The organism is Acidovorax sp. GW101-11A03 (genome assembly GCF_059424825.1).
In genome coordinates, this window is record NZ_JBWKZU010000022.1 from 1 (window position 1) to 55,868 (window position 55,868).

At 65.0% G+C, this 55,868-nt stretch carries 50 protein-coding genes, 1 tRNA gene and 1 pseudogene; 13 read left to right on the plus strand and 39 right to left on the minus strand.

The annotated features are described in order from the left end of the window. Positions 1–659 (minus strand): 2-oxoglutarate dehydrogenase E1 subunit family protein (locus AC07Z7_RS11190; protein ID WP_494766274.1); only part of this gene is annotated, 659 nt, incomplete at its 3' end. Between the two features lie 243 nt (positions 660–902). Between AC07Z7_RS11190 and AC07Z7_RS11195 the strand changes: the two genes are divergently transcribed. From AC07Z7_RS11195 to AC07Z7_RS11210, 4 genes and pseudogenes are all read left to right on the plus strand, one after another. After that, positions 903–1,967: an AI-2E family transporter gene (locus AC07Z7_RS11195; protein ID WP_094291032.1), complete on the plus strand. Its 1,065-nt coding sequence runs from the start codon at positions 903–905 to the stop codon at positions 1,965–1,967. A 108-nt stretch (positions 1,968–2,075) separates the two neighbouring features. Further along, positions 2,076–2,390, plus strand: a pseudogene (locus AC07Z7_RS11200) (transposase); the annotation flags it as partial. A gap of 255 nt (positions 2,391–2,645) precedes the next feature. Further along, positions 2,646–3,269, plus strand: a complete 624-nt coding sequence (locus tag AC07Z7_RS11205) for a hypothetical protein (RefSeq protein ID WP_133066306.1) — start codon at positions 2,646–2,648, stop codon at positions 3,267–3,269. A gap of 246 nt (positions 3,270–3,515) precedes the next feature. Next, positions 3,516–3,779: a hypothetical protein gene (locus tag AC07Z7_RS11210; RefSeq protein ID WP_494766275.1), complete on the plus strand. Its 264-nt coding sequence runs from the start codon at positions 3,516–3,518 to the stop codon at positions 3,777–3,779. A gap of 682 nt (positions 3,780–4,461) precedes the next feature. On the opposite strand, the gene AC07Z7_RS11215 is transcribed toward AC07Z7_RS11210, so the two are convergent. The 5 genes from AC07Z7_RS11215 to tolB form a co-directional block, all read right to left on the minus strand. After that, positions 4,462–4,537: transfer RNA gene (locus AC07Z7_RS11215), tRNA-Lys, on the minus strand. A gap of 48 nt (positions 4,538–4,585) precedes the next feature. Next, positions 4,586–5,410, minus strand: coding sequence for a tRNA threonylcarbamoyladenosine dehydratase (locus AC07Z7_RS11220; RefSeq protein WP_494766276.1), 825 nt, complete (start codon positions 5,408–5,410; stop codon positions 4,586–4,588). Continuing rightward, positions 5,410–6,201 carry a tol-pal system protein YbgF gene (gene ybgF / locus AC07Z7_RS11225; RefSeq protein WP_094291024.1) on the minus strand — a complete coding sequence of 264 codons (792 nt, stop codon included), beginning with the start codon at positions 6,199–6,201 and terminating at the stop codon, positions 5,410–5,412. The genes AC07Z7_RS11220 and ybgF overlap by 1 nt, the downstream gene beginning before the upstream one ends. Next, complete coding sequence (gene pal, locus AC07Z7_RS11230; protein WP_063460469.1) at positions 6,201–6,743, minus strand: peptidoglycan-associated lipoprotein Pal; 543 nt, start codon at positions 6,741–6,743, stop codon at positions 6,201–6,203. The genes ybgF and pal overlap by 1 nt, the downstream gene beginning before the upstream one ends. A 44-nt stretch (positions 6,744–6,787) precedes the next feature. After that, positions 6,788–8,107 carry a Tol-Pal system beta propeller repeat protein TolB gene (gene tolB / locus AC07Z7_RS11235; RefSeq protein ID WP_094291023.1) on the minus strand — a complete coding sequence of 440 codons (1,320 nt, stop codon included), beginning with the start codon at positions 8,105–8,107 and terminating at the stop codon, positions 6,788–6,790. Between the two features lie 184 nt (positions 8,108–8,291). Here tolB and msbA point away from each other — a divergent pair, with 184 nt between their 5' ends. Continuing rightward, positions 8,292–10,094: a lipid A export permease/ATP-binding protein MsbA gene (gene msbA / locus AC07Z7_RS11240; protein WP_494766277.1), complete on the plus strand. Its 1,803-nt coding sequence runs from the start codon at positions 8,292–8,294 to the stop codon at positions 10,092–10,094. A 28-nt stretch (positions 10,095–10,122) separates the two neighbouring features. Here the strand turns inward: msbA and AC07Z7_RS11245 are convergent, their stop codons facing one another. The 6 genes from AC07Z7_RS11245 to mltG form a co-directional block, all read right to left on the minus strand. Next, the gene (locus AC07Z7_RS11245; RefSeq protein ID WP_094291021.1) at positions 10,123–10,797 is read right to left on the minus strand and encodes an ankyrin repeat domain-containing protein; all 675 of its coding nucleotides are present in this window, start codon (positions 10,795–10,797) and stop codon (positions 10,123–10,125) included. Beyond that, positions 10,794–11,600: a TatD family hydrolase gene (locus AC07Z7_RS11250; RefSeq protein ID WP_494766278.1), complete on the minus strand. Its 807-nt coding sequence runs from the start codon at positions 11,598–11,600 to the stop codon at positions 10,794–10,796. Before AC07Z7_RS11250 ends, AC07Z7_RS11245 begins: the two co-directional genes overlap by 4 nt. Positions 11,601–11,663: 63 nt before the next feature. After that, positions 11,664–12,023 carry a PilZ domain-containing protein gene (locus tag AC07Z7_RS11255; protein ID WP_015013859.1) on the minus strand — a complete coding sequence of 120 codons (360 nt, stop codon included), beginning with the start codon at positions 12,021–12,023 and terminating at the stop codon, positions 11,664–11,666. A 15-nt stretch (positions 12,024–12,038) separates the two neighbouring features. Further along, entirely contained in the window at positions 12,039–13,046 is a 1,008-nt protein-coding gene (locus AC07Z7_RS11260; RefSeq protein ID WP_494766279.1) for a DNA polymerase III delta subunit-related protein, read from the minus strand. Continuing rightward, on the minus strand, positions 13,043–13,720 hold the full coding sequence (gene tmk / locus AC07Z7_RS11265) for a dTMP kinase (protein WP_494766280.1): 678 nt from the start codon (positions 13,718–13,720) through the stop codon (positions 13,043–13,045). Before tmk ends, AC07Z7_RS11260 begins: the two co-directional genes overlap by 4 nt. A 24-nt stretch (positions 13,721–13,744) precedes the next feature. Further along, a complete protein-coding gene (mltG, locus tag AC07Z7_RS11270; RefSeq protein WP_420807460.1) occupies positions 13,745–14,731 on the minus strand; it encodes an endolytic transglycosylase MltG in 987 nt (328 codons plus the stop codon). A gap of 45 nt (positions 14,732–14,776) precedes the next feature. Here mltG and ygfZ point away from each other — a divergent pair, with 45 nt between their 5' ends. Continuing rightward, positions 14,777–15,685 (plus strand): CAF17-like 4Fe-4S cluster assembly/insertion protein YgfZ, encoded by a 909-nt coding sequence (ygfZ, locus tag AC07Z7_RS11275; RefSeq protein WP_494766281.1) that lies wholly within the window; start codon positions 14,777–14,779, stop codon positions 15,683–15,685. Between the two features lie 60 nt (positions 15,686–15,745). On the opposite strand, the gene AC07Z7_RS11280 is transcribed toward ygfZ, so the two are convergent. Genes AC07Z7_RS11280 through AC07Z7_RS11290 form a run of 3 tightly spaced genes read right to left on the minus strand, consistent with a single transcriptional unit; the run spans position 15,746 to position 18,507 of the window. Continuing rightward, positions 15,746–16,606 (minus strand): YbgC/FadM family acyl-CoA thioesterase, encoded by an 861-nt coding sequence (locus AC07Z7_RS11280; RefSeq protein ID WP_252661493.1) that lies wholly within the window; start codon positions 16,604–16,606, stop codon positions 15,746–15,748. An 8-nt stretch (positions 16,607–16,614) separates the two neighbouring features. Further along, a complete protein-coding gene (locus AC07Z7_RS11285; protein WP_494766282.1) occupies positions 16,615–17,577 on the minus strand; it encodes an alpha/beta hydrolase in 963 nt (320 codons plus the stop codon). 60 nt (positions 17,578–17,637) lie between these two features. After that, positions 17,638–18,507 carry a 2-keto-4-pentenoate hydratase gene (locus tag AC07Z7_RS11290; RefSeq protein ID WP_494766283.1) on the minus strand — a complete coding sequence of 290 codons (870 nt, stop codon included), beginning with the start codon at positions 18,505–18,507 and terminating at the stop codon, positions 17,638–17,640. Between the two features lie 97 nt (positions 18,508–18,604). On the opposite strand from AC07Z7_RS11290, the gene gbd reads away from it, so the two are divergent. Together gbd and AC07Z7_RS11300 are read left to right on the plus strand one after the other, a co-directional pair. After that, positions 18,605–19,741 carry a 4-hydroxybutyrate dehydrogenase gene (gene gbd, locus AC07Z7_RS11295; RefSeq protein ID WP_494766284.1) on the plus strand — a complete coding sequence of 379 codons (1,137 nt, stop codon included), beginning with the start codon at positions 18,605–18,607 and terminating at the stop codon, positions 19,739–19,741. A gap of 219 nt (positions 19,742–19,960) precedes the next feature. Next, positions 19,961–22,822 carry a bifunctional diguanylate cyclase/phosphodiesterase gene (locus AC07Z7_RS11300; protein ID WP_494766285.1) on the plus strand — a complete coding sequence of 954 codons (2,862 nt, stop codon included), beginning with the start codon at positions 19,961–19,963 and terminating at the stop codon, positions 22,820–22,822. Between the two features lie 63 nt (positions 22,823–22,885). On the opposite strand, the gene AC07Z7_RS11305 is transcribed toward AC07Z7_RS11300, so the two are convergent. From AC07Z7_RS11305 to AC07Z7_RS11315, 3 genes are all read right to left on the minus strand, one after another. Continuing rightward, a complete protein-coding gene (locus AC07Z7_RS11305) occupies positions 22,886–24,097 on the minus strand; it encodes a phospholipase (RefSeq protein ID WP_494766286.1) in 1,212 nt (403 codons plus the stop codon). A 63-nt stretch (positions 24,098–24,160) separates the two neighbouring features. Next, complete coding sequence (locus AC07Z7_RS11310) at positions 24,161–24,988, minus strand: HDOD domain-containing protein (RefSeq protein WP_094291009.1); 828 nt, start codon at positions 24,986–24,988, stop codon at positions 24,161–24,163. A 73-nt stretch (positions 24,989–25,061) separates the two neighbouring features. Then, entirely contained in the window at positions 25,062–27,431 is a 2,370-nt protein-coding gene (locus tag AC07Z7_RS11315) for a Tex family protein (RefSeq protein ID WP_494766287.1), read from the minus strand. A 288-nt stretch (positions 27,432–27,719) separates the two neighbouring features. Between AC07Z7_RS11315 and AC07Z7_RS11320 the strand changes: the two genes are divergently transcribed. The 3 genes from AC07Z7_RS11320 (at position 27,720) to AC07Z7_RS11330 (ending at position 29,770) form a co-directional block, all read left to right on the plus strand. Beyond that, the gene (locus AC07Z7_RS11320) at positions 27,720–28,013 is read left to right on the plus strand and encodes a DUF4148 domain-containing protein (protein WP_094291007.1); all 294 of its coding nucleotides are present in this window, start codon (positions 27,720–27,722) and stop codon (positions 28,011–28,013) included. A 214-nt stretch (positions 28,014–28,227) separates the two neighbouring features. After that, positions 28,228–28,632 carry a hypothetical protein gene (locus tag AC07Z7_RS11325; protein ID WP_252661502.1) on the plus strand — a complete coding sequence of 135 codons (405 nt, stop codon included), beginning with the start codon at positions 28,228–28,230 and terminating at the stop codon, positions 28,630–28,632. A gap of 52 nt (positions 28,633–28,684) precedes the next feature. Continuing rightward, complete coding sequence (locus tag AC07Z7_RS11330; protein ID WP_494766288.1) at positions 28,685–29,770, plus strand: DUF72 domain-containing protein; 1,086 nt, start codon at positions 28,685–28,687, stop codon at positions 29,768–29,770. Between the two features lie 219 nt (positions 29,771–29,989). Here the strand turns inward: AC07Z7_RS11330 and AC07Z7_RS11335 are convergent, their stop codons facing one another. Then, positions 29,990–31,030 (minus strand): GGDEF domain-containing protein, encoded by a 1,041-nt coding sequence (locus AC07Z7_RS11335; RefSeq protein ID WP_494766289.1) that lies wholly within the window; start codon positions 31,028–31,030, stop codon positions 29,990–29,992. A 225-nt stretch (positions 31,031–31,255) separates the two neighbouring features. Here AC07Z7_RS11335 and AC07Z7_RS11340 point away from each other — a divergent pair, with 225 nt between their 5' ends. Continuing rightward, a complete protein-coding gene (locus AC07Z7_RS11340; RefSeq protein WP_494766290.1) occupies positions 31,256–31,741 on the plus strand; it encodes a hypothetical protein in 486 nt (161 codons plus the stop codon). Between the two features lie 20 nt (positions 31,742–31,761). Here the strand turns inward: AC07Z7_RS11340 and AC07Z7_RS11345 are convergent, their stop codons facing one another. The 19 genes from AC07Z7_RS11345 to AC07Z7_RS11435 all read right to left on the minus strand — a co-directional run bounded on the left by AC07Z7_RS11345 (position 31,762) and on the right by AC07Z7_RS11435 (position 52,882). Beyond that, positions 31,762–32,352 (minus strand): methylated-DNA--[protein]-cysteine S-methyltransferase, encoded by a 591-nt coding sequence (locus AC07Z7_RS11345; RefSeq protein ID WP_094291002.1) that lies wholly within the window; start codon positions 32,350–32,352, stop codon positions 31,762–31,764. A gap of 50 nt (positions 32,353–32,402) precedes the next feature. After that, positions 32,403–33,308 carry an SDR family oxidoreductase gene (locus AC07Z7_RS11350; protein WP_494766291.1) on the minus strand — a complete coding sequence of 302 codons (906 nt, stop codon included), beginning with the start codon at positions 33,306–33,308 and terminating at the stop codon, positions 32,403–32,405. Positions 33,309–33,553: 245 nt separating this feature from the next. Then, positions 33,554–34,489 carry a glutathione S-transferase family protein gene (locus tag AC07Z7_RS11355; RefSeq protein WP_494766292.1) on the minus strand — a complete coding sequence of 312 codons (936 nt, stop codon included), beginning with the start codon at positions 34,487–34,489 and terminating at the stop codon, positions 33,554–33,556. Positions 34,490–34,520: 31 nt separating this feature from the next. Further along, on the minus strand, positions 34,521–36,179 hold the full coding sequence (locus AC07Z7_RS11360) for an isovaleryl-CoA dehydrogenase (protein WP_494766293.1): 1,659 nt from the start codon (positions 36,177–36,179) through the stop codon (positions 34,521–34,523). Positions 36,180–36,188: 9 nt separating this feature from the next. Beyond that, positions 36,189–36,653, minus strand: coding sequence for a GNAT family N-acetyltransferase (locus AC07Z7_RS11365; RefSeq protein WP_494766294.1), 465 nt, complete (start codon positions 36,651–36,653; stop codon positions 36,189–36,191). Then, entirely contained in the window at positions 36,653–37,669 is a 1,017-nt protein-coding gene (locus tag AC07Z7_RS11370; RefSeq protein WP_094290999.1) for an NADP-dependent oxidoreductase, read from the minus strand. Before AC07Z7_RS11370 ends, AC07Z7_RS11365 begins: the two co-directional genes overlap by 1 nt. Before the next feature lie 96 nt (positions 37,670–37,765). Next, positions 37,766–38,197 carry a PaaI family thioesterase gene (locus AC07Z7_RS11375; protein ID WP_108617928.1) on the minus strand — a complete coding sequence of 144 codons (432 nt, stop codon included), beginning with the start codon at positions 38,195–38,197 and terminating at the stop codon, positions 37,766–37,768. 151 nt (positions 38,198–38,348) lie between these two features. Continuing rightward, a complete protein-coding gene (locus tag AC07Z7_RS11380; RefSeq protein ID WP_094290997.1) occupies positions 38,349–39,140 on the minus strand; it encodes an SDR family oxidoreductase in 792 nt (263 codons plus the stop codon). A gap of 157 nt (positions 39,141–39,297) precedes the next feature. Continuing rightward, positions 39,298–39,498, minus strand: coding sequence for a hypothetical protein (locus AC07Z7_RS11385; protein WP_094290996.1), 201 nt, complete (start codon positions 39,496–39,498; stop codon positions 39,298–39,300). Between the two features lie 2 nt (positions 39,499–39,500). Continuing rightward, positions 39,501–41,360, minus strand: a complete 1,860-nt coding sequence (locus AC07Z7_RS11390; RefSeq protein WP_494766295.1) for an acyl-CoA dehydrogenase — start codon at positions 41,358–41,360, stop codon at positions 39,501–39,503. A 51-nt stretch (positions 41,361–41,411) separates the two neighbouring features. After that, positions 41,412–41,885 (minus strand): hypothetical protein, encoded by a 474-nt coding sequence (locus AC07Z7_RS11395; RefSeq protein ID WP_494766296.1) that lies wholly within the window; start codon positions 41,883–41,885, stop codon positions 41,412–41,414. A gap of 313 nt (positions 41,886–42,198) precedes the next feature. Further along, positions 42,199–43,374, minus strand: a complete 1,176-nt coding sequence (locus AC07Z7_RS11400; RefSeq protein ID WP_494766297.1) for an acetyl-CoA C-acyltransferase — start codon at positions 43,372–43,374, stop codon at positions 42,199–42,201. Between the two features lie 41 nt (positions 43,375–43,415). Next, on the minus strand, positions 43,416–45,515 hold the full coding sequence (locus AC07Z7_RS11405) for a 3-hydroxyacyl-CoA dehydrogenase NAD-binding domain-containing protein (RefSeq protein ID WP_094290992.1): 2,100 nt from the start codon (positions 45,513–45,515) through the stop codon (positions 43,416–43,418). A 387-nt stretch (positions 45,516–45,902) separates the two neighbouring features. Further along, positions 45,903–46,598, minus strand: a complete 696-nt coding sequence (locus AC07Z7_RS11410) for an ABC transporter ATP-binding protein (RefSeq protein ID WP_108625343.1) — start codon at positions 46,596–46,598, stop codon at positions 45,903–45,905. Between the two features lies 1 nt (position 46,599). Continuing rightward, a complete protein-coding gene (locus AC07Z7_RS11415; RefSeq protein ID WP_063460508.1) occupies positions 46,600–47,385 on the minus strand; it encodes an ABC transporter ATP-binding protein in 786 nt (261 codons plus the stop codon). A gap of 2 nt (positions 47,386–47,387) precedes the next feature. Continuing rightward, on the minus strand, positions 47,388–48,710 hold the full coding sequence (locus AC07Z7_RS11420; protein WP_494766298.1) for a branched-chain amino acid ABC transporter permease: 1,323 nt from the start codon (positions 48,708–48,710) through the stop codon (positions 47,388–47,390). A gap of 4 nt (positions 48,711–48,714) precedes the next feature. Continuing rightward, complete coding sequence (locus AC07Z7_RS11425; RefSeq protein ID WP_063460510.1) at positions 48,715–49,668, minus strand: branched-chain amino acid ABC transporter permease; 954 nt, start codon at positions 49,666–49,668, stop codon at positions 48,715–48,717. Positions 49,669–49,738: 70 nt separating this feature from the next. Beyond that, positions 49,739–50,971, minus strand: coding sequence for a branched-chain amino acid ABC transporter substrate-binding protein (locus tag AC07Z7_RS11430; protein ID WP_094290988.1), 1,233 nt, complete (start codon positions 50,969–50,971; stop codon positions 49,739–49,741). Between the two features lie 267 nt (positions 50,972–51,238). Further along, positions 51,239–52,882 (minus strand): 3-(methylthio)propionyl-CoA ligase, encoded by a 1,644-nt coding sequence (locus AC07Z7_RS11435; protein ID WP_094290987.1) that lies wholly within the window; start codon positions 52,880–52,882, stop codon positions 51,239–51,241. A gap of 276 nt (positions 52,883–53,158) precedes the next feature. Between AC07Z7_RS11435 and AC07Z7_RS11440 the strand changes: the two genes are divergently transcribed. Continuing rightward, the gene (locus AC07Z7_RS11440) at positions 53,159–53,845 is read left to right on the plus strand and encodes a Crp/Fnr family transcriptional regulator (RefSeq protein WP_094290986.1); all 687 of its coding nucleotides are present in this window, start codon (positions 53,159–53,161) and stop codon (positions 53,843–53,845) included. A 34-nt stretch (positions 53,846–53,879) separates the two neighbouring features. Here the strand turns inward: AC07Z7_RS11440 and AC07Z7_RS11445 are convergent, their stop codons facing one another. Next, positions 53,880–55,586, minus strand: coding sequence for a carboxylesterase/lipase family protein (locus tag AC07Z7_RS11445; RefSeq protein ID WP_494766299.1), 1,707 nt, complete (start codon positions 55,584–55,586; stop codon positions 53,880–53,882). Positions 55,587–55,868: the final 282 nt, after the last annotated feature.

Genomic DNA, 55,868 nt, shown 5'->3' on the forward strand with positions numbered 1-55,868 from the left:
GCCGTCAGGCGGTCGAGAATCTGCTTTTTCTTTTCCGCGCCGAAGCTGGGCTTGCTGCGGATGGTTTCGAGTTTTTCCTGCCACCAGCGCTTCTGATTCTGGTCGGTGGCGTACATGTACTCGGCGCCGATGGAGCCGCAGTACGTTTCGCGCAAGGCATTGATCAGCTCGCGCAGCGGCATGGATTCCTTGCCGAAGAACGTGTTGCTGGTGTTGAACACGACTTCCTGGTCGGAATCGCTGAAGCCGTAAAAAGAGGGTTCGAGTTCGGGAATCGCGGGGCGCTCGGTGCGCTTGAGCGGGTCCAGATCGGCCCAGCGTGCGCCCACATTGCGGTAAGCGGCGATCAGCTGCTGAACCGCGGTGCGCTTGCGGCCCAGTTCGGAGTCCGCGCCGGTGGCGACGACAACCTTAGTACCGCCCTGCTTTGCACGCTCGGCAAAGGCATTGATCACCGGCAGGTGGGGAACGTCCTTGGCATTGCTGCCATCCACTGCGGGCACATTTTGCAGTGCATCAAAGTACTCGCGCCAGTTGTCTGGCACGCTACCTGGGTTGGCAAGGTAGTTTTCGTACATCTCTTCGACATAGGGCGCATTGCCGCCGAAGAGGTAAGTGTTGCCTTGGTAGGCTTGATAGACGGATGTCGTATCGCTCATATTCCGCTGACCTCCGCTTTCCTTGGGAAAGCATTAGCTGGTTGAGAAACCTTCCGCGACACGGCTGAACCGATTGGCGGATGCGACTGTGGCTGGGGAAGGGCCTTGGTACGGGCGGTATTGTGCCACCGAACGGGCGATCGCCCAAAGGAAGGGGCATGCGCGCACCCACAACAGCCCGCCGACATATTGACATCTGCGGGCCTCGCGTACATTCCGGGTATCTCATTGCCTCCAAGCGACATGACACCCAATCACCTCCAAGACAAAGCCTTCCTGCTGCTGCTGATCGCCGTGACCATCGCCTTCGGAGCCATCCTCTGGCAGTTTCACGGCGCTGTTTTTTGGGGCGTGATTCTGGCCATCCTGTTTGCCCCGCTGCATCGCAAGCTACTCAAGCGCATGCCCAAGCGCCCCACCCTGGCAGCCCTGTGCACGCTGGGGCTTTGCCTGGTCATCGTCATCCTGCCCATGACCGCCATCACCGTGTCGCTGGTTCAGGAGGCCAGCGTCATCTACGAACGGGTGCGCTCAGGTCAGCTCAATTTCGGGCTCTATCTGCAGCAGGTGATCGCAGCCCTGCCTGCGTGGGCCGCCAATCTTCTGGAGCGACTGAATCTCACCAGCATCGGTGAGTTGCAGCAAAAACTCTCCTCCGTTGCCGTACAAGCCAGCCAGTTCGTCGCAACACAAGCGCTGAGCATTGGTCAGAACACGCTGGAGTTCCTCGTCGGCTTCGGCATCATGCTGTACCTCCTGTTTTTCCTGCTGCGCGATGGCGCCAGCCTGGCCCGCCGGATTGGCCATGCGACCCCACTGGACGATGCCCATAAACGGCAGCTGGTCAGCAAGTTCACCACCGTCATCCGAGCCACCGTCAAAGGCAACATCGTGGTGGCGGCCTCTCAGGGGGCCCTGGGCGGCCTGATCTTCTGGGTGCTGGGCATTCAGGGCCCGGTTCTGTGGGGGGTACTGATGGCCTTCCTGTCACTGCTGCCTGCTGTGGGCGCAGGCCTGATCTGGGTACCGGTGGCCATCTACTTCCTCGCCACCGGGGCCGTGTGGCAGGGTGCGGTGCTGACCGCATTCGGGATCGGCGTGATTGGCCTCGTGGACAACGTCCTGCGCCCCATCCTGGTCGGCAAGGACACCAAGATGCCGGACTACATCGTGCTCATCTCCACACTGGGAGGCATGGGACTTTTCGGCCTCACAGGCTTTGTCATTGGCCCCGTCATCGCTGCGCTGTTCATTGCCAGCTGGGACCTTTTTGCCCCGAACCAAACAGACTCCACGGCCAGTCCGTGACGCGCAACACGCCCCCTCCTACAGGGGCGCCTGCAAAACACACGCCGGAAAAGACAAAGGCCTCCGCGAGAGAGGCCTTTGGAAATGCACACCAGACGCTGCGTAACGCATCGGGTGCGCGTTGTCGATGTGTTTGACCACGAACTGGATCTTCGGTCGCTCGGTTTCGGTGAGATCAATCCAGCGGTCACCGGACGGCCTGCGTACCACCCGGCCGTACTGCTCAAGCTCCACATTTGCGGCTACCTCAACCGTATCCAATCGAGCCGCCGCCTGGAGCGCGAAGCCCAGCGCAATGTCGAGCCGATGTGGCTGACCGGACGCCTTGGGCCGGACTTCAAGATCATTGCGGACTTCCGTCGGAGCAACGGCGCTGGCATCTGCAACGTCTGCAAGCGCTTCATTGCCATGTGCCGACAGTTGGCCGACCAAGCCGCCGCCCAGTTGATCCACCTTGAAGACCCCGCCACCGTATCGGTCGCGAATACTGACAACGTTTGCCACCGCGTGCAAGCGCCGGAGCCTGCCCCCTCCCCAACGCTCCGCCGCAGGCTATAGTCCATCACGCATTCGTTCAGGCGCCTGCGCTTGCCGTCACCAGGGTCCGCCCCCCAAAAACGGCACCCGGATTCACAAAAACGGCACCCAGCCCGACAACCAAATCATTGGACTGCCAAGATGACGAATGTTCTCAGCGAAAAGAAGCGACTTTCACTGGCAGCGCTTTACCACCGGATGCCCATCGAGGAGCTGGAGGACCGAATCGCCAAGGGCATGCTTGCGGCTCCGACCATGGCCATTGCGCAAGAGGTTTTGAACAGCAGGCTCGAACATGTAGACCCAGCTCCCGAGCCAACCAGCTCATCCAACCGTGGCGGGGATCAAGGCTCCGTTGTAGGAACTGCCATGTTGAAGATATTGGCGGCGGGATTGAGCTGGCTGGTGCTGCCTGAACATATGGCTGCGCTGGTGACGATGGTGGCAGTTTGCTGGGTGGTGGCAGGGCTGGGCAAGGCGCTCCCCCGTCTCGGGCTGACCATTGGCATTGTGTTTGCCATAGTGCCTGTGGGTCTCTTGCTCTGGGCATGGCAGACCGGAGCCCTGGTTATGCGGGGCGGAGACTACAAGCCCCTCGGCGCCATGCTGACGTGGCTTGTATTGGTCGTAGCGTTCGGATTATTCTGGTCACTTGCCAGCTTGCTTATCTTCGGCTCTCGCCACAAAGGTTCGTGGAGGCACTTGCATGGCGAACTCGACAACGTGAGCGATGAACAGGCAGACACCGTAAGGGGGCGACGCTGATGGATTGCGTTTCTGCGTAGCTCCGCCACAGAAAACAGCCCGCCCGGCTTCGCGCACGGCGGGCTTTTTCATGTGCAGGCGGCGCATGCATTCGCCGCCGGCGGCCTTACGCGTGGGAAGGGATGAAGATCAGTACATCCCATTTCCCCGTCCCAGCCGGTGTGCGCATGGCCACCCTTGGCAACCTCCACGGCGTGCGCGTCACTGAAATCAATGACGGCCCGGAGGCCACAGCCTCGGACACTGATGCGGCTGTCTTTTCACCTCAACACCCCGGTGCTTGTCACCAAGATTGATACGGCCATCGGTAAAGCGGGAGAGCCGGGCACGCTGGCCGCCTCGCTCAACGCCATCAAGGAACAAACCCGCCCCAAGCCGGTCATCGTGCGGGTGGAAAATAGCGTGAGCGCCGACGATGAAGAGAAGGCGGCCGACCAAGCCGTGAAGGTCATCGGCCCCCCACAGGCAAAAAAAGACCGGACTGCAAGCGCTGCTGTCGGCGCAGGCTGAGCCGGGCGTGAGGCCGCGCATCCTGGGCACCCCGGTCCTGGACCGCCAAGCCGTGACAGATGCCATGGTTGCCGTGGCCCGGAAGCTGCGCGCCATGGTCTACGCTGCCGCGCAGGGCGACACCATCAGTGAAGCCCAGGCCTCCCGCAACTACTTCGGAGCCAGCGAGCTGATGCTGCTGCGGCCCAACTGGAAGGCCCTCAAAACCGGCGCGGGCGTTCTGGAATCGCCCGCCGCAGCCCGTGTACTAGGGTTGCGCACCGCTTCGACACCGAGCAGGGTTGGACCAGGCCGAGCGCGACGTGCGCGAGCTGAGCGGCAGGATTCCTACCGAAATCACCAACATGATGACGGCGGCCGCACGCATGGAGATGCCTACCGACAAGCTCAGGGAATTCACCTTGATAGCATCGGAGCTGGCCACAGCGCTCGACGCGGTGCCCGATGAAAGCCAAACAAACACGCGAATTTGTAGATGTGTCGGTTGGGATAGGGAGCGATGGAGTCACAGAGCAAACTGAGCTTCAAAGAATCGAAGAAGCCCACGCTATCGCAGCAAGTTGACTTACTTTGCGGAACACCGATCATGGTTGCGGAACAAGCGCAATCAACGGAAGCGGCGAATACATCAACTGTGATAGCAAACAAAAAGGCCCTGTATTGCTACAGGGCCTTGAATGGGTGGTAGGACGTACAAGATTCGAACTTGTGACCAACGGATTAAAAGTCCGCTGCTCTACCAACTGAGCTAACGTCCCGACCGATTGCATCAACCCAGACTGATCAGACTGCTGCAAAGCCTCGGATTATAGCGTCTTTTTTGACCCCAACTTGGAAGTTGTCGCAAGTTTGTCGAGCACCCACCCAGCAGCGCACTGCCCGAAGGTGGCCGTGACCGCGACCACCGAGCCATAGCCATGGCAGTTCAAAGTGCCGTCGCCCTGGATGTTGCAGGACGCATCGGGAGGAGCCACAGCTTCACGGCTGAACACGCAGGTCACACCGATCTTCTTGCCCTCGCGCGGTGCGCTGTGGTGCTTGCGCATCTGGTAGCGCAACTGCGCCAACAGAGGGTCATGGGTCGTGTAGGCCAGGTCATCCACATCGACCTTGTGGGCCTGGCGCTTGCCACCGGCAGCGCCGACAGCAATGTGCAGAACACCTGCAGATTGCGCCCATGCTGCGATAGCCACCTTGGCCCGCACCTGGTCACAGGCATCGATGACCGCATCAACTGGGGTCGTCAATAACCCAGGCCAGTTGCCAGGCTCCACAAACTCCTCAATGCAATGAATGGTGCACGCCGGATGGATCTGGGCAATACGGTCCCGCATCGCCAGCACCTTGGCCTGGCCCACCGTATCTGTCAGCGCATGAATCTGGCGGTTGATATTGGACTCGGCGACATGGTCCAGATCGACCAGGGTGATCTGGGCCACGCCGCTGCGCGCCAGCGCCTCTGCGGCCCAGGACCCCACCCCGCCAATGCCGATGACGGCAACATGAGCGCGGCGGATTCTCGCCACGCCTTCCACGCCATACAACCGCGCCAACCCACCAAACCGGCGCTCCAGTGAAGCCTCAGACTCTTGCGGCAAAGGCAACCCCGGCGAAACGATCTCGCCCGGCATTACTTCAAGCGGGACAGACGCTCTTTGGCAGCGACAGCCGCCTCAGATTGTGGGTAGGCGCGAACCAGATCTTCCAGCGTCTTGCGTGCGGTGCGCGTGTCCTTGAGTTCGATCTGGCAGTTGGCAATCGACAAAGCGGCCTCCGGAGCCCGGGCATGGCCGGGCGCGTCCGCCAGCATTTGTTTGAAGTTACCGATGGCATCCTTGTACTCCCGCGTGGCGTACTGGGCGTTGCCAAGCCAGAAGCGCGCTGATGGCACAAAACCGCTGCGCGGATACTGACGCACAAATCCCGCGAATGCCGTGCTGGCCTCGGGGAATTTGCCGGATCGGAAGACCGCAAGTGCGGCCTCGAAATCCCGCTTTTCTGCAGGATCCGCCTGAAACTCCTTGCCATCCACCGCCACCTTGACGGGCTCGAACTGGCGAAGCCGCTCATCCACCCCTTGGGCGATGTCCTTCTGGCGTCGCTGAAGGTCGCCCACGTCGCGCAGCAGCTGCTCGTTTTGGCCATTAAGCTTGGCCTGCTCAGCCCGCAGAGTCTCTATCTGCGTCTGCAGATCCAGAAGGCTGCGGCGCAGCTGGGCATTTTCTTCACCCAGCTTGCGCAGTTCCTCGGCAGAGCGCTGGCTGGACATTTGCAGACCATCCACGCGCTGGCGCATTTCCAGGATGGCCCGGCGTGCCTCGCCATCCTCAAAAATGGCCGCCTGGGCCGAGGGCAGCAAGGCCACCGACAACGCGGCAGCCGCCAAGAGCCGAAGAGGGAACACCACGGCAGCGGTTCGCATCAACGGTAGGACAGTTCAGCACGGCGATTCTTCGCGTGCACATCTTCTGTACCACCCTGGGCTGCGGGCTTCTCCTTGCCAAAGCTCACAGCTTCCACCTGGCTGTCCGGTACGCCCAGCAGGCCCAGCGAACGGCGCACAGCCTCCGCACGCTTCTGGCCCAGTGCCAGGTTGTACTCGCGACCACCACGTTCATCGGTGTGGCCTTCGATCATGACCTTGCGGTTGGGGGTTGCCTTGATGAAACGGGAATGCGCTTCGATCACGGACTGGAACTCGGGCTTGATGACATAGCTGTCGTAGTCGAAGTACACGATGCGCGCCACGCCCACGGGGCCTGCGCCATCGCGGCCGGATTGTCCCAGATCCACACCGGCCACGCCGCTCTGAGACGTATTGCCAGAGTTGGCACCGCTGTTGGCACCGCCCATGGTGGACGTTGCGTTTTTGTCTTCGACGGGAACATCGTCCAGCTTCACGCCAGAGCTGCAGCCGGCGACCAGCGCAACAACGGTAAGGGCAAGGGTAAAACGTTTGATCATCCAAATTTCTCCTGAAGGCTTGATAACTGAAAATGTCGATAAGTTCATTGCTTTTGAAACGGACCCCAGTCGGGTTCGCGCAGATCGCCCGCCTGCCCTGCAAGGCGGGCCTTGATCTTGCCGTCCAGCGTGGTGGTCATCAGTGCCTCACGCCCCTGCTGCTGGGTGGCGTACACGATGAGGCGGCTGTTCGGGGCAAAGCTCGGGTTTTCGTCGGCCATGGTGTCGGTCACGGCATTCACGGTGCCTGTGGACAGGTCCATCACGTGCAGCTTGAAAGCCCCGCCCACGCGGGAGATATAGGCCAGCCAGCGCCCGTCCGGACTCACCGTGGGCGAGATGTTGTAGGTGCCCGTGAAGGTTACGCGCTCGGCGTTTCCGCCCGAGGTACCTACCTTGTAGATCTGGGGGGCGCCACCACGGTCACTAACAAAAAAGATGCTGCGGCCATCGCCCGAGAACACCGGCTCGGTGTCAATGCCGGAGCTCTGCATCAGGCGACGAGGCTCGCCGCCATTCGCGTCGATGGTGTAGAGCTGCGAGCCACCGTCGCGGCTCAGCGTCACCGCGAGCGAACGCCCGTCCGGTGCCCAGGCAGGCGCACTGTTGGAGCCCCGGAAGTTGGCAATCAGGCGGCGACGGCCTGACGCCACGTCGTGCACATAGACCACCGGCTTGCGGGATTCGAAGGACACATAGGCCAGCTGCCCTCCATTGGGCGACCAGGCGGGGGAAATGATGGGCTCCGGGCTCGACAGCGCCGATTGCGCGTTCTCGCCATCGGCATCGGCCACCCACAGGCTGTAACGGGGGCCCGTCTTGGTCACATAGGCGATGCGCGTTGAGAAAACGCCGCGCTCGCCCGTGAGCTTTTCGTAGATGAAATCGGCAATGCGGTGTGCCACCAGGCGCAAGTCGCCCTGGGTCACGACAAAACTCTGCCCTCCCAGGTCCTGCCCCTTGACCACGTCCCACAGCCGAAAGCGCACATCAAAACGCCCGTCGGCCAGCCGCGTCACGCTGCCCGTGGCCAGCGAGTCGGCACTTTTTTGCCGCCACAGCGCTACATCGGGACGGGCGGTTTCGTCCAGTGCCGCGCCCGCAGCGTCGATGGCGCGAAACTGGCCACTGCGCTCCAGATCGGCCTGGATGATGGCCGCAATCTTCTGGGGGGCTTGTGCCTCGCCCCGGAAGGGGGCAATGGCGATGGGCAACTGGGTGAGACCCACGCCCGTCACCTCGACGCGAAACTGCGCCAGGGCCGGAAGGGAGGGGGTTGCAATGAGCGCGGCCAAAAGCTGGCGGCGCAAGGGAAGCGGCGAAGCCGCAAAGGAGAGGTGTTTGGAGATTCGATCTGTGGTCATTGGCATCCAGCAGTGGCCGAACAAATGCCGAAGGGCAACCCTGAATGGTACACACAGCGGTAAACCCCCTGTGACAAACTGTGCCTCCACATGTGCTTCATGTGCACCATATCCGGTTGGGCTGGGTATGCGCCTTGGGCACAGACTGCGGCCCCAAGGAGCACAACCTTAGAATCCGGGCCACATGCATGCCACCGACACGGGCTCTACGCCTGCCCACGCCCCCTCCTCGCCACCCGCCAGCCTGACCACGCGCCTGAAGCGGCTGTCCGTCTATTTCGGCGGCCAGCGGCTGGCCTGGGGCCTGGCGATTGCCGCCACCCTCGTGGGGGCAGTGACCGAACCCCTGATCCCGGCCCTGCTGCAGCCCCTGCTGGACCAAGGCTTCACCCAAGGGAGCCTGGAGCTGTGGATGGTCCCTCTGGCCATTCTGGGTATCTTCTTCGTGCGCGGGCTTGCCCAGTTTGTGGGCCAGTACGCCCTCGCGCGCATCGCCAATGAAGGCATGCTTACCCTGCGCACTTCGTTGTTTGAACGGGTGCTTGCCGCAGAAATGGGCCTGTTCAGCCGCCAATCCGCCAGTGCGCTGTCCAACACTGTGGTCTATGAAGTCCAGACCGGGTCAACACTGCTCGTGCAGGCGCTGATGGGGATTTCGCGCGACGGATTCACGCTGGTCGCACTCTTGTTTTACCTGCTCTACCTGAACTGGCAATTGACGCTGATCGTGGCAGTGGTGGTGCCCGGCGTCGCCTGGATCATGAAGACGCTGTCCAAGCGGCTTTACCACCTCACCAAAAGCAGCCAGCAGGCCACTGACGAACTGGCCTATGTGGTGGAGGAAAACGTGCTGGCTCACCGCATGGTTCGGCTGCACGGTGCCCAGGAGAGCCAGGCCCGGCGCTTTGAGGGCCTCAGCCACAGCCTGCGACGGCTGGCCATCAAATCCACGATTGCGTCTGCAGCCATGACGCCACTGACCCAGCTGCTCGCCGCAGCCGCACTGTCGGTGGTGATCTGCATCGCACTCTGGCAGAGCCGTGGGGCCGTGGATGCCAAGGGTGTCACGGTGGGGGGCTTTGCAGCCTTCATCACGGCCATGCTGATGCTCATCGCCCCCATCCGGCGCCTGGCCGATGTTGCCAGCCCCATCACGCGCGGCGTGGCGGCCCTGGAGCGCGGCCTGGCACTGCTGGGCGAGACCGGCGCCGAAAGTGGCGGCCAGTACCGCACCGATCGGGTCCGGGGCGAGCTGGCGCTGGAACGGGTCACGGTGTCCTTCGGGCCGGACCATGCACCTGCCCTGGACCAGATCAGCCTGAAAGTGGCGCCCGGTGAAATCGTGGCACTTGTTGGCCCGTCCGGTTCAGGCAAGACCACACTCGTCAACCTTCTGCCGCGTTTTATTGCACCCGTAGAGGGCAACATCCTGGTCGATGGTCATCCCGTTCAGGACTGGGACTTGGGGTCGCTGCGCTCGCAGTTTGCAATGGTGAGCCAGGACGTGGTCATGTTCAACGACACCATTGCAGCCAATGTGGCACTGGGAACCACGGTGGACGAACAACGGGTGCGCGACTGCCTGGAAGCCGCGAACCTGGCGGGGCATGTCGCGGGACTGCCCCAGGGCATCCACACCATCGTTGGCCACAACGCCACGCAACTGTCGGGCGGGCAGCGCCAGCGGCTGGCCATTGCACGGGCCCTGTACAAGGATGCCCCCATCCTGATCCTGGACGAAGCAACCTCAGCGCTCGACACCGAATCCGAGAGGCTGGTGCAGGACGCCCTGCAGCGCCTGATGCAGGGCCGCACCACACTGGTCATTGCCCACCGCCTCTCCACCATCGAACACGCCAACCGTGTGGTTGTCATGGAGCGCGGCCGCATTGCCGAACAAGGCACCCACAGCGCACTGATGGCGCAAGGTGGGCTGTATGCCCGCCTGCAGGCGCGTCCAGCCGTCGGCAGCGCCGCGCCAGAGTAGCCCTCGGCGACAGCAGGCTACCTGCTGTTTACCACTTGCCCCGGTTGGGCTGGCGCCGCCGAATGGCGGCAGCAATTTTCTCGGCAGACTCCGTGCGGCTCACACGCAAGGCGAAATCGGCGGCAGTCAAACCCAGCTGGTTCTTGAGCGTAGGGTCTGCGCCCTCGTCCAGCAAAAGCTGCACCGCCTCGATCGAGCCATAGTGCGCGGCCATCATGAGTGGTGTGGTGCCGTTGGGCGAGGTGGCATCGATGTAGGCATGGTTCTCCAGCAGCAGCGAGATGATGACCGCATGCTGCGGCGAGCCCGCCGATGCCGCATAGTGCAGCGGCGCCCAGCCGGTCTTGTTCACATCGGCCTCTCGGGCGATCAGCGCCTTCACCGCATCCACGTTGCCCTTGATCGCGGCGATCATGAGCGGGCTCTCGTCCTGGGCATTGCGGGCTTCCACGTTCACCTGGCGCGAGGCCAACAGTGCTGCAAAGGCCTTGTTGGCACCGTTCTGCAAAGCCAACGTGAGCCCCACCTGCCCCTTGGGGTCGCGCGTGTTGGGGTCAAAACCCCGGCGCAGCAATGCAGCGATCGCATCGCCATCGTCTCGCAGGATGGCTACAAAAAAATCTTCATAAGCACCCGCCCAGGCCCGGGCAGACACCAGGCCCAACGCCACAGCAGCCAAGGCAGAACGTCGTTGCAGGCTCATGCCATCACCCCCGGGAACAAGCGGTCGAAATTGCGGCTGGTGGCCTCCGCCACCACTTCCAGCGCCAGGCCCTTGGTCTCTGCCACCTGCCGGGCCACATGGGGCACATACGACGGATTGTTGGTCTTGCCACGGTAGGGCACCGGGGCCAGGTAGGGGCTGTCGGTCTCGATGAGCATGCGGTCCAGCGGCACAAAGGCCACCACGTCGCGCAGCTCCTGCGCGCTCTTGAAGGTGACGATGCCCGAGAACGAGATGTAGTAGCCCAGATCCAGCGCGGCGCGCGCCACCTGCATGGACTCGGTAAAGCAGTGGAACACGCCGCCCGCCTTGTTGCCCGCACCGTCCTCGCCCTCTTCCCGCAAGATGGCCAGCGTGTCATCCGACGCGCTGCGCGTATGGATGATGAGGGGCTTGCCACAGGCCCGCGCCCCACGGATGTGGGTGCGGAAGCGATCGCGCTGCCACTCCAGGTCGGCAATGCTGCGCCCGCCTTTGCGGTCTTCCATACCGTAGTAGTCGAGTCCGGTTTCGCCAATGGCCACCACACGCGGCAGCGCCGCGCGGTCCAGCAGATCCTGCACGCTGGGCTCCGTCACACCCTCGTTGTCGGGGTGCACGCCCACCGTGCTCCAGAAGTTGTCATGGGCCAGGGCCAGGGCGTGCACGCCCTCGAACTCTTCCATGGTGGTGCAAATGCACAGGGCCCGGGTGACCTGCGCCTCGGCCATGGCCTGGCGGATGGCGGGCAGCTGGCTGACCAGTTCCGGGAAGTTGAGGTGACAGTGCGAATCAGTGAACATGTGATGAAAAACAAAAATGCCGACCAGCCAGCGCGGGTCGGCACAGAGGCAGCGGCGGCGCGGTCAGATGGTCTGGGTAGGACGGTCCGAGCCCAGCGCAGTTCCCAGCAGTTCCTCGATCTTGGCCTTGAGCTGGCGGGATTTTTCGTCCTTGGGGAACTGGATGCCCACGCCCTGGGTGCGATTGCCTGCAGCGCGGGCCGGCGTCACCCAGGCCACGCGGCCTGCCACGGGGTAACGCTGGGTGTCGTCGGGCAAGGTCAGCAGCACATAGACATCGTCGCCCAGCTTGTAGTCGCGCTGGGTGGGTACAAAGATGCCCCCTTCGGCAAAAAAAGGAATGTAGGCGGCATAAAGCGCGGCCTTTTCCTTGATGGCCAGCTGCATGACGCTGGGACGGGGCGCGGTGGATGGACTGCTCATGGGTGGGGGTGCGACTTAGTGTCTGGAGTGTAGGGTGTTTCGCGCCTGGGCGACAAGCGCCTCCAGCATGAGCCCGCCATTGAACGGATGGTCTGCCGTGCGCGCGGCCTTGGACAGCGCGCGCGACCAGCGCGTGAGCGCGCCCAGCGGCGGTGCCTTGGGCAGATCGGCCGGTGCAAAGTAGCGTGGTGCGGCGCCCACGCTGGCAGCCAGCAGGTCGTGGCAGAGCTTTTGCAGCGCGTCGATCACCTGGGCCGGAGCCCAGTCGCCCAGCGCCGTCACATCGCCCCGCGCCACCGCCTGCGGCAAGGCGGACCAGGCCTGCGGGCTGCGGCCCGACTGGGCCAGCGCCAGGGCGTCCTCGGGCCGCCCGCCTGCCGCACGCAGAAACGACGCTGCAGCATCCCTGGCCACGCTCTGGGCCTGCAACCAGGCCAAGCTGTCGGCCTCCACAGGCCAGACCATGGTGTGGCCCAGGCAGCGGCTGCGAATGGTGGGCAGCAGCTGGTGCGCAGCCTCGCTGGCCAGCACAAAACGCACGTCGCCCGGCGGTTCTTCCAGTGTCTTGAGCAACGCGTTGGCCGTGACATGGTTCATCTGCTCGGCCGGGTAGACCAGCACGGCCTTGCCTTTGCCACGCGCCGAGGTGCGCTGCGAAAACTCCACCGCATCGCGCATGGCTTCCACGCGGATCTCTCGGCTGGGCTTGCGCTTTTTGTCGTCGATGTCTGCCTGCGCCTTTTCCGACAGGGGCCAGCCCAGCGCCATCATCTGAATCTCGGGCATCAGCACGCACAGGTCGGCATGGGTGCGCACGTCAATGGCATGGCAGCTGCCGCACTGGCCGCAGGCACCCTGCGTGGTTGGCGCATCGCACAACCATGCGCGGACCAACTCCAGCCCCAGGGCGTACTGCCCCAGGCCCGACGGCCCCTGCAGCAGCCATGCATGGCCGCGCTGGGCCAGCAGGCTGGTGCGCTGCGCGGCGATCCAGGGCGCCAATGGCACGGCGGACTCGCTCATTGCGGCCCTCCCTGCGTGGCCACCATGATGGCCAGCCAGCCCTTGCGCACAAACACGCTGGTGAGCTGTTGCCACACACGGTGGCGCTCCTGCGCTGCATCCAGGCGTGCAAAACGCTGCGGTGCGGCAGCTGCGCGGTCTGCATAGCCCTGGGCCACGCGGCGGAAGAACTCGACCGGCTGGGCCTCGAAGCGGTCGGGCACACGCGCGCCGGCCAACCGCTCGGCCGCCACCTCAGGCGCCAGGTCAAACCACACCGTCAGGTCGGGTTCACGCATCAAACGGGCATCAGGCGCCAGTCCTGTCTGTGCCAGGCGCTCCAAAATTGATAGCACACTCAAATCGAAGCCCCGCCCTGCGCCCTGGTAGGCAAAGGTGGCGTCGGTGAACCGGTCGCACAGCACCACGTCGCCCCGGGCCAAAGCGGGCTCGATCACATTGCGCAGGTGATCGCGACGGGCGGCAAAGATCAGCAGGGACTCGGTGAGCGCATCCATGGGGTCGTTCAGGACCATCTCGCGCAGCTTTTCGGCCAGCGGTGTGCCGCCCGGCTCGCGGCTCACGGTAACCGTGCGGCCCTGGGTGCGGAACGCCGCGGCCAGGCCCTCGATGTGCGAGGACTTGCCTGCACCGTCGATGCCTTCAAACGTAATGAACAGACCGGGTCGTGACATGGGCGCCTTGGTTCAAGAAACTGTTTACTGCTGCCCGCGCTGGTAGCGGTTGACGGCGCGGTTGTGCTCCTCGAGCGAGGCGCTGAAGTGGCTGCTGCCATCGCCCTTGGCCACAAAGTACAGCGCGCGCGTGGCCTCAGGCTGCACGGCGGCCAGCAAAGCCGCCTTGCCAGGCATGGCGATGGGCGTGGGCGGCAGGCCGGGGCGGGTGTAGGTGTTCCAGGGGGTGTCGGTCTGCAGGTCGCGCTTGCGCAGGTTGCCGTCAAACTTCTCGCCCAGGCCATAAATCACCGTGGGATCGGTCTGCAGCAGCATGCCCACGCGCAGGCGGTTGACGAACACGCCCGCAATCTGGCCCCGGTCGCTGGCCTTACCGGTTTCTTTTTCAACGATGCTGGCCAGGATCAGTGCTTCGTCCGCCGATTTGAGCGGCGTGTCGGTCGCGCGCTGCGCCCAGGCGGCTTCGAGGCGCCGGTCCATGGCATGCATCGCCCGGCGCAGCAAGGCGATGTCGCTGGAGCCTTTGGCGTAGGTGTAGGTGTCCGGGAAGAAGCGCCCCTCGGGCGCCACGCCGGGGCGGCCCAGCTGGGCCATCAGCGCTTCGTCGGTCAGGGTTGCGGAGTCGCGCTTGAGTTGCTCTTCCTTGGCCAGCGCCTGGCGCACTTGGCGCCAGTTCCAGCCTTCGACCAGGGTGAGTGCGCGCAAGGCCTCTTCGCCCCGGGCGAGCTTTTGCAGCAGGCTGATGGGCGTGGTGCCGGGCGGGATTTCGTAGTTGCCAGCCTTGATGGCGCGGTCTTGCCCCGAGACGCGGAACCAGGCGTAGAGCAGGCGAGCATCCGTTTTCACTCCCGCCGCCACCACATCGCGGGCCACGCCGCGCGGCGTGGTACCGGGCTCGATGGCCAATTCCAGCGGCTCGGGCCCCAGGTCCAGCGGCTGGTGCAGCCACCAGTAAGCGGCACCGCCCAGTGCGATCCCCACCAACACGATCAAAGCCAGTAAACGTCGCACAACCCTGCTACCAATATGTATGAATCAGGGCATCATAATTCAGCGATGACCTACCCCTTGAATGGCATAGCCCCCCTGTCCCACCTCGGCGTGATTCGCGTGGAAGGCGAAGACGCCGCCAAGTTTCTGCACGGCCAGCTCACCCAGGATTTCGCCCTGCTCGGCATGGACCAGGCCCGCCTCGCGGCCTTCTTGTCGGCCAAGGGCCGCATGCAGGCCAGCTTCATCGGCTTCAAGCGCAGCGCCACCGAGGTGCTGCTGGTCTGCAGCCGCGACCTGCTGCCGCCCACGCTCAAGCGCCTGTCGATGTTTGTGCTGCGCGCCAAAGCCAAGCTCACCGACGCCACCAACGACTTTGCCCTGTACGGCCTGGCCGGAGACGCTGTTCCGGGCGGCAACCAGCCCGCCTGGACCAAGGCCGACACCGGCAACGCGTCGGTGGTCCATCTCTACCCCGCCAACGGCCAGCCCCGCGCGCTGCGGGTGGCCCCGGCAGCAGACCCCGCCCCCACAGGCCCCGCGCTGGACGAGGCGCTGTGGCGCTGGAGCGAAGTAAAAAGCGGCGTGGCCACGCTGACCACGCCCTTGGTCGAGGCCTTTGTGCCCCAGATGCTCAACTACGAATCCGTGGGCGGCGTGAACTTCAAGAAGGGCTGCTACCCCGGCCAGGAAGTGGTGGCGCGCAGCCAGTTTCGCGGCACGCTCAAGCGCCGCGCCTACATCGCCCACGCGGCGGCCGAGGTGGCCGTGGGTGCCGAGGTGTTCAACACAGCAGACCTGGAGCAGCCCTGCGGCACGGTCGTGCAGGTGGCACCCGCACCGAGCGGAGGTTTCGACACCATCGTGTCGCTGCAGATCAGCGCAGCGCAAGAAGGCAACTTGCAGGTAGGTGCGGCGGGCGGCGTGGCGCTGTCGTTGGGTCCCCTGCCCTACCCTCTGCTCGAAGATATTTGAACAAAAATGGGCTCTTGCGCGCGTCTATCAAGCGCAGGAAGCTCACTTTTTAATAGCAAATCACTGTAACTGCCGCGCCATCGCAATGTGCGCGATACCGGCTTCTTCATAGGGCTCACCCACCACGGCGAACCCCGCGCGGCGGTAAAAGCCCTCGGCGCTGCTCTGGGCGTGCAGCTGCACCTCGGTGTCGCCCCGGGCACGCGCCGCGTCCACCAGCGCATCCAGCAACTGTCGCCCCCATTGCGCACCACGCACCGAGCGGTCCACCGCCATGCGGCCAATGCGGCCCACGCCCGGTGAGGGCTGCAGCAGGCGGCCTGCAGCGATGGGCATGCCCAGCCGGTTGTAGAGCACGGCATGGCGGGCTGAGATGTCGTGGGTATCGGCCTCGACTTCGGCGGGAATGCCCTGCTCGTGCACAAACACCGCCGTGCGCACGCGGCCTGCGTCACGGCCCAGGGTGTTCCAGTCGCCGGTGCGCACCTCGGCCATCTCGGCGCCCGCTTCAAAGCCTTCAAAGATCGCGCGCAGTGCGGGCGGCACGGGGCGGGAGGTCTGCGTGGCCGGGTCGGCAAACACATAAACCAGTTCGGCCGAGATCAGCAGCCGGTCGCCACAGAAAATGCCGGCCGTAAACAGGCAGGACGAGTTGCCGATGCGCGTGGACCGCATGCCCACGTCCAGCGTGTCATCGAGCCGCGCCGAGGCGTGGTATTCCACGGTGGCCTTTTTCACATACAGCTCGCCGCCCAGGGCCAGCAGACTCGCCTCATACGGCAATGCCAGCGCGCGCCAGTAGTCGGACATGGCCGTGTCGATGTACATGAGGTAGTGCGCGTTGAACACGATCTTTTGCATGTCCACCTCGGCCCAGCGCACGCGCAGGCGGTGGAAACAACGGAAGTCACTGCGTTGCATGGATTGATTTACTCCAGGTGAAAAGCCAGGCGCAGCGCACGGGCCGCGTCGGCATGGGCCTTGCGCGCTTCGGGGATGGCGCGGCCCATCTTGATGAATTCGTGGGTCACACCGCGGTAGATGTCCAGGTCCACCGGCACGCCCGCCAGGCGCAGCTTGTCGGCGTAATCAATGCCTTCGTCCACCAGCGGGTCGCATTCGGCCAGACCGATCCACGCGGGTGCCACGCCCTCCACGTCCGGCGCCAGCAGCGGCGCAAAACGCCAGTCCTCGCGCTCCTCGCGCGTGGTTACGTAATGGCCAAAGAACCAGCTGATGGCGGGCTCCTCCAGCACCAGGCCGCGTGCAAAGGTGGCGTGCGACGGCGTGTCCTGGTGCGCCGCGCAGCCGGGGTAGATCAGCAGTTGCAGCGCCAGCGGCAGGCCCGTATCGCGCGCCAGAATGGCGTTGACAGCGGCCAGCGTGCCGCCTGCGCTGTCACCGCCCACGGCCAGGCGCTGGGGGTCAGCGCCAAGGCGTTCCGCGTTGACAGCGAGCCACTGCAGCGCGTCCCAGGCATCGTTGCTGGCCGTGGGAAAGCGGTGCTCCGGCGCCAGCCGGTAGCCCAGCGACACCACCAAACAACCGGCCAGGCGCGCCAGCTCGCGGCACAGGATGTCGTGCGTGGCGATGTTGCCGATGGTGAAGCCGCCGCCGTGCGTGTACAGCAGCATGGGCAGGCCCTTGTCGGTGCTGGGTGCGTACAGCCGAGCGGGCAGCTGAGCACCGTCGCGGGCCGGGATCTGCAGGTCTTCCACCCGCGCCAGCGCAGCCTGGGGCACCTCCAGCACATCGGCACCTGCCTGGTAGGCGATACGTGCCTCTTGCGGCGTGCGCGTGTGCAGCGGCGGGTGCCCGGCGCGGGCCATGCGTTCGAGCACGCTGCGCATCTGCGGAGTCAGGCGGGTGTGGTGGATGTGCAGGTCAGTCAACGGTGAGGGTCTCGGTGGCAGAAAGAAAACGCCCGCGCAGCGGCGGGCTGATGGGGAGACTTACTTGAAGGTCACGCGCACGGGTGCGGCGCCCGGCAGGCCCTCATAGGTCGCTGTCACCGACAGCCCCGACTTGGGCGGCAGCAGCGGCGAGAACGAGCCCAGACTGATCAGATCGCCCGGCTGCATGGCCAGGCCCTCCTGTGCCAGCGCACCTGCCAGCCACACCACGGCGTTGAGCGGGTGCTCCAGGATGTCGCTGCCCTTGCCGCCGCCCAGGCGCGCACCCGCGCCATCGGTCAACGACACGTTCATGTCGGCCAGGGCCTTGAGCATGGCAAAACGTTCGCCCCGGTACACGGGCACCGCAATGGGGGCACCGGCCACGCCCAGGCGGGCACCCACGTTGATGGCCGTCACGCCCGCACCGTTGAGCTTGGGTGGCGCCTGCACCATCAGGTCGGGCAGTTCGATGAACGGGATGATCTGGTCCACGGCGTCCAGCACGTCCATGGGGGTCTTGGCCTGGTTGATGGCAGCGCTTTTCACGCGCACCAGCATGTCGGCCTCGTACAGGGGGCGGGCACCGAATGCAGGGTCCACCGTAGCACCGCTGGCCAGCACCATGCCTTCGTAGAGCTTGCCCCACACGGGCTTGTCGGTGTTAAAGCGCTTTTGCACGGCGGGGTTGGTCAGGCCGGCCTTGTAGCCGATCACCTTGCCCATGCGCTGGGCCAGCAACGCGTTCACCTTGCCGCGTGTGCAGGCGCCATCTGCGTCGGTGAGGTTCTCGGGGTTGGCGGCCGGGGTCTTGGCCACATAGTTGGCCACCAGGTCGGCGGCCTGCGCGTCCGTGAGGCACTGGGCCTGGGCCGTTGTCACAGATGCGACGGCCAGCAGGGCCGCCATCAGGGTTTGCTTCGTTTTCACGCGTGTCTCCTCCTTATAAAGTGGGCTCAGAACCCATACCAAGGGCTGGCGGGCTATCGTAATCGCTGGCACTCCCATTCACACATCCTGTTGCACCATGGCTTTCATCTACTACGTCACCCAGATCCAGTTTGAATTCGGCGCCGTCCAACTGCTGAAGCAGGAATGCGAACGCGTGGGCATCACTCGCCCGCTGATCGTGACGGACCCCGGCGTGAAAGCCGCTGGCGTGCTGCAAAAGGCGCTGGATGCGCTGCCCGGCATGACGGTGGCCGTGTTTGACCAGACCCCCTCCAACCCCACTGAGGCCGCTGTGCGCGCCGCCGTGGACATGTACAAGGCCCAGGGCTGCGACGGCCTGATTGCCGTGGGTGGCGGCTCCGCCATCGACTGCGCCAAGGGCATCGCAATTGCGGCCACGCACGAAGGGCCACTGACGCACTACGCCACCATCGAAGGCGGCTCGCCGCGCATCACGGACCGCGCCGCGCCTCTGATCGCCGTGCCCACCACCAGCGGCACGGGCAGCGAGGTGGCGCGCGGCGCGATCATCATCGTGGATGACCACCGCAAGCTCGGCTTTCACTCGTGGAACCTGGTGCCCAAGACGGCCATCTGCGACCCGGACCTCACCCTCGGCCTGCCCCCCATGCTCACGGCGGCCACCGGCATGGATGCGATTGCGCACTGCATGGAAACCTTCATGTCTGCCGCGTTCAACCCACCCGCCGACGGCATTGCGCTCGATGGCCTCACGCGCGGCTGGGCAAACATCGAGCAGGCCACCAAGAATGGCAGCGACCGCGACGCACGCCTGCACATGATGAGCGCCAGCATGCAGGGCGCCATGGCCTTCCAGAAGGGCCTGGGTGCCGTGCACTCGCTCAGCCACAGCCTGGGTGGCGTGAACCCGCGCCTGCACCATGGCACGCTCAACGCCATGTTTTTGCCCGCCGTGGTGCGCTTCAATGCGCAGGCGGAATCGGTGCAGAAGGAAAAGCGCCTGGAGCGCATGGCCCACGCCATGGGCCTGGCCAGCGCAGGCGACATCCCCGAGGCCATCCGCGACATGAACGCCCGCCTGGGCCTGCCCACCGGCCTGGCCGCCATGGGCGTGAACGAGGCGATGTTCGACGACATCATCAAAGGCGCCATGGCCGACCATTGCCACAAGACCAACCCGCGCATTGCCAAGCCCGAGGAGTACCGGGACATGTTGGCGCAATCGCTCTGACACGGTGGCCGTCCGGGCCCGGCACTGGCCTTCAGCCGACCACGCAGGCCCCGGCAGCCGTGACCCGGGGTTGATCATTACAAAATGTCACAACCTCACCACAGTCGCCCACCAAGCTGCGGTGAAAAAGCAGCCCGCGCTGCACCAGCGGCTAGACTCCCCCCGGTTCACCATTAATTAACGATTCATTACCTGGGATGGGGGAGAGGGCCACCGCCGATGACGCGCACCGCAAATCTCAGCACCTGGCTTCTGCGGGGCACCTACCCCCGGCTCTACATCCCCATCGCGCTGATCATCCTGCTGGTCAGTGGCGTGCGCTACCACTACTTGCTGCAGGCCGAAACCGAAGAGGTCCACCGCCATGCTGCGGCCGAGCTACGCCGAGCCAGCGACTACCTCTTGCCGCGCCTCGCGGCGGTGCCCACCGCTGATGCAGCCACCCTCAGCAGCATCCTGCAGGACGGCATCACCCACCTGGGCCCCGGCGTGCAGGCGCTCCGATGGGTGCCCTCCGAGTCGGCCCAGCAACCCGCTTTGCCTGCCGCCGAGGTACACGCACCCATCCCCACCGCCCCGACAGCCCCGGCATGGTTCGCCCGCTGGCTGGACATCCCCCGGCCCCTGCAGCAATCCGCCCAGCGCTTGGCCGACGGCACCCCTGGCCGCCTGAGCATCGCGCTGCAAACCCAGCCGCTGGTGGACCGCGTCTGGGGCACGGTGATCGTCCAGGCCCGTATCTCGGCGCTCAATATCTTCACCATCCTGTTCCTGCTCACCCTGCTGCTGCGCGCCAATGCGCGCATGTTGCGGCGGCTGGCACAGGCCACCGATGCGTTCCGCCAGGGCTACCTGGGCACCCGCATGGAGGTGACCGGTACCCTCGAATCCCGGGCCATGGCCGAGGCGTTCAACGACATGGCGGGCAAGGTCCAGTCGCTGGTGCTGTCGCTGCACGAAACCCAGCGCCAGCAAAGCGAGCAACTGCATTTCACGCGGCAGCTGATCGACGCCCTGCCCCTGCCCGTGTTTGTGCGCGATGCCGACGGCACCTATGTGGACACCAACCGTGCGTGGCAGCGGCTCTTCCAGGCCCCGGTGGACCCGACCGGTGCCCACCACGCCTCCAACGTGCCCGAGGCCCTGGCGCCCGAACACTCGGCCCAGGTCGCCAACGCACAGGACAACGTGGTCGCGATCCACCCCCTCCACACCGTCCACCAGCCGCCGCTGTACATGGCGTACTACGAAGCGCCCTTCACCAGCACCAGCGGCTCGCTGGCGGGCACCATCGGCACCCTGGTGGACGTGACCGAACGCAAGCGCGCCCAAGAGGCCCTGCAGGCCGAGAAGGAGCGCGCCGAAGTCACGCTTGCATCCATCGGCGACGGGGTCATCACCACCGACCTGGCGGGGCGCATCGACACCCTCAACGAGGCCGCGCAGCTCATGACCGGCTTCACCGCCGAGCAGGCCGTGGGCCGGCAGCTGGACGATGTGTTCCGCCTGTACGAAGAGCCCGCCAGCCGCAATGCCAGCTCCGCCGCCGAGCGCGACAGCCAGCCCGGCGCGCTGCAGCAGGCCACCCACGAGGTGCTGATCCACCGCTCGGGCGAACGCTACGCCATCGAATACACCGCCTCGCCCATCCGCCAGCACAACGGCAAGGCCGTGGGCTGCGTGCTGGTGTTTCGCGATGTGACCGAAGCCCGCAACCTGCGCCACCAGATCTCCTGGCACGCCCGGCACGACCCGCTGACCGGGCTCTACAACCGCACTGCCCTGGCCGAGCGCCTCACGCACGCCCTGTTCGTGGCCCGCAACAAGGGCCTGCTGCTGGCCGTGTGCATGCTGGACCTGGACCATTTCCAAGCCGTGAACGACGCCTTTGGCAACCGCGTGGGCGACCGCCTGCTCAAGGAAACCGCCCGGCGCCTGGGCGCCTTCATCACCCAAAGCGATGCCGTGGCCCGCATGGGCGGCGACGAATTTGTGCTGCTGCTGGGCGAACAGCCCGACATCCCGGCCATCGAAGCCCGCCTGACCGTGCTGATGCAACAACTGGCCGCGCCCTATGCCATCGACAACCGCGAGGTGAACACCACCGTGAGCATTGGTGTGGCCGTGTTCCCACACGACAACGCCAGCCCCGACACCCTGCTGCGCCACGCCGATCAGGCCATGTGCCAGGCCAAGAGTTTTGGCCGCAACCAGCTGCACGTGTTCGACGTGCAGCAAGATCACGCCGTGCAGACCCAGCACACCCGCCAGACCCGCGTGGCCCAGGCCCTGCACGCGGGCGAGCTGGTGCTGCACTACCAGCCCAAGGTCAACCTGCGCACCGGCGAGATCATCGGGCTGGAGGCCCTGCTGCGCTGGCAGCACCCCACCGAAGGCCTGCTGGGCCCGCAACACCTGCTGCCCCTGGTGGAAGACACCGACCTACAGGTCGAGCTGGGCGAATGGGTGCTGCGCCAGGCCCTGGCCCAGATGCGGCAGTGGACCGACGCAGGCATGCAGTGGGAGGTCAGCGTCAACATCGCCGCAGCCCACTTCCACAGGCCCAACTTCGTGCCGCGCCTCAAGGACATCCTGCACACCTGCCCCGAGGTGTCCCCCACCCGGCTGGAGCTGGAGATCCTCGAATCCGCCGCGCTCGAAGACATGCAGTACATGCGCAGCATGATGCAAAGCTGCCAGGCCCTGGGCGTGCGGTTTGCGCTGGACGACTTCGGCACCGGCTACTCGTCGCTGTCCTACCTCAAGCGCCTGCCCGCCGAGACGATCAAGATCGACCAGTCCTTCGTGCGCGGCATTCTGGAGGACGGCGACGACCTCACCCTGGTTCAGGCCATCTTGGCCCTGGCCGCCGCCTTCCACCGCCATGTGGTGGCCGAAGGCGTGGAGACCGCCGAACACGCGGCCCGGCTGCTGGAGCTGGGCTGCGAGCGGGCGCAAGGCTACGGCATCGCACGGCCCATGGCCGCCCATGAGGTGCTGGGCTGGGCGCGCGACCATGCGGCCCGCCACGCCGCCCGGGCGGTGCAGGACGCGGCCGCGCGGCGCCCCGCGTCGGCTTGAGGGCCAGGGCGGCGAACTGGCCAGGCCGCGCTCGCCCTGCATTCAGACCGCGTTCACCCCCACCTACAGCGGATGCACAGCCCCCATGTCGGGCCGCTGCAGCCACTCGGCCCATTCATCCGCCAGTTGCTGGCTGGCGCTGGTGGCACCCAGCCAGGCCTGGGCGCGGGCGCGGCTATCGGTGCCGTAGTGGGTGAAGTCCTTGCGGTCGGGCAGCTTGGCGTTGGGCAACGCGCGAACCCAGTCGGGGTTGGGCGACAGCACCACCATGTTGTCCAGCGCCGGGGTGGCCCGGTGGCGCCACCTCAGGCCCTTGTCCAGCCAGCCCGGCACCACCCGGTGCTGAAAGTGCGGATACAGCACGATGCCCGCAGAACCCGGGCGCACACCTGTCGCAATGGCATCCACCCCCTCGTTTTTCAAGGTTTTCAGGCCGTCTGCGCGCGTCCCCATTGCCTTTTCAGCTATCAAATTAGAAGCATCCGAGCCCGCCCGATCATAGGCCAGATGCAGGTGGTAGTCAGTGATGCCGCCATCCCAGTACGCCCCGGGCGGCGCCCCCGGAATGTTGTGCACGGCCTGCAGCACAAAAGGGATGGAGCAGCTGGCCTGCAGCGCGGCCATGAAATTGGCCGAACTGAGCCGCACCTGCCGCGTGCGGTAGTCCGATGTGCCAAACGGCAGGGCCGCACAGGCCGCCCCCGGCACCGATTCATCGGGCGACGAGAACACCACCCGCTCCAGCCAGGCCCCCATGGCCTTGCGGTGGACGGTGTTGGTCAGGAAAGCGCCCAGGTAGCCCAGCGGCGTTGCCACGCCATGCTCGCGCCCCAGCAGGTGCCGCCCACGCGACGTGATGATGTGCAGGCGATAGCGCGGGTGGCTCAGCACCTCATCCACCCGCCCGCCATAAAACGCATCCAGGTTGCGCCCAAACCGCTCGCTCACATGGGCCGCCGTGGGGTGTTTCTTGCCCGGGGGCAGCTCATAGTCCTGGTGGATGTAGTCATGCTCCAGCCGCTCGAACGCCGCCACCGATTGCTGCAGACAGGCGGTGGCCATCCGCCACGCGCCAATCGATGCGCCCACCAGATGCACGGGCTGGTCCGACCGTGGCAGCCACTCCCCAAAAATGAACCGGTCCAGCGGCCCCAGGATCAGCCCCTTGGGCCCCCCTGCGGCAGCAGGGATCACGCCCACATCGCCGGGCTGCAGGCCGTTGCGTTCAAGGTGTTGTCGGGCGCGGGGGCCGGCGTGGATGCGCAGTGCTTTCATGGCGGCGATTGTCGCAAAGCAGCACGCTGCGGACTGTCGCCAAGCTGCGCAGGCCCCAGGGGCCTACACCACAAAATCCGCCACTTCCGGCTTCGCTGTCCAGTCGATGGGATCCTGCTGCAGCACCATGTCAATATCCAGGCCCAGGGTCAGCCCCACTTCACCGGGGAAAGACACGGCCAGCTCCTTTTCGCCCAGCTCGGCCTCGCGAGCACGCGCTCGCCAGGCGGCCAGGTGGATCACGCCCGCGAGGGGCTCATAGGCTTTGTTGTCGAACGGCGCGCTCTGGTACTGCAGGGCGTCGATCACCACCTCGGGCAGTTGCCAGCGGCGCGCGCAGCCGGCCGTGACATGGCCGTAGCTGTAGCCAAAGATGCGCTGCTCGATCTTGTCGCGGCGCAGGTCAAAGGGTGCCACCAGGGTGTTGACCGACTGCGCCTTCTCCGGGTCGGCAAGGTGGATCACCAGCTCGCCCACCGCGTGCAGCAAGCCCGCCGTGTAGGCCGCAATCTGGTTTTGGTGCACGATGCCCGCCAGGGAACGGGCCAGCTTGGCGGTGTTGAGGCTGTAACGCCAGAACTGCTGCATGTTCACCCCTGGCACCGAGCGCGAAGTGGTGCCCAGCGGCGCCGACGACACCAGCGTGCGCAACTGGGCTATGCCCAGCAGCGCCAGCGCCTCGGGGATACCCGCGATCTGGCGCGGCAACTGGAAGGTGGGGGAATTGGCCAGCTCCAGCAGGCGCGCGGCCAGGGCCGGGTCGGTGCCAAACAGCTGGTTCAGGCGGCGCAGGCTGGGTTCGCTCTGGGCCAGTTCGCTCATCAGCAGCGCCACGGCGCGCGGCAGGCTGGGCAGTGCCACAGGTTGGGCCAGCAGTGCGTTCAACTCCATGGGACAGGGCACCTGTTGTGGTGGGGGTGCTGGCGATTATGGCCCCCCGCAGGGCCCCACCGCCAGCCCGCAGTTACCGGCCCTTGGCCTGTTGCAACTTCGCAAATGCCGAGGCCATGGCCGATGGCTGGGCCGCCTCGTTGCCACGGCGCGGCGGCTGGGCGTAGCCCCGGCCTGCACCTTCAAAACGGTTGTCGCGCGGTCCCCGGTCGCGGTCACCCTGCTGGCGCGGCGCGGCGTCCAGCTTCATCGACAGGCCGATGCGCTTGCGCTCCACATCCACCTCCATGACCTTGACCTTGACGATGTCGCCGGTCTTGACCACCTCACGCGCGTCGTTCACAAACTTGTGCGCCAGTTGGCTCACATGCACCAGGCCGTCCTGATGCACACCCAGGTCCACAAAGGCGCCAAACTGGGCCACGTTGCTCACCGTGCCCTCCAGCACCATGCCTTCCTTCAGGTCCTTGATGTCTTCCACGCCATCGTTGAAGCGCGCCACCTTGAAGTCGGGGCGTGGATCACGGCCGGGCTTTTCCAGTTCGGCCAGGATGTCCTTGACGGTGATCACGCCAAATTTCTCGTTGGCAAACAACTCGGGCTTCAGGGTCTTGAGCATGTCGGCGCGGCCCATGATCTCGGCCACCGGCTTGCCCGTCTTTTCCATGATCTGCTCGACCACGGGGTAGGTTTCGGGGTGCACACCCGTCATGTCGAGCGGGTTCTCACCGCCGCGAATGCGCAAGAAGCCCGCGCTCTGCTCAAACGTCTTGGCGCCCAGGCCCGCCACGTCCATCAGCTGCTTGCGGCTCTTGAACGCACCATTGGCTTCACGCCAGCGCACCACGGCCTTGGCCACGCTGCCCGACAAGCCCGACACGCGGCTGAGCAGCGGCACGCTGGCCGTGTTCAGGTCCACACCCACCGAGTTCACGCAGTCCTCCACCACCGTGCCCAGCGTGCGCGCCAGCTCGCTCTGGTTCACGTCGTGCTGGTACTGGCCTACGCCAATGCTCTTGGGGTCGATCTTCACCAGCTCGGCCAGCGGGTCCTGCAGGCGGCGGGCGATGGAGGCGGCGCCGCGCAGGCTCACGTCCACGTCGGGCATCTCTTGCGATGCGTATTCGCTGGCGGAGTACACCGAGGCGCCCGCCTCGCTCACCACTACCTTCTCGATGGTGCGGTCGGCCTTGGCGGCCATCTTGATCAAGTCAGCGGCCAGCTTGTCTGTCTCGCGGCTGGCCGTGCCGTTGCCAATCGCAATCAGGTTCACGCCGTGCTTTTCCACCAGCTTGGCCAGGGTGAACAGCGAACCGTCCCAGTCGCGCTTGGGCTCGTGCGGGTACACCGTGGCCGTCTCCACCAGCTTGCCCGTGGCGTCCACCACGGCCACCTTCACGCCGGTACGGATGCCGGGGTCCAGGCCCATCACCACGCGCGGGCCGGCCGGAGCGGCCAGCAGCAGGTCGCGCAGGTTGTCGGCAAACACCTTGATCGCCACCTTCTCGGCCTCGTCGCGCAGGCGGGCAAACAGGTCGCGCTCGGTCGAGAGGCTCAGCTTCACGCGCCAGGTCCAGGCCACACACTTGCGGATCAGATCGTCGGCCTTGCGGCCCGCATGGCTCCAGCCCAGGTGCAGCGCGATCTTGCCTTCCGCCAGGCTGGGCTTGCCCGGCTCGGGTTCTACCGGCAATACCAGCTTGGCTTCGAGGATTTCGAGACCTCGGCCCCGAAACACCGCCAGCGCGCGGTGCGAGGGCACGCGGCCAATGGGCTCGTCGTAGTCAAAGTAATCGCGGAACTTGGAGACCTCAGGGTCGTTCTCGTTCTTGCTCTCCACCTTCTTGCTGCGCAGCAGGCCCTCGGCCCACAGCCACTCGCGCAGGTTCTGCACCAGGGCCGGGTCTTCGGCCCAGCGCTCGCTCAGGATGTCGCGCACGCCATCCAGCACGGCGGGCACGGTAGAGAAATCGGCACCGGGCTTGCCATCGTCCAGCACTTCGGGCGGCTTGGTGAACGCGGCGGCCTCTACAGCCGGGTCCAGCGTGGGGTCGGCAAACAGCTTGTCGGCCAGTGGCTCAATGCCGAACTCGCGCGCAATCTGGCCCTTGGTGCGGCGCTTTTGCTTGAACGGCAGGTAGATGTCTTCCAGCTCCTGCTTGGTGGGCGCGGCCGCAATGGCAGCACGCAGTGCGTCGGTCAGCTTGCCTTGCTCGTCAATGGCCTTGAGCACGGCCACGCGGCGGTCTTCCAGCTCGCGCAGGTACGACAGGCGCGCCTCCAGCTCGCGCAGCTGGATGTCGTCCAGCCCGCCCGTCACCTCCTTGCGGTAGCGCGCGATGAAGGGCACCGTGGCCCCTCCATCCAGCAACTCCACCGCTGCGCGCACCTGGGATTCACTGACTTTGATTTCTGCGGCCAACTGCCGAACGATCTGCTGCATGGGGGAAAACTCTCTCAGACGCGGTCTAACGATAGGAACAAAAGGCGAAGCGCGGGAGTTTGCCACAGGCGGTTTGGCCATTCCCCGGCCCTCAGCGGCCGGATCGTCGATTGTTCTCAATACCGGAACAGTTAGTTTGCGACTGGGTGGTTTTTCTTTGAACACCATCGGCGTACAGTTCAACCCATCGATGAGCCGAACCCGCAAGGCGACTCACCGAACCGGTTCAGGAATGGTTTTTGACCCGGCTTTTTTGAGACGCTTTTTTAGCTTTTAAGGATTTTCATCATGAACAAGACCGCCCGTTTCCTCTCCATCGCTGCTGTTGCTGCTTTCGCCTCGTTTGGCGCCCATGCCGACGAAGCCGATGGCTCGCAATTCGCCCTGAAGTTCGACACGAACCGCACCCGCGCTGAAGTGCAAGCCGAAGCCGTAGTGGAAGCCAAGACCCACAGCATGGAACCCGCAGGCTCGCGCGTCGTGACCTACAAGTCCAACGCCGACCGCGCTGCAGTGCGTGCCCAGGCTGCCGAAGCCGTGCGCACGGGCCAGATCCCCCACGGCGAATTCAGCGCCATGTAATTGGTAGACCAACTGCTTGAGTTGGATTGAAGCAGTTGCGGGACTTCCCATGGCGGTGGCACTTTGCATTTGCGGGTGCTGCTGCCATGGGGAGTGTTAACTGAACCGCAGGGGCGGGCAGGCAGATCGGGCTCCCTTTGGGAGCCCTTTTTGTTTGTGGAGCGCGCAGCGCTTTCGCGCCTTCTTAAAATGGTGGACCGCTCTCGCACGCTCCATGCCCCTCCCCTCCTTCCCCATCCGCACCGAATGCCCCCCAGGCACCTGCGTCTGCGACCGGGATGCGTTGCTGCAGGCACCCAGTGGGGACGTCCGCATCCTGATGCTCACGCGCACCGAAGAGAAAAAGATGCTGGACCGGCTCGAAAACCTGGCCAGCCTGGCGGACCTGCGCAAGATGCAGGAGCGCATGGAGCAGCAGTTGGGCATTCGGCTGTCGATCACGCAAAGCCCGCACGAGGTGCGCAGCCTGCGGGGCATTGCGATCCTGGTGCATGAGCAGCCGGGGCTGTGCCGCAAGACGCGGCAGGCCATTCCGGCGGCCATCAAGAAGAGCATGGATGCGCAGCCGCAGATCACGTTTGACCTGCTCGACGAGGGCGGGTTGTTTGGCGGTTCTTAGCAGGCCCGCTGGCTACGCTGCCCGCCCCGGCCCCATGGCTGATTGACTGCGCATGCAAGATGATCTTTTTGGCGACACATTGCCCAAGCCCTTAGCGGAGGGGGCTGCAGCGCAGGCGCCTGTCTCTCAGCACCCGGCCAAAAAGGAAGATCCCCCTGCGCGGCGCACGCGGTCTGGAACGGTGGCGCCTGTCGTTCCCGACGATGCGTTGAAAACCCTGGCAGCCGCCTTGCCTGCGCAGTTGCGGCTGGGCACGTCGTCGTGGACCTACCCGGGATGGAAAGGGCTGGTGTGGGAGGGCGAGCATTCCGACGCACAGCTCTCCAAGCAAGGGCTGGCCGTATATGCGCAGCACCCGCTGATGCGCACGGTGAGCATTGACCGCAGCTTTTACCGCCCGCTCACGGTGAGCCAGTTTGAGCGCTATGCGTCGCAGGTGCCTGACGACTTCCGGTTTGTGGTGAAGGCGCCCAGCGTGGTGACGGATGCGCTGGTGCGCAGCGAGGACGGCCGGGGCCGCCAGCCCAACCCGGCGTTCTTGAGCCCCGAGCTGGCGCGCAGCGAGTGTGTGGAGCCCGCGCTGCAGGGCCTGGGGCACAAGCTGGGCGCGCTGGTGTTCCAGCTCAGCCCCCTGCCGCTGGCGCAGCTGGACCGCCTGCCGCTGCTGCTGGAGCGCCTGCGCACCATGCTGCTCGCCCTGCCCGCCCTCGCGCCCACGGCGCCCGATGGGGTGATTGCGGTGGAAGTGCGCGACCCCGAATGGCTGACCCCGGACTTTGCCGCCGTGCTGCGCGAAGCTGGCGCCACCTACTGCCTGGGCCTGCACGCCAAGATGCCGCCGCTGCAGGCCCAGCTGCCCATGCTGCGCGCGCTGTGGCCCGGGCCCCTGGTGTGCCGGTGGAACCTGAACCCGGTGCATGGCCCCTATGGCTATGAAGATGCCGAGCGGCTGTACGAGCCCTACGACCGCCTGCACCACCCAGACCTGGAGACGCGGGCGGCGCTGGCCGCGGTGATTGCGGGCGTCACGGGCCGGGGGCAAAACGCGCTGGTGACCATCAGCAACCATGCCGAGGGCTGCGCGCCGCTGACAGTGCGGGGTGTGGCGGAAGAGGTCGTGAAGCTGGGGGCGCGGTAGGCCCTGCTAGCGGCACTGCTAGCTGCGTGGGTTCGGAGCCCCAACGTGGCTTACGGATTCGCACTCAATGATTCAATACCGTTCGGGCTGAGCCCGTCGAAGCCCTGCGCCGCGCTTTGACAGTCTCCGCCCGAACGGTTTTTGCGCCTGCTCAGTGTGCGCAAAGACACGTCACGAGCCGTCACGAGCCGTCACGAGGTGCCAAGAGGTGCCAGCGCATCATGCAGCCGCCAGCTCGATCCGGTTGCGCCCGCCCTGCTTGGCGCGGTACATGGCGCGGTCGGCGCGGCGCACCAGCTCTTCGGGCAACTGGTCGCGCTGGGGCTGCAGACTGGCCACGCCAAAGCTCACGGTGACGATGCCGTGGGGCGCGCCTTCGTGGGGCAGCGCCAGTTGGTGGATGGCCTCTTGCACATGGCGCGCCACCTCGGCGGCGGCGGCTAGATCGGAGCCGGGCAGCAGCACCACAAACTCTTCGCCACCAAAACGTGCGGCCAGTTCGCCCTCGCGCCGTGCACCCACCTGCGCCAAGGTGGTGGCCAGGGTGCGCAGGCAGGCGTCCCCTGCCAGGTGGCCGTAGTGGTCGTTGAAGTGCTTGAACACGTCCACATCCAGCAGGATGAGCGCCAGCGGCGCAGCAGCGCGCTGGGCCCGCGCCCATTCGCGCGCCAGGGCGTCGTCGAAATGGCGGCGGTTGGCAATGCCGGTGAGGCCGTCGGTGTTGCTCAGCAGCTCCAGGCGGTGGTTGACCTGGGCCAGGGCCTGGGTGCGCTCGGCCACCAGCGCCTCCAGCTCGCGGTTGCGCTGGCGCAGCTCTTCGATGGGATAGACCTCGTCGCCCCGGGCAGTGCCGTAGGGGATGGAGACACTCACATGCACGATCTTCCAGTCACCTGATTCCTGGCCCGCACCGGCCTCGCGCCGGAACAGCACGACCTTGCGTGCGGTTTCGCGGGCAAACAGTGCGTCGGGGATGGGCAGGTGGATGTGGAAGAAGGCGGTGGCGGCCAGCAGGTCATCGCCCAGCTCCTGGGTGAACAGGTCCAGCATCTCGATCACGATGGGCTGGGGCACCTGCAAAAAATCCTGCCGCGTGGTCTCGATCCACTCGGCGCGGGTCTTCACCAGCCTGTCGCTGCTGCCCGAAAAGCCGCTGAAGTTGTCGCTGAAGCGGTCCAGCAGCCGCAGGTCGCGCGCGGCGTACATCGCGATGTACTCATCAAAGAGCATCCGGTTGAGTCGCTCGCGTTCCGGTGACATAGGCGGGTTCCTGTGGGGCAGCAGGGAATGGTGCGGACAATCTGCAGTAGGTGTAGGGCCAGACGCTCTGACGAATGTAGCACCGCAAATGCCGAGCGTGCAGCCTGGTTTGCGAACATGCCAATGTCACGCCAATATGGAGAGAGGCACGGGGCGCCCAGGCCTTGCAGGCCTCACCCGCATGGCAAACAATGCGAAACAGGCCCATGCCACACCGCCCCGCCCATGCCCCATTCTTCGTTGCTGCACTACCAGCACCAGCACTCGACACAGACGCTGCGGCAGGGCCTGGACGAGTACTTTGCAGCCCACCCCAGTTTGTTGCGGGGCGGCGATCTGTCGGCTGAGGCGCAACTGTTTTTTCGATGCCATGACACGGTGCACGTGCTCTACGGCTGCAGCACGAGCCTGCCCGACGAAGCAGTGGTCAAAATCGCCAGCCTGCGCGGCACCACCGAGGGGCTGGCCGTGCTCAAGGGATATGCGCTGCACGAGTCGCGTGCGATCTATGGACAACTGCACGCCGCCGACGTGCTGCGCAACCTGGGCGCCACGCTATGGGCCGTGCCGCGCACCTGGTGGCGTTGTTCCCGGCAAACCATGCGCTGGCCATGGACATCCCCGCCCGAGTACCTGGACATGCCCTTGGCGACCCTGCGCGCCCGGTATGGAATCCGGGTGAGCCACGTTGACAGCGCTGCAGACGATTGAGCAATGCCGTCCGGAGTTGCTTACTCGTCGTGCGCAAACAGAGGCAAGGTACCGCCGAGGCAGGCCCCTTCGATACCCAACATGCGCATCTTGGTGGCCGCACCGCCACCGGCCGAGAAGCCGCCCGTCCGGCCATTGGCGGCCAGGATGCGGTGGCAAGGCACCACGGGCGCAAACGGGTTGTGGCCCAGCGCCTGGCCCACGGCGCGGGCGGCGCCGGGCTCGCCCAGGGCTGCGGCCATTTCGCCGTAGGTCATGGTCTTGCCCGGTGGAATGCGGCGGGCCAAGGCATACACGCGGGCATTGAAGGGCGGCACGGTGTCGAGGGCCAGGGGCACGTCACACAGGTCGTCGTGCGCCCCTTGTAGCAGGGCCGCCACGCGCGCAGCCCACGCTGCCACCGGCGGTGGCATCGTGCATTCGGCCAGTTGTGGAAACCGCCGCTGCATGCGGGCGCGCGTCTGGGCCTCGCCCGCGTCCTCGGGCAGTTGCACGCCCACCAGCAGTGCCCCGTGCCAGGCCATGCCGCAGTGGCCGATGGCCGTGGGGAACAGGGCGTAGCCGCTGGCTGCGCCCTGTTCCCCGGGGGCGGTGAGTGCCTGCAATGACATACGCTATATATTTAATAGCAACAAAAGCATATGGATAGCGCGGAGAGCGCCTATTCAGCCCTCAAAGCCGCACGCAGCTGCGCGCCTACCTCGGGCTTGCCCACAAATGGGTCGGTGGGGTTGCGGCCCAGCATGACGTCTTCCATGCGCGTCTGCACCGAGGCGATGGCCTTGGGATGGCTGTAGATATAGAACTGGCCCTGGGCGGCGGCGTCGAACACCTTTTGCGCCACCTCGGCGGCGGTCACCTTGCCGCTGCCCACGGCCTTGTCGCTCATGGCCTGGCCGATGAGCTGGCTCTTGGTGGGCTTGTCGGCGGCCATGTCCTGCGGGCGGTTGCGGTGGCTCTGGCTGATGCCGGTGGGCACAAAGAAGGGACACAGCACGCTGGCCGTGACCTGGTCGGTAACCAGCGACAGGTCTTGGTGCAGTGTCTCGGACAGCGCCACCACTGCGTGCTTGCTCACGTTGTAGATGCCCATGTTGGGCGCATTGAGCAGCCCGGCCATGCTGGCGGTGTTGATGATGTGGCCGCGCCAGGCGGGGTCGGCCTTGGCTGCGGCCAGCATCATGGGCGTGAACAGGCGCACGCCATGCACCACGCCCCACAGGTTCACGCCCAGCACCCATTCCCAGTCCTTGACCGAGTTCTCCCACACCAGGCCGCCCGCGCCCACGCCGGCGTTGTTGAACACGAGGTGCGGCGCACCAAAGCGCTGCTCCACATCGGCGGCCAGCTGCTCCATCTGCGCAGCGTTCGACACATCCACCTTGCGCGCCAGCACCTGCACACCTGCGGCCTGCGCCTCAGCGGCTGCGGCGTCGAGTGCGTCCTGCTGCACATCGACCAGCACCAGGTTCATGCCCAGGCGGGCGCCAATGCGCGCGCATTCGAGGCCAAAGCCCGAGCCTGCGCCGGTGAGGACGGCGGTTTTGCCCGCGAAGTTGTCGATCATGGTTTTGTCTCCTTGAAGTGGTGTGTGGTGTTGTGGGAGGGGCAGCCACAGGGCATGGGTCGGTTCATCCGTACGGTCACCGAGTCATCCATCGCCCTACCGTTCGCCCTGAGCTTGTCGAAGGGTGCGCGCGAGGGTTGCCCCGGCTTCGACAGGCTCAGCCCGAACGGGTGTGGGTGTGAGGTGACCGGGAAGGCGTGGACTGACAGCAAGCAACACACCAAGCCTTTCGCGCGGCGCCGCCGTCAGGCCTTCACAGCCCGCAGCACATACCCGATGCGTGGGAAATGCACATGCACCGTGCCCGCACGCGGGTCGGTGCGGCGCAGGGTGTAGCGGGTGCGGGTGGCGGCGATCAGCTCGCCCTCGGTGGGTTCGGTGCCAAAGCTCTCGGCGGCAATGGCCACCTGGCTGCCCAGCGGGATGCCGTGCTCGTCCTGGAACAGGTCGTCCATCAGGGGCAGCGGGTCCATGCCCGCAGCCACGGTGATGGCGTCCTGCGCGCTGAACTTCTCCATGCGGCCATGGCCCAGGGCGGCCATGCGGTCCATCCACTCCAGCACGGCGGGCGTGGCGGCAAAGATGTCGGCCATCACCGGCACGCACTGGCGCGTGAACCACAGCGGGTGGTAGGCCGCAAAGTCGGCCAGGCAGGGCTCGGCGCCAAACAGGAAGTCGTGCTCTTCGGCCATGTGGGCGATGCGGCGCAGGTACGAGCGGTAGGCGGCCGTGGCGTCGGCCGGGCGCAGGCGCTGCATGCCCGCGCTCATCTCGCGGCGGTCTTCACCAAAGGCCTGGGCAGCAGCGGGTGGCAGGTTGGCAAACATGGCGGCGGCACCCCTGGGCTGCAGGTTGTAGGCCATGGCGGCCCAGAACAGCGTGGTGTCGGCCCACTGCGCAAACACGCGCGACACGCCCTTGAGGTGGGGTGGGTAGAGCACCGGCTCGGGCTGCTCGTGCTCCAGCACATCGCAGATCAAGGCGGAGTCGCAATAGATGTCAGCACCGATCTGCAAGAACGGCGTCTTGCGGTAGCCGCCCGTGAGCGCCACCACATCGGGCTTGGGCATGATGCTGGGGATGATCACGGACTTCCAGGCCAGCTGCTTGTAGCCCAGCGCGAGCCGGATTTTTTCGGAGAACGGGGACGAGGGGTAGTGGTGCAGGATGAGGTGGGACATCATGGGTCTCCGCAAAATTCTGTGAGGTGAATCAGGCCGGAAGCGCGCGGGCCAGGATGGCATCCAGGTCCACACCCGCACCGAGCGTGCCAAAGCTGTAGCCCCAGTCGCCACCCAGGCGCGAATCGCAGAACGCGCTGAACACGGCGCCGGGCGCGCTGCGGTACAGCAGCGCGGCCTGAACGGCGAGGGCTACGTCCTGCGCCAGGCGACGGGCCTCGGCTTCGGTGGTCATGGCGTCCACGCGCAGCGGCAGCGCGCTGGCCATGCGGTCGAGTGCCGGGTGGGCGCCGCGTGCGGGGGCCAGTTCTTCGGCCAAGGCCGCAGCGGTGTCGGCGCGGCGCACGGCGCGCAGCAGATCCAGCGCCATGATGTTGCCCGCGCCTTCCCAGATGGAGTTGAGCGGCATTTCGCGGTAGATGCGGGCCATGGTGCCTTCACCGCCCTCCTCCACATAGCCGTTGCCGCCCAGGCATTCCATGGCCTCTTGCGCAAACGCGCTGCCGCGCTTGCACACCCAGAACTTGGCCACGGGTGTGAGCAGGCGGGCCATCACGGCCTCGTGTTCGCTCTTGCCTTTGCGGTCAAAAGCGCTGGCAAGCCTTATGGATAGAGCGGTGGCCGCTTCGCTTTCGAGAGCCAGATCGGCCAGCACGTTGCGCATCAGCGGCTGCTCGATGAGCTTCTTGCCAAACGCCGAGCGCTGGCGCGTGTGGTGCAGCGCAATGCTCAGCGCCTGGCGCATGAGACCGCTGGTGCCCAGCGCGCAGTCAAGGCGCGTCATGGTGCCCATTTCCAGGATCTGCGCCACGCCGCGCCCCTCCTCGCCCACGCGCCAGGCCGTGGCGCCGATGAACTCGACCTCGGAGCTGGCGTTGGCGTGGTTGCCCAGCTTGTCCTTCAGGCGCTGGATGCGGATGGTGTTGACCACACCTTCACCACCGTCGGGCAGCACACGCGGCAGGAAAAAGCAGGTGAGCCCGCCGGGCGCCTGCGCAAGGATCAGGAAAGCATCGCACATGGGTGCGGAAAAGAACCACTTGTGCCCCGTGATGCGGTAGCGCGCGCCCCAGGCGTCCTCGCCATCGGGCACGGCCTGGGTGGTGTTGGCGCGCACGTCCGATCCGCCCTGCTTCTCGGTCATGCCCATGCCCATGGTGAGCGCGGATTTTTGCGAGAACAGCGCCAGGCGCGGGTCGTACTGCGTGCTCGCCAAACCCTTGCTCCAATCCGCCCATACCGCTGAATTGCCGCGCAATGCCGGGGTCACGGCGTAGCTCATCGACACGGGGCACAGCACCGAGGGTTCGGCTTCGGTGAACAGCATGAAGCCTGCGGCCCGCTCGATGTGCGCATGGCCCGTGTCCTGGCGCGACCACGGCGTGGCATGCAGGCCGTGGCGCAGCGCGGCGCCGATGAGCGCGTGGTAGCTGGGGTGGAACTCCACCACATCGGCGCGATGACCGAAGCGATCGTGGGTGCGCAGCTGCGGCTTGTAGGTGCTGGCCAGGCGCGCATGGGCCTGCATCTCTGCCGAGCCCATCTCCGCACCCAGCGCCGTCAGGCCCTCCAACGGCAGGCCGGGGGCATGCAGGCGCAGCGCGTCCTGCAGCGGCTGGTTGGTGGTGAACAGGTTCACATCGGCCCAGGGCGTGCTCTGGTTGAACACTTCATGGGTGGCAGCGGTCATGGCGGCTCCTCAGGCAGCGGGGTGGTCACCCCGTCTCAGCATTTCGACGTGGGGGATGTCGTCTTCCAGGTATTCGTCGGACACGGCCTCAAAGCCCAGGCTGCCGTAGAAGCCCTGCAGATGGGCCTGCGCGCTGATGCGAATGCCCCGGCCGGGCCAGGCCTGGGTGCAGCGGGCAATGCCCTCCGCCATCAACGCCCGGCCCGTGCCGTTGCCACGCGCTTCCTTGGCGGTGACCACGCGGCCGATGGAGGGCTCGGGGTAGTTCACGCCTGGGTCCACCACGCGCAGGCAGGCTTGCAGCACGCCCGCCTCGTCGTAGCCCAGCAGGTGATGTGATTGCTTGTCCGCCCCGTCCGGGTCCTGGTAGGGGCCCTGCTCCAGGATGAAGACCTTGCAGCGCAGCGCCAGCGCGTCGTGCAGGGCGTGCACACCCAGGTCGTCGAAGCGGGCCCAAAGCCAACGCAGCGCCATCAGATCAGCTTCACCAGTTGCTTGCCGAAGTTCTTGCCCTTGAGCAGGCCCAGGAAGGCCTCGGGCGCAGCGGCAATGCCGTGGGCAATGGTCTCGCGCGGGCGCAGCTTGCCGGTGCCGACCAGAGTGCCCAGCTCCTTGAGCGCCTCGGGCCAGACTTCCATGTGTTCGCTCACGATGAAGCCTTCGACCTTCATGCGGTTGATGAGCATGAGCGCGGGGTTGGCCATGGGCAGCGGCGCGCCGTCGTAGCCAGCGATCATGCCGCACAGGGCAATGCGGCTGAAGGCGTTCATGCGCAGCATCACGGCGTCCATGATCCAGCCGCCCACGTTCTCGAAGTAGCCGTCGATGCCGTTGGGGCAGGCTTCCTTCAGGGCCTTGGACATCGCTTTGACGTCGCTGTGCTGCTTGTAGTCGATGCAGGCGTCAAAGCCCAGCTCGTCCACGGCGTACTTGCACTTGTCGGCACCGCCTGCAATGCCCACCGCGCGGCAGCCGCGCGCCTTGGCCAGAGCGGCAAAGGCGCTGCCCACGGCGCCGGTGGCAGCGCTCACCACCACGGTGTCGCCCGCCTTGGGCGCAATGATCTTGACCAGGCCGTACCAGGCCGTCACGCCCGGCATGCCCACGGCGCCCAGGTAGTGCGACAGCGGCACATGGGTCGTATCGACCTTGCGCAGCGCACCGGGCTGCTCGGCATTGACCACGCTGTACTCCTGCCAGCCGCCCATGCCCACCACCTTGTCGCCCACCGCGTACTTGGGGTGCTTGCTCTCGGCCACCTCACCGACGGTGCCACCGATCATGACTTCGCCCAGCGCCTGCGACGCCGCGTAGCTCTTGCTCTCGTTCATGCGGCCGCGCATGTAGGGGTCCAGGCTCAGGAAATGGTGGCGCACCAGCACTTCGCCGTCCTTGAGTTCGGGGGTGTCCGCCACCACCAGCTTGAAGTTGCTGGCCACGGCCTCGCCGTGGGGACGGTTGTCGAGAACGATTTGTTGGTTGCGTGGCATGAGAGGCTCCTTCAGAATGAAATCACTATCAATTTAATAGCTACAAGCGCTTATCCATTGCGCGGAAATGGCCATTTTTATTCAAAAATGGAGGACTCAATCGGTGGAAATCACCTTGAGCCCGTTGGTGCTGCGGTTGTCCACCGGCAGGCGCCGCACGTACTTGAACGTGCCCGTGGCATGGCTGCAGATGCGGCCCTGCGCGTCGTACACCGTGCCCTCGGTAAACGCCATGGTGGCGGTGCGGTGGATGAGCCGCCCCTTGGCCACCAGCGGCCCGCGCGCGGGCTGCATGAAGCTGGTCTTCATCTCGATGGTGACCACGCCCATGTCCGGCGTCTCGCTGCGCGCGGCCGTGGCCATGGTCACGTCCAGCAGCGTCATCGACGCACCGCCATGCGTCACGTCAAACGAGTTCAGATGCTCGGGCTTGGCTTCGTAGCGCAGCTCGGACTCGCCACCTTCCATGCGGTGCAGCGTAAAGCCGAGGTGGCTGACAAAGGGGATTTCGACACCAAAACTTTTCACGGCATGTCCTCAGTACACAAACTCAAAAACTGGCGCGGCCCCGCCAGGGCAGCCGAGCAAGGGCCGCCCCGCAGCGAGGGCTGCGTCCCCCTTCCCGGTGAAGCCGAGAGAAGGGGGAAGGCGCGCAACGCCTCAGGGGGATGTACCGAATTCACCCTCCCGTAACGATGCTCACGCCCCCATCCACCGCCAGCCACTGGCCGGTGATGTGTTTGCCCGCATCCGACGCGTACAGCGCGCACAGGCCCTTCAAATCTTCATCGTCGCCCAGGCGGCCCAGCGGGGCGTGCGCAGCCAGCGCTTCCTCGCCCATGGCCTTGAGCGTCCCCACCGTCATCTTGCTCGGGAAGAAGCCGGGGCAGATCGCATTGACGCGGATGTTGTACGCGCCCCATTCGGCGGCCAACGCACGTGTGAAGTTGATCACCGCGCCCTTGGAGGTGTTGTAGGCAATGGTGTTCATGCCCTTGGGGTTGCCGCCCAGGCCTGCGATGGACGCCACGTTGATGATGCTGCCGCTGCGGCGGCCAATCATGCTGTGCTTGGCAATGTGCTGGCTGAGGATGAAATAGCCGCGCACGTTGAGGTTCATCACCTTGTCCCAGGCTTCCACGGGGTGGTCTTCGGCGGGCGCGCCCCAGGCGGCACCGGCGTTGTTGATGAGGATGTCCACATGGCCCAGGCGCTCCAGGGTTTCATCGGCCAGGCGGCGGATGTCGGCCTCGTTGGCGCAGTCGGCGGCGATCCAGCGGGCATCGATGCCTGCGGCCTGCAGTTCGGCCGCAGCTTCTTCCAGATCGGAGGCCTTGCGCGAGCTGAGCATGATCTTGGCGCCTGCCTCGCCCAGCGCATGCGCCAGTTGCAGGCCCAGGCCGCGCGAGCCGCCGGTCACCAGGGCGGTTTTTCCGGTCAGGTCAAACAGTTGTTGGATAGTGCGTGTCATGGTGTCTCCTTGGGTTTATGGGAACATTCTCGGCGCCGATCGTCAACCATCGGGCCGGTGTTTGCAGCAGCCATTGTGCGGCGCAACGCGGGGCCATTGTGTCGCCCCCGTGTCGGCGCAACTTCGGCGCAGCTTCAGTGCCACCTCGGCAGCAAGCTCAGTCTGTTTTCAGGCGCGCGCGCACGGCAATCAGCACCACGCCCACGGCGGCCGCCAGCCCACCGCCCAGCACCAGGCTCCAGCCCAGGTCAGCGTCGCTGCGCCCGGTGGCCAGGCCCAGCACCAGCGTGAGCAGGCCGCCGTAGATGAGCACCCAGATCAGCTTGTGCAGTCGCTGCAATGTATGGGGCGCAGCCATGGTCAGAAAGCGTCCTCGGGAAAGCTCGCGCAGGTGGCATCGCGCGTGCTCACCACCTGCAGCCAGGCGCCGATTTTGGGCAGCTCGTAGTGGAAGAAGTAGCGCATCGCCCCCATGCGGCCCACGCTGGCAGGCTGCGCCAGTGCAGCATCGTCGGCCAGCGTGGCCAAGGCCAGGTCCAGCCACACCCAGGCCAGGACCGTGTGGCCAAAGGCCTGCATGTAGGGCACGGCATTGGCCAGGGCATCGGCGGGCTGGCCCGTGGCCCAGGCGGCCTTGGTGGCCGCGCCCACCTGCTGCAGCGCCGCGCCCAGTGCGTTGGCATGGGCCGCCAGCGCAGGCACCTGGATCGCGCGTTCGATGGTGGCGTTGATGCGCCCGGCCAGCAGTTGCAGGCCACGCCCGCCTTCCATCAGCACCTTGCGGCCCAGCAGGTCCATGGCCTGGATGCCGTGCGTGCCCTCATGGATCATGTTCAGGCGGTTGTCGCGCCAGTACTGCTCCACCGGGAAGTCGCGCGTGTAGCCGTAGCCACCGTGGATCTGGATGGCCAGGCTGTTGGCCTCCAGGCAGAACTCGCTGGGCCAGCTCTTGGCAATGGGCGTGAGCACTTCGAGCAGCAGGCGCGCTTCATCGGCGGCTGCAGCGTCGCCCGTGTGCTGCTCATCCACCAGCTTGGCGCAAAAAAGGTTGAGCGCCAGTGCGCCTTCGCCATACGACTTCTGGGCCAGCAGCATGCGCTTCACATCTGCGTGTTCAATGATGCGCACCTGGGGCTGGGCGACGTCCTTGACCACGGCAGACGCTCCCGCCGCTTCCTTGGGCCCCTGCACCGGGCGGCCCTGCGGGCGGTTCTTGGCGTAGTCCAGGCTGGCGTAGTAGCCCGCCAGGCCCAGCATGGTGGCGGCCATGCCGATGCCAATGCGCGCCTCGTTCATCATGTGGAACATGCAGTGCAGGCCCTTGCCGGGCTGGCCCACCAGGTAGCCCACGGCACCTGCCTGGCCGTCCACGGGGAACCTGCCTTCGCCAAAGTTGAGCAAGGTGTTGGTGGTGCCGCGCCAGCCCAGCTTGTGGTTCAGGCCCGCCAGCGCCACATCGTTGCGCACGCCAGTCAGCTGGCCCTGTGCATCGACCATCTTCTTGGGCACGATGAAGAGCGAGATGCCCTTGGTGCCGGGCACCAGCTTGCCGTCCGGCCCGGGGATCTTGGCCAGCACCAGGTGCACGATGTTCTCGGTGAGTTCGTGGTCGCCCGAGCTGATCCACATCTTGTTGCCGGTGAGGCGGTAGCGTGGGCCCAGCGGGTCGGATTCGAAACCGGCCCCGTCGGGCACAGCCCGTGTCGCCACGTCCGAGAGCGACGAGCCCGCCTGGGGTTCGGACAAACACATGGTGCCCGACCAGCGGCCATTGAATTCATTGAGTGCAAACACCTCCTTCTGCAGTGCAGTGCCATGCGCCATCAGCAGGTTGGCATTGCCCGAGGTGAGCAGGTTGGAGCCGATGCTGATGGAGGCCACCGCAAAGAAACTGTTGGCCGCCGCCTCCACCGTGTAGGGCAGCTGCATGCCGCCGATCTCGTAGTCCTGCGCAGCCGACAGCAGGCCGGATTCTGCGTAGGCCTTGCGGGCCTCGTACGTCGCCTGGGGCAGGATCACCTTTTCGCCGTCGAAATGCGGCTCTTCGGTGTCTACCGTGCGGTTGAAGGGGGCGTACTTCTCGCGCGCGATGCGCTCGCAGGTGTCGAGCACCGCATCGAAGGTCTCACGCGAATGGTCGGCAAAGCGCGTGCGGGCCGTGAGGGCCTCGGCGCCCAGCCAGTCGTAGAGCAGGAAGTTGAGCGTGGAACGCAAGGTCATGGGGTCTCCTTGTGGTTGGCATGCCCGCGCTCCTCCTGCTCTGCGCAAGGATCAGCGTGCGGGCAGCACGATGTTCTTGAAACACCAGAACTCCATGTCCGAATCGGGCCTGGGCTGGCAGCTGGCCTCTCCCAGTTGCAGGCGCGTGGCACCAGCGGGGAGCGGCGGGAAAGTGATCTTCAAAAACTTGCTGCGGCCGGGTTTGACCACATCCATCTTGACATTGCACAGCGTCAGCCCACCGATGGACTGCTGCTGCAGTACCGTGCCACTGCCCAGGTCCTTGAGGGTGAACGCATCGGGCGAACCCGTGGGCTGCGCGCAGGCCTCGAATGCCTCGTTCGTGCTGTTCTTCACCAGCAGCGTGACGCGGGTCTGCTTGGCATCGACCACCACCTCCTGCAGCACCACGTCCGGGTCGGACTCCAGCGGCAGCTGGAGCTTGAAGCTCTGGGCATGGGCACCGCATGCCACGGTGAGCGCGGACAGTGCGGCAAAAAGGCGAAGGGAGGACGTGCAACGCATGGGAAGTACCGTTGGGTGAAGGGAAGGGAATGGAGCGTGGAACGGTCACCGAGGTGGCCACCGGCCGCGCCGGATTCTGCCCGCGCAACCGCTGCCCGCAGGCACCGACCGAGTTCCACAAGGCAACAATTTGTAGCCTGTCGCGCCCCCTCCCCTCACGGCCCCCGGCCGCTGTCACCTGGCCACCGGGGCCCCACACACCAAGGACTGCCCGCAAGCACCCGGCACAGCGAACCACCTGCATGCGCCGGGCGGACCTCGGGCGAAGCCCTGCCGGGGTGCATGCGGGTGACGCGCCCGGGTGCCGCCGTGGTCAGAACACCTCGAAGATGCCCGCAGCGCCCATGCCGCCGCCAATGCACATGGTCACGCACACGCGCTTGGCACCACGGCGCTTGCCTTCGATGAGCGCATGCCCGGTGAGGCGCTGGCCCGACACACCGTAGGGGTGGCCCAGGGCGATGGCACCGCCGTTCACATTCAGACGGTCCGCCGGGATGCCCAGCTTGTCGCGGCAGTAGATCACCTGCACGGCAAAGGCTTCGTTCAACTCCCACAGGTCGATGTCTTCCACCTTCAGGCCCAGCTTCTTCAGCACCTTGGGCACGGCGAACACGGGGCCAATGCCCATCTCGTCAGGCTCGCAACCGGCCACCGCAAAGCCAAGGAAACGGCCCAGGGGCTTGAGGCCCTTCTTGCTGGCGTAGTCTTCGCTGGTGACCACGCAGGCACCGGCGCCGTCGGAGAACTGGCTGGCGTTGCCGGCCGAGATCAGGCCACCGGGGAGCGCCGAGCGCAGGCCCTGGATGGCTTCCACCGTGGTGCCTTCGCGCGTGCCTTCGTCCTTGCTCACCGTGACTTGCTTGGTGATCAGACCCAGCGTCTTGTCAGCCACACCGGCCGTCACGGTGATGGGTGCGATTTCGGCGTCGAACAGGCCGGCCGCCTGGGCTGCGCAGGCCTTCTGCTGGCTGGCAGCACCGTATTCGTCCATGGCTTCGCGGCCGATGTTGTAGCGCTTGGCCACCTGCTCGGCGGTCTGCAGCATGCTCCAGTAGATCTCAGGCTTTTGCTTGGCCAAGGCCAGATCCTGGATCATGTGCAGGTTCATCTCTTGCTGCACGCAGGAGATGCTTTCGACACCACCGGCCACGAACACATCGGCCTCGCCCGCAATGATGCGCTGGGCGGCCATGGCAATGGTCTGCAGGCCCGAAGAGCAGAAGCGGTTGACCGTGACGCCGGAGGCGGTGATGGGCAGACCGGCCTTCAAGGCGATCTGGCGCGCGATGTTGCTGCCGGTGGCGCCTTCGGGCGTGGCGCAACCCATGATGACGTCGTCCACGTCAGCACCATCAATACCAGCGCGCTGCACGGCGTGCTGCACGGCATGCCCGCCCAGGGTGGCGCCGTGCGTCATGTTGAACGAACCCTTCCAGCTCTTGGCGAGTGGCGTACGGGCGGTGGAAACAATCACTGCGGAGGTCATGTGAATTCCTTTGATTCTGTGGATGGGTGCACGCGGGCTGCTTACTGGAAGGCCTTGCCTTCGGCGGCCAGCTTGGCCAGCAGCGGAGCGGGCTTCCAGAACGCTGCGTCATCCAGCGGGTTCTTGGCAAAACGGTCCATGGCCTGCACCACGTTGAACAGACCCACCTCACTGGCGTAGTGCATGGGACCGCCACGGTGAATGGGGAAGCCGTAGCCGGTCAGGTACACCATGTCGATGTCGCCGGACTTGCTGGCGATGCCGTCTTCCAGGATGTGGGCGCCTTCGTTGACCAAGGCGAACACCAGGCGCTGCACGATTTCTTCGTCCGAAATCTTGCGCGGCGTGATGCCGAGTTCCTTGCGGTGGTCTTCGATCATCTTGTTGACCAGGTCGCTCGGGATCGCATCGCGCTTGCCGGCCTGGTAGTCGTACCAGCCTGCACCAGTCTTCTGGCCGAAGCGGCCCAGTTCACACAGCTTGTCGGCCGTGCGGCTGTACTTCATGTCGGCGCGCTCCACCGCGCGGCGCTTGCGGATAGCCCAGCCGATGTCGTTGCCGGCCAGGTCGCCCATGCGGAACGGGCCCATGGCAAAGCCAAACTTTTCGATGGCCTTGTCCACCTGCTGGGGCGTGCAGCCTTCGTCCAGCAGGAAGCCGGCCTGGCGGCTGTACTGCTCGATCATGCGGTTGCCGATGAAGCCATCGCACACGCCCGAGACCACCGAGGTCTTCTTGATCTTCTTGCCGATGGCCATCACCGTGGCCAGCACGTCCTTGGCGGTCTCCTTGCCACGCACCACTTCCAGCAGCTTCATCACGTTGGCAGGGCTGAAGAAGTGCATGCCCACCACGTCCTGCGGACGCTTGGTGAAGGCTGCAATCTTGTCCACGTCGAGCGTGGAGGTGTTGGAGGCCAGGATGGCGCCGGGCTTGGCCACAGCGTCGAGTTGCTTGAACACGGCTTCCTTGACGCCCATCTCTTCGAACACGGCTTCGATGATGAGGTCGCAGTCCTTGAGGTCGTCGTAGCTCAGCGTGGTGCTCAGCAGGGCCATGCGCTGCTCGTACTTGTCCTGCTTGAGCTTGCCCTTCTTCACCTGGGCTTCGTAGTTCTTCTTGATCGTGGCCACGCCACGGTCCAGGGCTTCCTGCTTCATTTCCAGAATCTTGACGGGGATGCCCGCGTTCAGGAAGTTCATGGAGATGCCGCCGCCCATGGTGCCCGCGCCAATCACGCCCACCAGCTTGATGTCGCGCTTGGGGGTGTCAGATGCGACATCAGGAATCTTGGAGGCGGCGCGCTCGGCCATGAACAGGTGGCGCAATGCACGCGACTCAGGTGTCCACATCAGGTTGATGAAGATCTCGCGCTCGACCAGCATGCCTTCGGCAAACTTCTTCTTGGTGGCGGCTTCAACCGCGTCCACGCACTTGGCGGGCGCGGGGAAGTTCTTGGCCATGCCCTTGACCATGTTGCGCGCGAACTGGAAGTACGCATCGCCTTCGGGGTGCTTGCAGGGGAAGTTGCGCACCAGGGGCAGCGGGCGGGCATCGGCCACGCTCTGCGCAAACGCCAGGGCTTCTGCGGCCAGCGATTCGGCCGACGCGGCCATCTTGTCAAACAGCTTCTGGCCGGGCACGGCGCCGATCATTTCGCTCTTGACGGGCTCGCCGCTCACGATGAGGTTGAGCGCGGCTTCGACACCGATCACGCGCGGCAAGCGCTGCGTGCCGCCTGCGCCGGGGATCAGGCCCAGCTTGACTTCGGGCAGTGCGATGGAGCAGCCAGGCGCTGCAATGCGGTAGTGGCAGCCCAGGGCCAGCTCCAGTCCGCCGCCCATGGCGACACTGTGCATGGCGGCCACGACGGGCTTGGCCGAGTTTTCGATGGCGGCAATCACCGACAGCAGGTTGGGTTCTTGCAGCGACTTGTCGGTACCGAACTCCTTGATGTCGGCGCCGCCAGAGAACGCACCACCGGCACCGGTGATCACGATGGACGTGACCGCCGCATCGGCATTGGCGCGGCCAAGGCCGTCCACGATGCCCTGGCGGGTCGCCAGACCGAGTCCGTTGACGGGAGGGTTGGCCATGGTGATCACGGCAACGGAGCCGTGGACTTTGTATTCAGCGGTCATGGTGCTGTTGTTCCTTGGAAAGTGAAAAAGAACGATCGTGCGTTTTTATTGTAGAGACTTCAAACCCATTTGGCGTGTCAATTTGTCCCGGGCGGGACAAGGGGGTTGGAAAGAACCCCTCGCCTGATGCTTCTACAGGCAAAAAAAGAGGCGCTACCGTTCATGAGCGCCTCTGAAAGTAATAGTGGGCGGCTGTAGCTGAACTACGCTTTGCGCGCCAGCCACTGAAACTAGCGCGCCCCAAGCCAGTGCAGCCAAGCCAGTGCAGCCAAGCCAGTGCAGCCAAGCAAGGGCCGCCCAGCAGCGAGGGCTGCATCCCCCTTCCCGAGTCGCGCAGCGATTCGAGAGAAGGGGGAAGGCGCGCAGCGCCTCAGGGGGATCGCCCCGCTAAACTTCAAGCCACTCTTTTCGGATGTAGTTATCGGCCCGCAAGCTGTCCGGCGTGCCCTGGAACACGATCGAGCCATGCCCCATGACCAGCGCACGGTCCGAGATCTTCATCGCAATGGTCAGCTTCTGCTCGATCAGCAGCACCGAGATGCCGCGTGACTTGATGGTCTGCAGGTACTGGCCCACCAGCTCGACGATCTTGGGCGCCAAGCCTTCGGTGGGCTCGTCGATGATGATGAGATCAGGGTCGCCCATCAGCGTACGGCACAGGGTCAGCATCTGCTGCTCGCCGCCCGACATCACACCCGCCTCGGTGTGCTGGCGCTCCTTGAGGCGGGGGAACATCTCGTACATGTCGTCAAACGACCAGCGGCTGTTCTTGCCACTGCCCTTCTGGCCCAGCATCAGGTTCTGGTGCACGGTGAGGTTGGGGAACACGTCGCGGCTTTCCGGCACATAGCCCACCCCCAGGTGGGCGATCTCGTAGGCCTTTTTGCCGTTCAGGTCCTGCCCCTTCCAGTTCAGGGTGCCCTCCCAGTCCACCAGGCCCATGATGGCCTTGGCAGTGGTGGAGCGGCCTGAGCCGTTGCGCCCCAGCAGGGCCACGATTTCACCAGGTTGCACATCAAAGGTCACGCCATGCAGCACATGGCTCTTGCCGTAGTAGGCGTGGAGATTCTCGATTTTCAGCATGTCAGTGTCCCGCCCCTTGCTCGTCTGCAACGACCGAGCCCAGATAGGCCTCCTGCACGCGCTGGTTAGCGCGCACCTTTTCGGGCGTGTCGAAAGCGATCACTTCGCCATACACCACCACGGCAATCTTGTCGGCCAGGCCAAACACCACGCCCATGTCGTGCTCCACCGTGAGCAGCGTGCGGCCCTCGGTCACCTCCTTGATGAGGTGGATAAAGCGGGTGGTTTCGGTCTTGCTCATGCCCGCCGTGGGTTCGTCCAGCAGGATCACGTTGGCCCCGCCAGCGATGGTGATGCCGATTTCCAGCGCGCGCTGCTCGGCGTAGGTGAGGTTCATCGCCAGCGTGTCGCGCTTCTTGTCGAGCTTGATCATCTCCATGAGCTGCTTGGCGCGCTCGTTGGCATCGTGCAGATTCGACAGGAAGCGCAGGAAGGTGTACTTGTAGCCCATGCTCCAGAGCACGCCACAGCGCAGGTTCTCGAACACACTCAGCTTGGGGAAGATGTTCGTGATCTGGAAGCTGCGAGACAGCCCCCGGCGATTGATCTCGTACGGTGCCATGCCATTGATGCGCTGGCCGTTCAGGATCACGTCCCCGCTGGTGGGCGCAAAACGTCCGCTGATCAGATTGAACAGCGTGGATTTGCCAGCACCATTGGGGCCGATGATGGCCACCCGCTCGCCAGGGGCCACCGCCAGGTTGGCGCCACGGATGATCTCCGTCTTGCCAAAACTCTTGCGCAGGTCGCGCAGTTCGAGCGCGTAGGTTGCGTTGTCAGCCGCCATGGTTACATCGCCTCCCCGCGCTTGATTTCATGTTCTATTTCTTCCTGGATCTTGCCCCACTGGCGCACAAACTGGCGGCGGCAAAGCTCGAAAAGACCAAAGCCCGTCACCATCACGAAGATGGCGCCAAACCAGCTGGCAAAGCCCTTGGCATTGAGCGTTGCGCCCAGGAACGTCAACTCGGAGCCGAGCGCCGCATTGAGCTGCAGGTGGTAGGTCATCTCGATCATGCAGGCCGCGCCCAGCACGCCCACCAGGGCGGTGCCGCCCAGGCCCAGGTACGAGGTCCAGAGCTGGCGCAGCTTGCCGAACTTGGCCAGGCGCAGGTTCATCATGATCAAACTCGCCACGCCGCCGGGCGCATACATCACCATGAACAGGAACACCAGGCCCAGATACAAGAGCCACGCCTTGGACAGCTCGGACAGCAGCACCGACGCCAGCACCAGCAGCACCGCACCAATGATGGGGCCGAAGAAGAAAGTGGCCCCGCCCAGGAAGGTAAACAACAGGTAGCCCCCCGATCGCACCACGTTCAGGCTGTCTGCGCCGGTCACGATTTCGAAGTTGATCGTGGCCAGGCCGCCGCCAATGCCCGCGAAGAAGCCCGCGATGATGAAGGCGAAGTAGCGCACGCGCTGCGTGTTGTAGCCGATGAACTCCACACGCTCGGGGTTGTCGCGCACGGCATTCAGGATGCGGCCCAGCGGTGTGCCGGTAAAGGCGAACATTGCCGCCGTGCAAACGAAGCAATACACGGCAATCAGGTAGTACACCTGAATGGCAGGGCCGAAGGTGAGGCCGAAGAACGACTGGCCGTAGACACGGTCGGTGGTGATGCCGCCTTCGCCCCCGAAAAACTCGGGGAACATCAGCGCCATCGAAGCCACCAGCTCGCCGATACCCAGCGTGATCATGGCAAACGTGGTGCCCGACTTCTTGGTCGTGACAAAACCCAGCAGGATGGCAAAGAACGCCCCCGCCAGCCCGCCCACGATGGGAATGAGCACCAGGGGAATGCTGAAGCTGCCCTTGCCCGCCATGTTCATCGCATGGATGGCGATGAACGAGCCCAGGCCGGTGTAGACCGCATGGCCGAAGCTCAGCATGCCGCCCTGCCCCAGCAACATGTTGTAGGACAGGCAGATGATGATGAGGTAGCCAATCTGCGAGAGCATGGTCAGCGCCAGGCTGCTGCGAAACAGCATGGGCGCAACGATCAGGGCAATCGCAAACAGCGACCAGATGACGATCCGCCCGACATTCCAGGGCTTGAACCGGTAATGCGCCGTGGCGCTTGAAGCTGTGTTGGTCATCGAATTCATGGCATCAGTCCTCCCGGGTGCCCAGCAGGCCCTTGGGGCGGAAGATCAGGATCAGCACGAGGAACAGGTAAGGCAGGATGGGTGCGACCTGGGAAATCGTGAGTTTGAGCAAGGGGTAGCCAAAGGTCTGGTCGGTGACCGCCACGCCCACCGCCTTGAAGACGTGGATCAGCGAATAGTCGAGCGCCACCGCAAAGGTCTGCACCACACCGATCAGCAGCGACGCGATAAAAGCACCTGCCAGCGAACCCATGCCCCCCACCACCACCACCACGAAGATGATGGAGCCGACGGACGCCGCCATGGCAGGCTCGGTCACATAGGTGTTGCCACCGATCACGCCCGCAAGCCCCGCCAGCGCAGCGCCACCGCCAAACACCAGCATGAACACGCGCGGCACGTTGTGGCCCAGTGCTTCCACCATCTCGGGGTACTTGAGCGCAGCCTGGATCACCAGACCGATGCGGGTACGCGTCAGCAGCAGCCAGACGGACACCAGCATCAGCAGGGCCACCAGCATCACGAACGACCGCGATTTGGGGAACTGCGTTCCGTACAGCGAAAACAGCGGGCCCTGCAGCTGTTCGGGCAGGCCGTAGGGCACGGTGGAACGGCCCCATACCAGTTGCACCACTTCCAGGATCAGGTAGGAGAGCCCAAAGGTCACCAGCAGCTCTGGCACATGGCCAAACTTGTGCACGCGGCGCAGGGCATAGCGCTCGAACGCGGCGCCGAGCACAAACACCGCCAGCGGTGCCAGCACCAGCGCTGGCCAGAAGCCCACCACCCCGGAGATGGTGAAGGCGAAATAGGCACCCAGCATGTAGAAGCTGGTGTGTGCGAAGTTGAGCACGCCCATCATGCTGAAGATCAGCGTGAGGCCGGAACTCAGCATGAACAGCAGGAGCCCGTAGCTCACGCCGTTCAGCAAAGAGATCACGAAAAACTCAGGATTCATTGGAATTTTTCACTGCAGGGGTAAAAAAAAGGCCCGAGCCAGGTCGGGCCTCGAAGCGGTCACACAGGACTCAGGGACGCTTCATCTGGCACGACGTGGGCGTGCTAGCCACATAGGGCTCGTAGTACTTCACGGGCACAAAGGTGTAGCCGGTGTTCTCGGAGTCGATGGGGTACTTGCCGCCAGCCTTTTCCCACTTGGAGATGAACAGGCCTTGCTGCAGCTGGTGGTCGGTCTTGCGCATCTCGACCTCGCCGTTGAAGCTCTTGAACTTCATGCCTTCAAACACGGCAGCCACCTTCACAGGGTCGGTGGACTTGGCCTTGGCAAAGCCCTCCGACAGCATGGTGAACGCGTGGTACACAGCACCGGTATACATGTCATCGTTGAACTTCTTCTTGTAGTCCACAACGATCTTGTTCAGCTCGCCCGGCAGGTTCATGTGGGCGTAAGCCACCATGTACACGCGGCCTGCGGCAGCGGCGCCCATGGCGGTGGGGCTGCCCGTGACGGAGCCGTAGTAGGTGTAGAAGTTGACGTTGTTCAGGCCCGCGTCGTTCGCAGCCTTGATCAGCAGTGCCAGGTCAGAGCCCCAGTTGCCGGTGATCACGCTGTCAGCACCCGAGGCCTTGATCTTGGCGATGTAGGGCGAGAAGTCGCGCACCTGGGCCAGGGGGTGCAGGTCGTCACCGACGAACTGCACGTCGGGGCGCTTGCGCTGCATCATTTCCTTGGCGAACTTCGAGACCTGGTGGCCGTGCGAATAGTTCTGGTTGATCAGATAGACCTTCTTGACCTCGGGCAGGTCCTTCATATAGGTCGTCAGCGCTTCCATCTTCATGGAGGTGTCCGCATCCAGGCGGAAGTGCCAATAGCTGCACTTGCTGTTGGTGAGGTCGGGGTCCACGGCCGCGTAGTTCAGGAACAGGACTTCCTTGCCGGGATTGCGTGCGTTGTGCTTTTCCAGCGCGTCGATGATGGCGAGCGCTGGTCCCGATCCGTTGCCCTGCACCACGTAGCGCGCGCCTTGGTCCATGGCCGAGCGCAGTGCACTGGTGGTCTCTTGTGGGCTGAGCTTGTTGTCGATGCCGATGATCTCGAATTTGACCCCTGCAGCGTTCTTCTTGTTGAACTCTTCGGAGATGAACTGGAAGCTCTTGAGCTGGTTCGTTCCGACGGCTGCCATCAGGCCCGACAGCGGGTCCAGCCACGCGATCTTCACCGTCTCACCCTTTTGAGCGAACGCCGCGCCAGCGCTTGCCAGTATTACCGATGCCGCTACAGCCTTAATAGCAAATTTCATGGTTTTGTCTCCTAGTGAATCGACACAACGCAGCGTACCGCGTTGCAACAATGCGATGCTCAGGGATTGCCCCTACCAGCGTCGCACACGTGACTGGACTCGGTGTCACCCCCTGAGGCGCTGCGCGCCTTCCCCCCTCTCCTTCGGGAGGGAGACGCACCCGGTGGCCTGGCAAAGCCAGCTCCACGGGTGCACTGGCCTGGGCCGCGCCAGTTTCGAAAGCCACGAGGGCGATCAAGAGGGCTGGCGGGGCCGAGGACGCAGCTTTCACAAGCCCGGAAGCTTGTAATCCTTGAGCTGCTCGCGCAGTTTGGTCTTGAGCATCTTGCCGGTGGCACCCAGTGGAATGGCATCGACAAACACCACGTCGTCCGGGATCTGCCACTTGGCCGTCTTGCCCTCGTAAAACGCCAGCAGCTCATCGCGTGTGACCTCGGCGCCCGGGCGCTTCACCACGGCGACGATCGGGCGCTCGTCCCACTTGGGGTGCGGCATACCCACACACGCCGCCATGGCAATCGCGGGATGGGCCATGGCGATGTTCTCGATGTCGATGGAGCTGATCCACTCCCCGCCCGACTTGATCACGTCCTTGCTGCGGTCGGTGATCTGCATGAAGCCATCGGCATCGATGGTGGCCACGTCGCCCGTGGGGAACCAGCCACGGCCCTGCTTGTCCTTGACGAGCGGATGACCGCCTTCACCCTTGAAATAGCTGTCCACGATCCACGGGCCCTTGACCAACAAGTCACCGTAGGTCTTGCCGTCCCAGGGCAGCTCTTCGCCGTCTCCGCCAACGATCTTCATGTCCACGCCATAGATCGCTCGGCCCTGCTTGAGCAAGACCTTCATCTGCTCTTCCTTGGGCAGCGACAGGTGCTTGTTCTTGAGCGTGCACAGTGTGCCCAGCGGGCTCATCTCGGTCATGCCCCAGGCGTGCAGCACTTCCACGCCGTAGTCTTCCTTGAACGCGTGGATCATGGCCGGTGGGCAGGCCGAGCCGCCGATCACCGTCCGCTTGAGCGTGGAGAACTTCAGGCCTGCAGGCTTCATGTGGCCCAGCATCATCTGCCACACGGTCGGCACACCGGCGGCGTAGCTCACCTTTTCGGATTCGATCAATTCGTAGATCGACTTGCCATCCATTGCCGGGCCAGGGAACACCAGCTTGCAGCCCGTGAGCGCCGCCGAGTACGGAATGCCCCAGGCATTGACGTGGAACATGGGTACCACAGGCAGCACAGAGTCACGGGCCGAGAGGCACATCACATCGGGCAGCGCAGCAGCATAGGCATGCAGCGTGGTCGAGCGGTGGCTGTAGAGCGCGGCCTTGGGGTTGCCCGTGGTGCCGCTGGTGTAGCACATGCTCGATGCCGAGTTCTCGTCAAACTCGGGCCAGGCGTAGTCAGCCGAATGGGCGCCAATCCAGTCTTCGTAGCTCGCCAGACCTGGGACCCCGGAATCTGCAGGCAGCTTGTCGGCGTCGCACAGGGCCACCCACTTCTTCACGGTGGGGCACTTGGCGTGTACGGCCTGCACCAGGGGCAGGAAGGTCAGGTCAAAACACAGCACCTGGTCTTCGGCATGGTTGACGATCCAGGCGATCTGGTCGGGGTGCAGGCGTGGGTTGACGGTGTGCAGCACACGGCCCGAGCCCGAGACACCAAAGTACATCTCCATGTGGCGGTAGCCGTTCCAGGCCAGCGTGGCCACACGGTCGCTGAACTGCAGTTGCAGGTCGTCCAGCGCGTTGGCCAGACGGCGTGCACGTGCCGCCAGGTCGCGGTAGGTATAGCGATGAATGTCACCCTCTACCCGCCGGGAGACGATTTCGGCGTCGCCATGGTGGCGTTCTGCGAACTCGATCAGCGACGAGATCAGCAACGGTTGACTTTGCATCAGGCCCAGCATGGGTGCTCCTTGAATGTTGTAGTGAAGGGAAAGATCATGGTAGCGCGAGGCATCGGCCCCAGGTGTCTCCAAAGTCATGCAAACAGGCCGCTCAAATCCATCGACCCACCAGGCGCTGCGCCACCCACCATCGGCTTTGCAACGCAACTCCTGGCGCCCCACGGCAGGCCGCCAGTGTGCGCCGCACGCGCGCGGCTGCCAACACCTGTCGTCCCATTGACAAAGCCCGAGGGATTACCCTGAACCCGGAGCCACAGTGCAGCGACAATCGCGCACATGCTCAGCACCCAGCCCCCTGCTCCGCGCTTCATTTCGGCCCAGCCCTGGTTTGCCAGCGTGCCCGCTGCGCTGCAGGAGCGCCTGCGCGACGAGGTGTTTGCCGTGCAGGGCGACAAGGGAGCCGTCATGATGCCCGCAGGCAGTGCGGTAGAGGGCTGGCATGCCGTGTTGTCGGGCCTGGTGATGCTGCAGAGCCCGGCCAGCAAGGGGCGGTCATCGGCCTTCATCGGTGTGCCGGACGGCGAGTGGTTTGGCGAGGGCTCGGCCATGAAGCCCGAGCCGCGCAAATACAACGTGGTGGCGCTGCGGCCCACCACGCTGCTGTGCCTGCCGCTGCCGCTGTTTGCCACGCTGCGCGAAAGCAGCCTGGCGTTCAACCAGTTCCTGGTGCAACACCTGAACATGCGGCTCGGGCAGGCCATGACCATCATCGAGGCCGGCCGCACGCAGTCGCCCGAGCACCGCGTGGCCCTGTACCTGAGCCGCTTGTTCTGGCGCAGCACACGCAGGCTCAACCTCACGCAGGACGAGCTGGGCCAGCTGGTGGGCCTGTCGCGCCAGACGGTGAACCGCGTGCTGCGCACGCTGGAGGAACTGGGCATCGTGTCGCTGGATTTCGGCAAGGTGGCCATCGTGGACGACGAGGCGCTCGGCGCATACCTTGCTGCCACGGCTGCAGCATGAACAGACATGGGAAACAGCATCAAGCGCCAGGTCCTCACTGAACGCTCAGGCGTGTTGCCTTCTGGTCCGCATCGAAAATAAACTTGCGCGGCCAGGGTTGCCACTCCTGCCCCAGGCCAGCGTGATTGGGATTGCCGGTGTGCACGAAGGCCCGCACGCTGTCCATCATCACGGCAGAGAGCGCGAGGCGCCCCGGCTGGTTGGCCGTGCTGTTGGCAGCCTTGGCCAGCAGCGACGGGCCGAAATTGCCAAAGACAAAAGGCAGGTCAAATCCATGGGCCGCGCCGTATACATCCGCCCAGGGCGCGGGTTGCTGGGCCCAGTTGAATTGGTAGCTCCACACGTTGGTCTGTTGGCTGCGCAGAGTGCCCAGCAGGTTGTCGCGGCTGGGTTCAAAGAACACGCTGCCCAGCAGCTTCATGCGGGCGTTGTAGCCCGTCGATGGCGCCGTGACCGGCAGGTACGAAGAGTCAATGATGTCCGCCACCGTGAGCGTGGTGGGGGCATCGGGGTTGAAGCTCTGTGTCATCGCAAAACGCTCGGCATCGCTGATCTTCATGCCCGGCTTGCCGCCCAGTAGCGCAAGGAACGGCGCGAAGAGCTTGGCCTCGTCCAGGGTGTAGCCCGAGAGCACGGGCACCTTGTGATACCGGCCTGCGGCCATCTCGGCAATGGGGTTGGCAGGCACCACGACGCCATCCGGAATGGGCCCGGAGCCCGTCAGCCCCTTCTGCAGCACGGTTTGCAACAGCACACGGCCATCCTTGCCGCGCAGGTAGCTGGCGGTTTGGGCAGGCGTCCAGCCCGCCACCAGCGCCGCTGCAGCCGCTGCATCGGGAGCGAGGCCATCCGCCAGCACCAGCGCTGCCAGCAAAGCCCCTGACTGGGCCGCGTACTTCGACGCCGGATTGAGGGTGGGAATGGAACCCGCCGGCAGGTTGCTGGCCAGCGAGATACCCCCGCTGATGGGCACGATCTTGTGGAACAAACCTGCGGCCTGGGGCGCGGTGAGCAGCGCCAGGGCGTTGATGGCCCCTGCTGATTGCCCCATCAGCGTCACGTTGGCCGCGTTGCCGCCAAACTTGGCAATGTTGCGCTGGATGAAGGTCAGCGCCTGCACGTTGTCCAGCAGCGCATAGTTGCCCGTGTAGGCTTGGCTGCCGCTGTGGAGCTGAGGCAACTGGAAGAAACCCAGCACATCCAGCCGGTAGTTGGCCGTGACCACCACGGCGTTGGCCGAACGCGCCAGAGCCGCGCCGTCGTACACCGGGTCGGCCGTATAGCCCGAGATGGCACTGCCGCCATGCAGGAACAACAGCACCGGCAGGTTGTCCTGATTGGTCGCCGGGCGCCAGATGTTCAGCGTCAGGCAATCCTCGTTGCCCACGGGGGTGCCCAGGGTCTGTCCAATGGTGTCGTCAAAGCGGTTGTTGCCCCCGGGCCCGTACAGGCGCCCCATCTGCAGGCAGGCATTGCCAAAACGCGTGGCGTTGCGCTCGCCCGTCCAGGCAGCAGGCTCCACAGGCGGCTGCCACCGCAAGTCCCCCACGGGCGGCTTGGCAAAGGGCATGCCCTTCCAGGCGTAGGTGCCCGTCACAGCGCTGTCGTCCACGCCGCGTACGGTGCCGTACACCGTCTCACGCACCTCGGGCGCAGAGCCCGCCCCACCACCGCAGCCGGCCAGAGCCAGCACGGACACCACAGCCCCCAGCCGTGGCACACCCTTGCGCACATCGATCATGTCTTGTCTCCTGTGAGTTCTAGAATGGATCTGGCCTCAGCGAAGCGCCACACTTGCGGCAGGGCCCGACCTCGGCGACGATTGTGTGAATGCATCGCCGCTGGCCCACTATCGCAACCACGCCAAAACAGTGACTTCAGAACACCACCCTCGCGTTAACCCTGAGAAGGTGTGAACAAACCCGCCATGCCCGCTCATCCCGCCAAAACACACCCGCTCGTCGTTACAAATGCTCGCCATAGCCCGCGCTATGGCTGCGCTTTGCGCCTAGATCGGGCGCGT

What these genes read in the sequence shown, in the direction of transcription:
- AC07Z7_RS11195 (WP_094291032.1), top strand. Translation starts at nt 903, where the DNA reads ATGACACCCAATCACCTCCAAGACAAAGCCTTCCTGCTGCTGCTGATC.
- AC07Z7_RS11205 (WP_133066306.1), top strand. Translation starts at nt 2,646, where the DNA reads ATGACGAATGTTCTCAGCGAAAAGAAGCGACTTTCACTGGCAGCGCTT.
- AC07Z7_RS11210 (WP_494766275.1), top strand. Translation starts at nt 3,516, where the DNA reads ATGCGGCTGTCTTTTCACCTCAACACCCCGGTGCTTGTCACCAAGATT.
- AC07Z7_RS11220 (WP_494766276.1), bottom strand. Translation starts at nt 5,410, where the DNA reads ATGCCGGGCGAGATCGTTTCGCCGGGGTTGCCTTTGCCGCAAGAGTCT.
- ybgF (WP_094291024.1), bottom strand. Translation starts at nt 6,201, where the DNA reads ATGCGAACCGCTGCCGTGGTGTTCCCTCTTCGGCTCTTGGCGGCTGCC.
- pal (WP_063460469.1), bottom strand. Translation starts at nt 6,743, where the DNA reads ATGATCAAACGTTTTACCCTTGCCCTTACCGTTGTTGCGCTGGTCGCC.
- tolB (WP_094291023.1), bottom strand. Translation starts at nt 8,107, where the DNA reads ATGACCACAGATCGAATCTCCAAACACCTCTCCTTTGCGGCTTCGCCG.
- msbA (WP_494766277.1), top strand. Translation starts at nt 8,292, where the DNA reads ATGCATGCCACCGACACGGGCTCTACGCCTGCCCACGCCCCCTCCTCG.
- AC07Z7_RS11245 (WP_094291021.1), bottom strand. Translation starts at nt 10,797, where the DNA reads ATGAGCCTGCAACGACGTTCTGCCTTGGCTGCTGTGGCGTTGGGCCTG.
- AC07Z7_RS11250 (WP_494766278.1), bottom strand. Translation starts at nt 11,600, where the DNA reads ATGTTCACTGATTCGCACTGTCACCTCAACTTCCCGGAACTGGTCAGC.
- AC07Z7_RS11255 (WP_015013859.1), bottom strand. Translation starts at nt 12,023, where the DNA reads ATGAGCAGTCCATCCACCGCGCCCCGTCCCAGCGTCATGCAGCTGGCC.
- AC07Z7_RS11260 (WP_494766279.1), bottom strand. Translation starts at nt 13,046, where the DNA reads ATGAGCGAGTCCGCCGTGCCATTGGCGCCCTGGATCGCCGCGCAGCGC.
- tmk (WP_494766280.1), bottom strand. Translation starts at nt 13,720, where the DNA reads ATGTCACGACCCGGTCTGTTCATTACGTTTGAAGGCATCGACGGTGCA.
- ygfZ (WP_494766281.1), top strand. Translation starts at nt 14,777, where the DNA reads ATGACCTACCCCTTGAATGGCATAGCCCCCCTGTCCCACCTCGGCGTG.
- AC07Z7_RS11280 (WP_252661493.1), bottom strand. Translation starts at nt 16,606, where the DNA reads ATGCAACGCAGTGACTTCCGTTGTTTCCACCGCCTGCGCGTGCGCTGG.
- gbd (WP_494766284.1), top strand. Translation starts at nt 18,605, where the DNA reads ATGGCTTTCATCTACTACGTCACCCAGATCCAGTTTGAATTCGGCGCC.
- AC07Z7_RS11300 (WP_494766285.1), top strand. Translation starts at nt 19,961, where the DNA reads ATGACGCGCACCGCAAATCTCAGCACCTGGCTTCTGCGGGGCACCTAC.
- AC07Z7_RS11305 (WP_494766286.1), bottom strand. Translation starts at nt 24,097, where the DNA reads ATGAAAGCACTGCGCATCCACGCCGGCCCCCGCGCCCGACAACACCTT.
- AC07Z7_RS11310 (WP_094291009.1), bottom strand. Translation starts at nt 24,988, where the DNA reads ATGGAGTTGAACGCACTGCTGGCCCAACCTGTGGCACTGCCCAGCCTG.
- AC07Z7_RS11315 (WP_494766287.1), bottom strand. Translation starts at nt 27,431, where the DNA reads ATGCAGCAGATCGTTCGGCAGTTGGCCGCAGAAATCAAAGTCAGTGAA.
- AC07Z7_RS11320 (WP_094291007.1), top strand. Translation starts at nt 27,720, where the DNA reads ATGAACAAGACCGCCCGTTTCCTCTCCATCGCTGCTGTTGCTGCTTTC.
- AC07Z7_RS11325 (WP_252661502.1), top strand. Translation starts at nt 28,228, where the DNA reads ATGCCCCTCCCCTCCTTCCCCATCCGCACCGAATGCCCCCCAGGCACC.
- AC07Z7_RS11330 (WP_494766288.1), top strand. Translation starts at nt 28,685, where the DNA reads ATGCAAGATGATCTTTTTGGCGACACATTGCCCAAGCCCTTAGCGGAG.
- AC07Z7_RS11335 (WP_494766289.1), bottom strand. Translation starts at nt 31,030, where the DNA reads ATGTCACCGGAACGCGAGCGACTCAACCGGATGCTCTTTGATGAGTAC.
- AC07Z7_RS11340 (WP_494766290.1), top strand. Translation starts at nt 31,256, where the DNA reads ATGCCCCATTCTTCGTTGCTGCACTACCAGCACCAGCACTCGACACAG.
- AC07Z7_RS11345 (WP_094291002.1), bottom strand. Translation starts at nt 32,352, where the DNA reads ATGTCATTGCAGGCACTCACCGCCCCCGGGGAACAGGGCGCAGCCAGC.
- AC07Z7_RS11350 (WP_494766291.1), bottom strand. Translation starts at nt 33,308, where the DNA reads ATGATCGACAACTTCGCGGGCAAAACCGCCGTCCTCACCGGCGCAGGC.
- AC07Z7_RS11355 (WP_494766292.1), bottom strand. Translation starts at nt 34,489, where the DNA reads ATGTCCCACCTCATCCTGCACCACTACCCCTCGTCCCCGTTCTCCGAA.
- AC07Z7_RS11360 (WP_494766293.1), bottom strand. Translation starts at nt 36,179, where the DNA reads ATGACCGCTGCCACCCATGAAGTGTTCAACCAGAGCACGCCCTGGGCC.
- AC07Z7_RS11365 (WP_494766294.1), bottom strand. Translation starts at nt 36,653, where the DNA reads ATGGCGCTGCGTTGGCTTTGGGCCCGCTTCGACGACCTGGGTGTGCAC.
- AC07Z7_RS11370 (WP_094290999.1), bottom strand. Translation starts at nt 37,669, where the DNA reads ATGCCACGCAACCAACAAATCGTTCTCGACAACCGTCCCCACGGCGAG.
- AC07Z7_RS11380 (WP_094290997.1), bottom strand. Translation starts at nt 39,140, where the DNA reads ATGACACGCACTATCCAACAACTGTTTGACCTGACCGGAAAAACCGCC.
- AC07Z7_RS11385 (WP_094290996.1), bottom strand. Translation starts at nt 39,498, where the DNA reads ATGGCTGCGCCCCATACATTGCAGCGACTGCACAAGCTGATCTGGGTG.
- AC07Z7_RS11390 (WP_494766295.1), bottom strand. Translation starts at nt 41,360, where the DNA reads ATGACCTTGCGTTCCACGCTCAACTTCCTGCTCTACGACTGGCTGGGC.
- AC07Z7_RS11395 (WP_494766296.1), bottom strand. Translation starts at nt 41,885, where the DNA reads ATGCGTTGCACGTCCTCCCTTCGCCTTTTTGCCGCACTGTCCGCGCTC.
- AC07Z7_RS11400 (WP_494766297.1), bottom strand. Translation starts at nt 43,374, where the DNA reads ATGACCTCCGCAGTGATTGTTTCCACCGCCCGTACGCCACTCGCCAAG.
- AC07Z7_RS11405 (WP_094290992.1), bottom strand. Translation starts at nt 45,515, where the DNA reads ATGACCGCTGAATACAAAGTCCACGGCTCCGTTGCCGTGATCACCATG.
- AC07Z7_RS11410 (WP_108625343.1), bottom strand. Translation starts at nt 46,598, where the DNA reads ATGCTGAAAATCGAGAATCTCCACGCCTACTACGGCAAGAGCCATGTG.
- AC07Z7_RS11415 (WP_063460508.1), bottom strand. Translation starts at nt 47,385, where the DNA reads ATGGCGGCTGACAACGCAACCTACGCGCTCGAACTGCGCGACCTGCGC.
- AC07Z7_RS11420 (WP_494766298.1), bottom strand. Translation starts at nt 48,710, where the DNA reads ATGAATTCGATGACCAACACAGCTTCAAGCGCCACGGCGCATTACCGG.
- AC07Z7_RS11425 (WP_063460510.1), bottom strand. Translation starts at nt 49,668, where the DNA reads ATGAATCCTGAGTTTTTCGTGATCTCTTTGCTGAACGGCGTGAGCTAC.
- AC07Z7_RS11430 (WP_094290988.1), bottom strand. Translation starts at nt 50,971, where the DNA reads ATGAAATTTGCTATTAAGGCTGTAGCGGCATCGGTAATACTGGCAAGC.
- AC07Z7_RS11435 (WP_094290987.1), bottom strand. Translation starts at nt 52,882, where the DNA reads ATGCTGGGCCTGATGCAAAGTCAACCGTTGCTGATCTCGTCGCTGATC.
- AC07Z7_RS11440 (WP_094290986.1), top strand. Translation starts at nt 53,159, where the DNA reads ATGCTCAGCACCCAGCCCCCTGCTCCGCGCTTCATTTCGGCCCAGCCC.
- AC07Z7_RS11445 (WP_494766299.1), bottom strand. Translation starts at nt 55,586, where the DNA reads ATGATCGATGTGCGCAAGGGTGTGCCACGGCTGGGGGCTGTGGTGTCC.